The organism is Comamonas denitrificans (assembly GCF_042654745.1).
GTDB lineage: Bacteria > Pseudomonadota > Gammaproteobacteria > Burkholderiales > Burkholderiaceae_C > Comamonas > Comamonas denitrificans.
Genome location: NZ_JBHSEY010000057.1, coordinates 169,596 through 225,966 on the forward strand (window position 1 = coordinate 169,596; position 56,371 = coordinate 225,966).

At 60.1% G+C, this 56,371-nt stretch carries 55 protein-coding genes (2 of these 55 only partly in view); 29 read left to right on the forward strand and 26 right to left on the reverse strand.

The features are described from left to right. Positions 1-494 carry the 3' portion of an FKBP-type peptidyl-prolyl cis-trans isomerase gene (locus tag ACFO24_RS12785; protein ID WP_377738686.1) on the forward strand. It extends 52 nt beyond the left edge of the window, so the window shows 494 of its 546 coding nt (coding positions 53-546); the start codon falls outside the window, past its left edge; the stop codon is at positions 492-494. A 42-nt stretch (positions 495-536) separates the two neighbouring features. On the opposite strand, the gene ACFO24_RS12790 is transcribed toward ACFO24_RS12785, so the two are convergent. Then, positions 537-764 carry a hypothetical protein gene (locus ACFO24_RS12790; protein ID WP_377738687.1) on the reverse strand — a complete coding sequence of 76 codons (228 nt, stop codon included), beginning with the start codon at positions 762-764 and terminating at the stop codon, positions 537-539. Then, positions 710-1,906: a ferredoxin reductase family protein gene (locus ACFO24_RS12795; protein WP_377738688.1), complete on the reverse strand. Its 1,197-nt coding sequence runs from the start codon at positions 1,904-1,906 to the stop codon at positions 710-712. Before ACFO24_RS12795 ends, ACFO24_RS12790 begins: the two co-directional genes overlap by 55 nt. A 190-nt stretch (positions 1,907-2,096) precedes the next feature. Between ACFO24_RS12795 and ACFO24_RS12800 the strand changes: the two genes are divergently transcribed. From ACFO24_RS12800 to ACFO24_RS12810, 3 genes are read left to right on the forward strand one after another with little or no spacing between them, the layout of a single operon-like run. Beyond that, complete coding sequence (locus ACFO24_RS12800) at positions 2,097-2,429, forward strand: PepSY domain-containing protein (protein ID WP_207575481.1); 333 nt, start codon at positions 2,097-2,099, stop codon at positions 2,427-2,429. A gap of 13 nt (positions 2,430-2,442) precedes the next feature. Continuing rightward, positions 2,443-3,126, forward strand: a complete 684-nt coding sequence (locus ACFO24_RS12805; RefSeq protein WP_377738689.1) for a response regulator transcription factor — start codon at positions 2,443-2,445, stop codon at positions 3,124-3,126. Beyond that, positions 3,123-4,571: an ATP-binding protein gene (locus ACFO24_RS12810; RefSeq protein ID WP_377738690.1), complete on the forward strand. Its 1,449-nt coding sequence runs from the start codon at positions 3,123-3,125 to the stop codon at positions 4,569-4,571. Before ACFO24_RS12805 ends, ACFO24_RS12810 begins: the two co-directional genes overlap by 4 nt. 122 nt (positions 4,572-4,693) lie before the next feature. Here the strand turns inward: ACFO24_RS12810 and ACFO24_RS12815 are convergent, their stop codons facing one another. The 3 genes from ACFO24_RS12815 to ACFO24_RS12825 form a co-directional block, all read right to left on the reverse strand. Then, positions 4,694-5,977: a TRAP transporter large permease gene (locus ACFO24_RS12815; RefSeq protein WP_377738691.1), complete on the reverse strand. Its 1,284-nt coding sequence runs from the start codon at positions 5,975-5,977 to the stop codon at positions 4,694-4,696. Between the two features lie 84 nt (positions 5,978-6,061). Next, complete coding sequence (locus ACFO24_RS12820) at positions 6,062-6,670, reverse strand: TRAP transporter small permease (protein ID WP_377738734.1); 609 nt, start codon at positions 6,668-6,670, stop codon at positions 6,062-6,064. 98 nt (positions 6,671-6,768) lie between these two features. Beyond that, a complete protein-coding gene (locus ACFO24_RS12825) occupies positions 6,769-7,773 on the reverse strand; it encodes a TRAP transporter substrate-binding protein (protein WP_377738692.1) in 1,005 nt (334 codons plus the stop codon). Positions 7,774-7,977: 204 nt separating this feature from the next. Between ACFO24_RS12825 and ACFO24_RS12830 the strand changes: the two genes are divergently transcribed. Beyond that, the gene (locus ACFO24_RS12830) at positions 7,978-9,573 is read left to right on the forward strand and encodes a DUF342 domain-containing protein (protein ID WP_377738693.1); all 1,596 of its coding nucleotides are present in this window, start codon (positions 7,978-7,980) and stop codon (positions 9,571-9,573) included. On the opposite strand, the gene ACFO24_RS12835 is transcribed toward ACFO24_RS12830, so the two are convergent. Further along, positions 9,570-10,463 (reverse strand): DctP family TRAP transporter solute-binding subunit, encoded by an 894-nt coding sequence (locus ACFO24_RS12835; RefSeq protein WP_377738694.1) that lies wholly within the window; start codon positions 10,461-10,463, stop codon positions 9,570-9,572. The genes ACFO24_RS12830 and ACFO24_RS12835 overlap by 4 nt on opposite strands. On the opposite strand from ACFO24_RS12835, the gene ACFO24_RS12840 reads away from it, so the two are divergent. Beyond that, a complete protein-coding gene (locus ACFO24_RS12840; RefSeq protein WP_377738695.1) occupies positions 10,405-12,444 on the forward strand; it encodes a two-component system sensor histidine kinase NtrB in 2,040 nt (679 codons plus the stop codon). The genes ACFO24_RS12835 and ACFO24_RS12840 overlap by 59 nt on opposite strands. Next, positions 12,441-13,061, forward strand: coding sequence for a response regulator transcription factor (locus ACFO24_RS12845; protein WP_207575489.1), 621 nt, complete (start codon positions 12,441-12,443; stop codon positions 13,059-13,061). The genes ACFO24_RS12840 and ACFO24_RS12845 overlap by 4 nt, the downstream gene beginning before the upstream one ends. A gap of 42 nt (positions 13,062-13,103) precedes the next feature. Here the strand turns inward: ACFO24_RS12845 and ACFO24_RS12850 are convergent, their stop codons facing one another. Further along, positions 13,104-13,796 (reverse strand): Bax inhibitor-1/YccA family protein, encoded by a 693-nt coding sequence (locus tag ACFO24_RS12850; protein WP_207575490.1) that lies wholly within the window; start codon positions 13,794-13,796, stop codon positions 13,104-13,106. Between the two features lie 252 nt (positions 13,797-14,048). Here ACFO24_RS12850 and ACFO24_RS12855 point away from each other — a divergent pair, with 252 nt between their 5' ends. Further along, positions 14,049-14,462: a GlcG/HbpS family heme-binding protein gene (locus tag ACFO24_RS12855; RefSeq protein ID WP_207575491.1), complete on the forward strand. Its 414-nt coding sequence runs from the start codon at positions 14,049-14,051 to the stop codon at positions 14,460-14,462. Positions 14,463-14,661: 199 nt separating this feature from the next. Next, positions 14,662-15,192 carry a hypothetical protein gene (locus ACFO24_RS12860; RefSeq protein WP_207575492.1) on the forward strand — a complete coding sequence of 177 codons (531 nt, stop codon included), beginning with the start codon at positions 14,662-14,664 and terminating at the stop codon, positions 15,190-15,192. 96 nt (positions 15,193-15,288) lie between these two features. Here ACFO24_RS12860 and ACFO24_RS12865 read toward each other — a convergent pair whose 3' ends face one another. The 3 genes from ACFO24_RS12865 to rarD all read right to left on the reverse strand — a co-directional run bounded on the left by ACFO24_RS12865 (position 15,289) and on the right by rarD (position 19,566). Further along, positions 15,289-17,547 carry a hypothetical protein gene (locus ACFO24_RS12865; protein ID WP_377738696.1) on the reverse strand — a complete coding sequence of 753 codons (2,259 nt, stop codon included), beginning with the start codon at positions 17,545-17,547 and terminating at the stop codon, positions 15,289-15,291. Positions 17,548-17,625: 78 nt separating this feature from the next. Then, positions 17,626-18,630: a diaminopimelate dehydrogenase gene (locus tag ACFO24_RS12870; RefSeq protein ID WP_377738736.1), complete on the reverse strand. Its 1,005-nt coding sequence runs from the start codon at positions 18,628-18,630 to the stop codon at positions 17,626-17,628. 30 nt (positions 18,631-18,660) lie between these two features. Then, positions 18,661-19,566: an EamA family transporter RarD gene (gene rarD, locus ACFO24_RS12875; RefSeq protein ID WP_377738737.1), complete on the reverse strand. Its 906-nt coding sequence runs from the start codon at positions 19,564-19,566 to the stop codon at positions 18,661-18,663. A 108-nt stretch (positions 19,567-19,674) separates the two neighbouring features. Here rarD and ACFO24_RS12880 point away from each other — a divergent pair, with 108 nt between their 5' ends. Continuing rightward, positions 19,675-20,481, forward strand: coding sequence for a pseudouridine synthase (locus ACFO24_RS12880; protein WP_377738697.1), 807 nt, complete (start codon positions 19,675-19,677; stop codon positions 20,479-20,481). A gap of 77 nt (positions 20,482-20,558) precedes the next feature. On the opposite strand, the gene ACFO24_RS12885 is transcribed toward ACFO24_RS12880, so the two are convergent. Further along, the gene (locus tag ACFO24_RS12885) at positions 20,559-21,560 is read right to left on the reverse strand and encodes a DHH family phosphoesterase (protein ID WP_377738698.1); all 1,002 of its coding nucleotides are present in this window, start codon (positions 21,558-21,560) and stop codon (positions 20,559-20,561) included. A 93-nt stretch (positions 21,561-21,653) separates the two neighbouring features. Between ACFO24_RS12885 and ACFO24_RS12890 the strand changes: the two genes are divergently transcribed. Then, on the forward strand, positions 21,654-22,847 hold the full coding sequence (locus ACFO24_RS12890) for a M20 aminoacylase family protein (RefSeq protein WP_377738699.1): 1,194 nt from the start codon (positions 21,654-21,656) through the stop codon (positions 22,845-22,847). A 680-nt stretch (positions 22,848-23,527) separates the two neighbouring features. Here the strand turns inward: ACFO24_RS12890 and ACFO24_RS12895 are convergent. From ACFO24_RS12895 to ACFO24_RS12910, 4 genes are all read right to left on the reverse strand, one after another. Beyond that, positions 23,528-24,151 (reverse strand): ABC transporter ATP-binding protein, encoded by a 624-nt coding sequence (locus ACFO24_RS12895; RefSeq protein ID WP_377738700.1) that lies wholly within the window; start codon positions 24,149-24,151, stop codon positions 23,528-23,530. Between the two features lie 5 nt (positions 24,152-24,156). Beyond that, a complete protein-coding gene (parC, locus tag ACFO24_RS12900) occupies positions 24,157-26,496 on the reverse strand; it encodes a DNA topoisomerase IV subunit A (protein ID WP_377738701.1) in 2,340 nt (779 codons plus the stop codon). Positions 26,497-26,555: 59 nt separating this feature from the next. After that, positions 26,556-27,689, reverse strand: a complete 1,134-nt coding sequence (locus ACFO24_RS12905; protein WP_377738702.1) for a PDDEXK nuclease domain-containing protein — start codon at positions 27,687-27,689, stop codon at positions 26,556-26,558. Between the two features lie 64 nt (positions 27,690-27,753). Further along, positions 27,754-29,748, reverse strand: a complete 1,995-nt coding sequence (locus ACFO24_RS12910; protein WP_377738704.1) for a DNA topoisomerase IV subunit B — start codon at positions 29,746-29,748, stop codon at positions 27,754-27,756. Between the two features lie 224 nt (positions 29,749-29,972). On the opposite strand from ACFO24_RS12910, the gene ACFO24_RS12915 reads away from it, so the two are divergent. Both ACFO24_RS12915 and ACFO24_RS12920 read left to right on the forward strand, forming a co-directional pair. Continuing rightward, complete coding sequence (locus tag ACFO24_RS12915) at positions 29,973-31,175, forward strand: MFS transporter (RefSeq protein ID WP_207575503.1); 1,203 nt, start codon at positions 29,973-29,975, stop codon at positions 31,173-31,175. Beyond that, positions 31,172-31,339, forward strand: a complete 168-nt coding sequence (locus tag ACFO24_RS12920) for a hypothetical protein (RefSeq protein WP_207575504.1) — start codon at positions 31,172-31,174, stop codon at positions 31,337-31,339. Before ACFO24_RS12915 ends, ACFO24_RS12920 begins: the two co-directional genes overlap by 4 nt. A 92-nt stretch (positions 31,340-31,431) precedes the next feature. On the opposite strand, the gene lolA is transcribed toward ACFO24_RS12920, so the two are convergent. Next, the gene (gene lolA, locus ACFO24_RS12925) at positions 31,432-32,097 is read right to left on the reverse strand and encodes an outer membrane lipoprotein periplasmic chaperone LolA (protein WP_377738705.1); all 666 of its coding nucleotides are present in this window, start codon (positions 32,095-32,097) and stop codon (positions 31,432-31,434) included. 9 nt (positions 32,098-32,106) lie between these two features. After that, positions 32,107-34,428 (reverse strand): DNA translocase FtsK, encoded by a 2,322-nt coding sequence (locus ACFO24_RS12930; RefSeq protein WP_377738707.1) that lies wholly within the window; start codon positions 34,426-34,428, stop codon positions 32,107-32,109. Between the two features lie 121 nt (positions 34,429-34,549). Here ACFO24_RS12930 and trxB point away from each other — a divergent pair, with 121 nt between their 5' ends. The 5 genes from trxB (at position 34,550) to rpmG (ending at position 36,741) form a co-directional block, all read left to right on the forward strand. Next, the gene (trxB, locus tag ACFO24_RS12935) at positions 34,550-35,503 is read left to right on the forward strand and encodes a thioredoxin-disulfide reductase (RefSeq protein ID WP_377738708.1); all 954 of its coding nucleotides are present in this window, start codon (positions 34,550-34,552) and stop codon (positions 35,501-35,503) included. A gap of 48 nt (positions 35,504-35,551) precedes the next feature. After that, positions 35,552-35,845, forward strand: coding sequence for a BrnT family toxin (locus ACFO24_RS12940; protein ID WP_377738709.1), 294 nt, complete (start codon positions 35,552-35,554; stop codon positions 35,843-35,845). Continuing rightward, a complete protein-coding gene (locus ACFO24_RS12945) occupies positions 35,811-36,128 on the forward strand; it encodes a BrnA antitoxin family protein (RefSeq protein ID WP_207575509.1) in 318 nt (105 codons plus the stop codon). The genes ACFO24_RS12940 and ACFO24_RS12945 overlap by 35 nt, the downstream gene beginning before the upstream one ends. Before the next feature lie 179 nt (positions 36,129-36,307). Further along, positions 36,308-36,541 (forward strand): 50S ribosomal protein L28, encoded by a 234-nt coding sequence (gene rpmB / locus ACFO24_RS12950; RefSeq protein WP_207575510.1) that lies wholly within the window; start codon positions 36,308-36,310, stop codon positions 36,539-36,541. A 29-nt stretch (positions 36,542-36,570) separates the two neighbouring features. After that, positions 36,571-36,741, forward strand: a complete 171-nt coding sequence (gene rpmG / locus ACFO24_RS12955) for a 50S ribosomal protein L33 (protein WP_207575511.1) — start codon at positions 36,571-36,573, stop codon at positions 36,739-36,741. A gap of 66 nt (positions 36,742-36,807) precedes the next feature. Here rpmG and ACFO24_RS12960 read toward each other — a convergent pair whose 3' ends face one another. Continuing rightward, positions 36,808-38,025, reverse strand: a complete 1,218-nt coding sequence (locus ACFO24_RS12960) for an ATP-binding protein (RefSeq protein ID WP_377738711.1) — start codon at positions 38,023-38,025, stop codon at positions 36,808-36,810. Positions 38,026-38,193: 168 nt separating this feature from the next. Between ACFO24_RS12960 and ACFO24_RS12965 the strand changes: the two genes are divergently transcribed. The 8 genes from ACFO24_RS12965 to ribD all read left to right on the forward strand — a co-directional run bounded on the left by ACFO24_RS12965 (position 38,194) and on the right by ribD (position 47,334). Then, complete coding sequence (locus ACFO24_RS12965) at positions 38,194-38,727, forward strand: GspH/FimT family pseudopilin (RefSeq protein ID WP_377738712.1); 534 nt, start codon at positions 38,194-38,196, stop codon at positions 38,725-38,727. 10 nt (positions 38,728-38,737) lie between these two features. After that, on the forward strand, positions 38,738-39,304 hold the full coding sequence (locus tag ACFO24_RS12970) for a GspH/FimT family pseudopilin (RefSeq protein WP_377738713.1): 567 nt from the start codon (positions 38,738-38,740) through the stop codon (positions 39,302-39,304). Beyond that, positions 39,292-39,981, forward strand: a complete 690-nt coding sequence (gene pilV, locus ACFO24_RS12975; RefSeq protein ID WP_377738714.1) for a type IV pilus modification protein PilV — start codon at positions 39,292-39,294, stop codon at positions 39,979-39,981. Before ACFO24_RS12970 ends, pilV begins: the two co-directional genes overlap by 13 nt. Before the next feature lie 77 nt (positions 39,982-40,058). Further along, entirely contained in the window at positions 40,059-40,859 is an 801-nt protein-coding gene (locus ACFO24_RS12980; RefSeq protein WP_377738715.1) for a prepilin-type N-terminal cleavage/methylation domain-containing protein, read from the forward strand. A gap of 17 nt (positions 40,860-40,876) precedes the next feature. Then, entirely contained in the window at positions 40,877-41,671 is a 795-nt protein-coding gene (locus ACFO24_RS12985; protein ID WP_377738716.1) for a pilus assembly PilX family protein, read from the forward strand. A gap of 104 nt (positions 41,672-41,775) precedes the next feature. Continuing rightward, positions 41,776-45,741 carry a pilus assembly protein gene (locus ACFO24_RS12990; protein WP_377738718.1) on the forward strand — a complete coding sequence of 1,322 codons (3,966 nt, stop codon included), beginning with the start codon at positions 41,776-41,778 and terminating at the stop codon, positions 45,739-45,741. A 36-nt stretch (positions 45,742-45,777) separates the two neighbouring features. After that, positions 45,778-46,182, forward strand: coding sequence for a type IV pilin protein (locus ACFO24_RS12995; protein ID WP_377738719.1), 405 nt, complete (start codon positions 45,778-45,780; stop codon positions 46,180-46,182). A gap of 18 nt (positions 46,183-46,200) precedes the next feature. Continuing rightward, positions 46,201-47,334: a bifunctional diaminohydroxyphosphoribosylaminopyrimidine deaminase/5-amino-6-(5-phosphoribosylamino)uracil reductase RibD gene (gene ribD, locus ACFO24_RS13000; protein ID WP_377738720.1), complete on the forward strand. Its 1,134-nt coding sequence runs from the start codon at positions 46,201-46,203 to the stop codon at positions 47,332-47,334. On the opposite strand, the gene ACFO24_RS13005 is transcribed toward ribD, so the two are convergent. Continuing rightward, entirely contained in the window at positions 47,255-48,289 is a 1,035-nt protein-coding gene (locus ACFO24_RS13005) for a tRNA dihydrouridine synthase (RefSeq protein ID WP_377738721.1), read from the reverse strand. The genes ribD and ACFO24_RS13005 overlap by 80 nt on opposite strands. Before the next feature lie 117 nt (positions 48,290-48,406). Here ACFO24_RS13005 and ACFO24_RS13010 point away from each other — a divergent pair, with 117 nt between their 5' ends. Then, the gene (locus ACFO24_RS13010) at positions 48,407-48,931 is read left to right on the forward strand and encodes a hypothetical protein (RefSeq protein WP_377738722.1); all 525 of its coding nucleotides are present in this window, start codon (positions 48,407-48,409) and stop codon (positions 48,929-48,931) included. A 206-nt stretch (positions 48,932-49,137) separates the two neighbouring features. Here the strand turns inward: ACFO24_RS13010 and ACFO24_RS13015 are convergent, their stop codons facing one another. The 6 genes from ACFO24_RS13015 to ACFO24_RS13040 all read right to left on the reverse strand — a co-directional run bounded on the left by ACFO24_RS13015 (position 49,138) and on the right by ACFO24_RS13040 (position 55,598). Beyond that, complete coding sequence (locus tag ACFO24_RS13015; protein WP_377738723.1) at positions 49,138-50,331, reverse strand: methyltransferase; 1,194 nt, start codon at positions 50,329-50,331, stop codon at positions 49,138-49,140. Positions 50,332-50,343: 12 nt separating this feature from the next. Next, entirely contained in the window at positions 50,344-50,871 is a 528-nt protein-coding gene (locus tag ACFO24_RS13020; RefSeq protein WP_377738724.1) for a GNAT family N-acetyltransferase, read from the reverse strand. A 282-nt stretch (positions 50,872-51,153) separates the two neighbouring features. Beyond that, entirely contained in the window at positions 51,154-51,480 is a 327-nt protein-coding gene (locus tag ACFO24_RS13025) for a hypothetical protein (RefSeq protein ID WP_207575526.1), read from the reverse strand. A 38-nt stretch (positions 51,481-51,518) separates the two neighbouring features. Continuing rightward, positions 51,519-54,116: an ATP-dependent chaperone ClpB gene (gene clpB / locus ACFO24_RS13030; RefSeq protein ID WP_377738725.1), complete on the reverse strand. Its 2,598-nt coding sequence runs from the start codon at positions 54,114-54,116 to the stop codon at positions 51,519-51,521. A gap of 109 nt (positions 54,117-54,225) precedes the next feature. After that, positions 54,226-55,143, reverse strand: a complete 918-nt coding sequence (locus tag ACFO24_RS13035) for a cation diffusion facilitator family transporter (protein ID WP_377738726.1) — start codon at positions 55,141-55,143, stop codon at positions 54,226-54,228. Next, on the reverse strand, positions 55,140-55,598 hold the full coding sequence (locus tag ACFO24_RS13040; RefSeq protein WP_207575535.1) for a molybdenum cofactor biosynthesis protein MoaE: 459 nt from the start codon (positions 55,596-55,598) through the stop codon (positions 55,140-55,142). Before ACFO24_RS13040 ends, ACFO24_RS13035 begins: the two co-directional genes overlap by 4 nt. A gap of 101 nt (positions 55,599-55,699) precedes the next feature. Between ACFO24_RS13040 and ACFO24_RS13045 the strand changes: the two genes are divergently transcribed. Both ACFO24_RS13045 and ACFO24_RS13050 read left to right on the forward strand, forming a co-directional pair. Next, positions 55,700-55,954, forward strand: a complete 255-nt coding sequence (locus tag ACFO24_RS13045) for a hypothetical protein (RefSeq protein WP_207575529.1) — start codon at positions 55,700-55,702, stop codon at positions 55,952-55,954. Positions 55,955-55,963: 9 nt separating this feature from the next. Next, positions 55,964-56,275 carry a hypothetical protein gene (locus tag ACFO24_RS13050; protein ID WP_377738728.1) on the forward strand — a complete coding sequence of 104 codons (312 nt, stop codon included), beginning with the start codon at positions 55,964-55,966 and terminating at the stop codon, positions 56,273-56,275. Between the two features lie 19 nt (positions 56,276-56,294). Here the strand turns inward: ACFO24_RS13050 and ACFO24_RS13055 are convergent, their stop codons facing one another. Further along, positions 56,295-56,371, reverse strand: the final stretch of a protein-coding gene (locus tag ACFO24_RS13055; protein WP_377738729.1) for a hypothetical protein. It continues 2,134 nt past the right edge of the window; only the last 77 of its 2,211 coding nucleotides appear in the window; its start codon lies beyond the right edge, outside the window — the gene reads right to left on this strand; the stop codon is at positions 56,295-56,297.

Sequence of the window (56,371 nt, forward strand, 5' to 3'; positions counted from 1 at the left end):
CCTGGACGTTAAAAGACACTTTGGGCGAGGTGCTGGATGTGCTGGAGGCGCCGGTGGAATTTTTGGTGGGCGGCGATGATTTGCTCACCCGCATCGACCAGGCGCTGCAAGGCCACGCTGTGGGCGATACCCTGCAACTGCACCTGGAGCCGGAAGATGCCTTTGGCGACTATGACGAGCAGCGGGTGTTCCTCTCGGCCCGCAGCGCCTTTCCGGAGACTTTGGAAGAAGGCATGACTTTTGATGGCCTGGGCCTGCCCGCCAACGCCTGCCCGGATGCACCGCCAGAGCTGCTCTACACCGTTACCGAGATTTATCCCGAGCATGTGGTGCTTGACGGCAACCACCCCTTGGCGGGGATTGCGCTGCGCATCGAGCTCAAAATTGAAGCCATTCGCGAAGCGACCGAAGAAGAAATTGGCCAGGGCAGCGCCGGAACGGGTTTTTTCCGCATCCAGCCGCCCATGGCCCCAGGGTCCAGCACGCTGCACTAAGCACCTGTGTACCCTCTCGGTGCGGGTGGGCAGCAAGGCCGCTCACCGCAACTGAAATGCCTCTTGGTGCAGGTGCCACCCCGCTTCGCGCTGGGCTTGTTCGCGCACGGCCTGGCCCAGCCCGGCGGGGCCGCACAGCCAAATGTCCAGGGCTTTGCCGTGGCGCAGCAGATCTTGCGGACGGAAATACTGGTTTTTTTCAGCGTCGTGCACGATCAATTCCACCGGCGGCTGGGCACTGGCCGCCAGCGCTTGAATGCGTGGCAGCACACCATCCTTCGCGGCGGCGCGGGTGCAGTAATGCAGCACGGCCGGGCCGCCCCGGCCTGCGCTGCAGGGGCACCGGGCTGGCGGGCTTCCAGCAAGGCGATGAACGGGGTCACGCCCACCCCACCGGCGATCCACACTTGTTGGCGCTCTTGCACGCCCTGGCCGTCAAAGCGGCCATAAGGCCCTTCAATGCGCACGCTGTGGCCCACTTGCAATTGCTGGTGCAGCTGCTGGGTGTAGTCGCCCAGGGGTTTGATCACCAGGCGCAAGCGCTCTGCGCCATCGGCCGCCTGGCCACAGGCCCCAGGAGCGCTGGCGATGGTGAAGGGGTGGTGGCCTTCGGCCCCATCAAACTGCACAAACACAAACTGCCCGGCGTGGTGTCCTGGCCAATCGGACGGCAGGGCGCACAGCACCTCCAGCGGGTCTTGGCCTGCGTGTTGGCCCAGCAGCTGCACACTGTCAATGCGTGCGCTGTATTGGCGGGCCTGGCCAATTTTGCCCAGCAGCGACCACAGGGCCGCGCCACTGCCGACGGCCAGCAACGCCCCCATCAGCACGCCCATGGGGGCCGCCCACAGGCTCAAAGGCATCAGCGCCACCGTATGGAACACGGCCGCCAGGTAGAGCACGGGCATGACGCGGTGCAGTTTGCGCCACGGTTTGTAAGGCAGCAGTTTTTGCCAGAGGGTGAGCACAATCAGCGCCAGCAGGGCGTACATGGCCCACTCGCCCACATCTTTGCCCAGGCCGCGCCAATCGGTGGCAAAGCTGAGTACGGCATCGCGGGCCGGCTTGCCTGCACGGCCAAAGGTGGCTTTGAGCCCATCGCCCAAAAATTCCTTGAAGCCCCAGTAGTGCAGCGCCATGGCGACGGCGGCGGCAATCCCGGCCCATTTGTGCAGGCGATAGACCTGGTCCAGACCGCCTACCAGCCGCTCTTGCCAGGGCTGGCGCAGGGCCAGCAGCATGATCAAACTCATCATGCCCACGCTCCACACCCCGGTTAAATACAAGCCGTGGTGGCGCAACTGCCACCACCAAGTGCCGGGCACATCCTTGGGGGGCTGCCAGCCCAGCCAGGTCGTGAGCGCCCAGGCCAGGGTGAGTAGAGCGAGAAAGGCCCAAAAAACTTTTTTCATTCGCATGATCGTGTTCCTTTGCATGCAGCAACAAATCAAGGGTAAACCCTTTTATCTATGGCGGTGCTGCCAGCATGCCAAAAAACGACTGAACCGCTGCTGAAAGCACTGTTCAGGCTGTATTCAGCTGCCCCAGCGTACAACCGGGAGGCTGCTGGTGGATGCAGCCACCTGAAGAAAGGAAACCGCTATGAATACCCGCACCCTGACTTTAGCCCTGGGCAGCGCCTGCCTGGGTTTGGCCCTGTGGGCCAGTGCCTTGCCCGTCGGTCACGCCGACAGCAGCGACCATGAGCTGGCCCGCCAGGCTCTGCAGCAAGGCAAGGTGCTGCCCCTGCGCACCGTACTGGACAAGGTGGAAAAAGAGTATTCTGGCCAAGTGGTTGAGCTGGAGTTTGAAGCCGAGCACGGCGAGTTTGTCTATGAGATCCGCCTGCTGCAGGCCAATGGCACGCTGCTGAAAATCAAAATGAACGCCGTCGATGGCTCCGTCATTTCTGTCAAACAACGCAATCAACACTAAGGCTTGCATCCCCATGCGCATTTTGGTCGTAGAAGACGAGCCCACCTTGCTCGCCCAACTGGTCGCCGCCATTACCGCTGCTGGTCATACCGTGGAAATGGCCCGCGATGGTCAAGAAGCGGCTTACCTGGGCGAGGTGGAAGATTTTGATGCGGTCGTGCTGGACCTGGGCCTGCCCATCGTCGATGGCCTGAGCGTATTGCGCGGCTGGCGCCGCCAAGGGCGCAGCATGCCGGTGCTGATTTTGACGGCGCGCAGCAGCTGGCACGAAAAAGTCACCGGCATGGATGCCGGGGCCGATGATTACCTGGCCAAACCCTTTCACATGGAAGAGCTGCTGGCCCGCCTGCGCGCCTTGCTGCGGCGGCTTTCGCCGCACAGCAGCGCCCTGTGGCACTGCGGGCCCATCAGCCTGGATACGCGCCAGGCCAGCGCCTGGGTACACCAGGTGCCCATCAACCTCACCAGCCACGAGTTCAAATTGCTGCAGCTGCTCATGCAGCAACCCGGCCACGTGCTCACCCGCACCCAGCTGGCCGAGCACATCTACCCCCAGGACAGCGAGCGCGACTCCAACACCATCGAGGTGTTTGTGGGCCGCCTGCGCAAAAAGCTCCCCCCCGGCAGCATCGAAACCGTGCGCGGCCTGGGCTACCGCCTGGTGGAAGTGGCTGATCACCACGCCGATCCTTTATGAGCATCCCTGCCCCCGCCCGCCCCGCTGCCCAGGCGCAGCCCACTTACTCTTTGCGCCGCCGCCTGCTGCTGGGCACCCTGGGCTGGGTCTTGCTGGCGGTATTGACTGCGGGCTGGGGGCTGCGTGATTTATTTCAAAGCCATATCCAGGCGCAATTGCAAGACCAATTGCTCATGCAACTCAACCAATTGAGCGGTGCGGTGCGCAGCGATGCCCAAGGGCAGCTGCACGTGCCGCCGCTGGCCACCGACCCGCGCTGGAGCACGCCCCTGTCAGGCCTGTACTGGCAAATCGACAGCCAAGCCCAAGCCCAAGGCCAAGGCCAAGCGCCCCGCATGGCCGCCGCCCGCTCGCGCTCACTGTGGGACCAGGTGCTGCCCCTGCCATCCCAGGCCGAGTGGGATGCGCACGCCCCCGAGGGCCATAGCGTGTGGACGCTGCACCAAGAGGGGCAACGCCTGCTGGCCGTCAGCCGCCACATCCACCTGCCCGAAGAGGGTGCCCCCACCCTGCGCATCACCGTCGCTGCCGATGAGCGCCTGCTGGCCGAGCCCCTGGGGCGCTTTACCACCATGCTGCTTATCGCCCTGGGCACCTTGGCCGCCGGGCTGCTGATGGCCGCTGCCGTGCAAATGCAGTGGCTGCTGCGCCCTTTGCAGCAATTGCGCCAGCACCTGGGGGCGGTGCAAGCGGGCGATGCGGCGCAATTGCAAGGCGACTACCCGCAGGAGCTGACCCCGCTGGTCACCACCTTGAACCATGTGCTGGCCAGCAATGCCGAAATGGTGCAACGCGCCCGCACCCAGGCGGGCAACCTGGCGCATGCGCTCAATACCCCGCTGTCCATCCTCACCAACGCCGCCGCCCAAGACCCCAGCGCCCTGGGCCAGCTGGTGCAAGAGCAAGTGGCCCACGCCCGCCGCCATGTCGATTACCACCTGGCCCGCGCCCGCGCTGGCGCAGCTGTGCGGGCCACCGGCCTGGCCTGCCCGGTGCAGCCCACCACTCAGGCGCTGCTGCGCACCATGGCCCGCTTGTATCCGGCGGTGGACTTTGGCCTGAACGCCCCGGCCGCGCCGCTGCACTTCAAGGGCGAAGCGCAAGACCTGTTTGAAATGCTGGGCAACCTGCTGGACAACGCGGGCAAATGGGCGCACCGGCAGGTCAGCGTTACCCTGGCCCCAGCCACCGCGCCGGGCATGCTGCTGATTACCGTGGATGACGACGGCCCCGGCATTGCCGATGCAGCGCAGCGCCAGCAGATTTTTCAGCGCGGTGAGCGCCTGGATGAAAACCGCCCCGGCGCTGGCCTGGGTCTGAACATTGTGCAAGTGCTGGCCCAGACCTATGGCGGCGATGTGCGGGCCGAGCCCTCGGCGCTGGGCGGCTTGCAGCTGCAATTGCAGCTGCCATTGAGCACACCCACTGCCGCCGCCGCTGCATGACGACGGCCCCTGGCCCAGGCCCGCTATAGCAATAAGATGAGCTGGTAGCGCTGAATAAAAAAGGACTTCATGCTGTTTTAGCCATGAAGTCCTTTAAATTGAAGCGCAAACAGCTATGCTATTTAAAGCATGCCCAGCGTACGCGGCAGCCACAGCGACAGGTTGGGCCAGTAGGTCACCAGCACCAAAAAGCCCAGCATCGACAGCAGCCACGGCCAGACGGCCACCGTCAGCTCGGTAATACCCATTTTGGTAATGCCCGAGGCCACGTACAGGTTCAGACCCACCGGCGGGTGGCACATGCCCACTTCCATATTCACCACCATCAAAATGCCCAGGTGAATCGGGTCAATGCCCAGCTGCATGGCAATCGGAAACAGAATGGGCGCAAAGATCAGCATGATCGACGAGGGCTCCATAAAGTTGCCCGCCAGCAGCAAGATGACGTTTACCGCCAGCAAGAAGCTGATCACGCCCAGGCCGTTGCCCAGCATCCAGTCGGCCATGGCCTGGGGGATGTTCTCGTTGGTCATGATGAAGCTGAACAATGCCGCGTTGGTAATGATGTACAGCAGCATGGCGCTCATGTTGGCTGAGCTGAGCAGCACCCTGGAGACATCTTTCAGGCCCATGTCCTTATAGACGAACACCGCCACGATGAAGGCGTACACCGCGCTCATGGCCGCCGCCTCGGTCGGGGTGAAGATACCGGAGTAAATCCCGCCCATCACCACCACGATCAGGAACAGCCCCCAAAAGGATTTACGAAACGCCACCCAGCGCTCACCCCAGGTGGCCTTGGGCAGGCGCGGGTAATTGTTCTTGCGGGCGCGCCACCAGGTCACACCGCCCAGCACCATGGCCAGCAGCAGGCCCGGCACCACCCCGGCCATGAACAAAGCGCCCACCGAGGTATTGGTCGCCACGGCGTACATCACCATCACGATGGACGGGGGGATCAAAATCCCCAGCGCCCCCGAAGTGGCAATCACCCCAGCACCAAAGCGCTTGGGAAACCCGGCTTTGGCCATGGCCGGCAGCAAGATCGAGCCAATGGCCACCACCGTGGCCGGGCTGGAGCCCGAGACCGCCGCAAACAGGGCGCACGCCACCACCCCGCCCAGGCCCAGGCCACCATGCCAGTGGCCGACCATGGCGGTGGCAAAGTTGATCATGCGCCGCGCCACCCCGCCGTGGGTCAGAAAGTTGCCCGCCAAAATGAAGAACGGGATGGCCATGATCTCGAACTTCTCGATGCCGGTGAACAATTTCAGCGCCACCGACTCCAGCGGCACATCGGTAAAGCCGAACAAAAACGACAACACCGTCAGGCCCAGGGCAATCGACACCGGCATGCCGGTGACCATCAGGGCCGTGAGGATCAGAAAAATAATGGCTGCGTTCATTTACTGGCCCGCCTTCTTGTTGGTCTGCTGATCGGCCTGCGCATTGGGGTGCAGGTTGTCATGCATGTTCAAGGGATTGATGTTTTATGCGGCGTTCTCCGCTTCGTCTTCCTCCAGACCATCGACGTGGCCATGGTCGTGGTGGGGCAGCTCGCCGGTGCGGATAAAGGCCACCAGCACCTGCAAAAAGCGAAAACACATCAAGCCACTGCCCAGGGGAATGGCGCTATACACCATCCAGGTGGGCCACTCCAGGTCGGGGGTGGTGGGGCCTTCAATCAGCTCATCCACATTCCGGCCCAGCAACTCAAAAATGCCATAGTGCGCCCCGTTGTCCCAGACAAAGGTGGCACCCATGATGCCGATGATGCCGGTAAACAAGGCACCGGCCGCCAGGCCAAAAATAATGAATTTGCGCCGCGTGGCACCGCCCATGCGGTTGATCAGCACATCCACGCCCACGTGGATGCCCGTGCGCACCCCGTAGGCCGCACCAAACTTGGCCATCCACACAAACATGATAATGGTCAGCTCTTGCGCCCAGGTCATGTTGATGGAAAGCAGCCAATCTTGCAGGCCCGGAATGGCGTAGCCCGCCATGTAACGGTGCAACACTGCTATAAAAACAATGAGCGTGGCAGCGCCCATCAGCAAGGCGATGATCCACTCTTCCAGTCGGTCCAAAATTTTCATCATGGGGTTCTCTCTCCCGCTGAACCTGCCCGCCCAAGGCAACGGGCACCACAGCCTGGCCGGGTGCCCGTATGCACAAAGCGCAGCAGCGCCAAGAATTACAGCTTGCTGGGGTCAAAGCCAGTGGCTTGGTACACGTCCTGAATGGTTTCCTTGCCAATGCGGCTTTCCATCTGTTTGTGCACGGGCACCAGGGCTTTTTTCAGGGCGGCGCGCTCCTCGGCCGTGGGGGTGTAAATGGTGGTTTTGCCACTTTTCTTCACCGCTTCCAGGGCCTGGTCGTTTTCGTCCTGGGCGATTTGGTTGGCGTAGGCGGTGGCCTGCTTCATGGCATCTTCCAACTGGCCGCGCACGGTGGCATCCAGGCCATCCCAGAATTTCTTGTTCACGATGACGGCATAGCCCAGGTAACCGTGGTTGGTCATGGAGGCGTACTTTTGCACCTCGTGCATCTTCTGGGTGTAGAAGTTGGAGGGCGGGTTCTCGGTGGCATCGACCACACCGGTTTGCAGCGCCTGGTAGGTTTCACCAAAAGCAATCACCTGCGGAATGCCGCCCAGAGCGCGGATTTCCGCTTCCAGCACTTTGGAAGATTGGATGCGGTATTTTTGCCCCTTGTAGTCAGCCACTTGGTGGATCGGCTTGTTCGACGAGAAAATTTTGAAACCGTTGTCCCAATACGCCAGGCCGGTAATGCCGCGTTTTTGCAGCTTGTCCAGCAGCTTTTGCCCCACAGGGCCGGTGGTCACTTTGTGCAGGTCATCGCGGTTGTCAAAGATGAAAGGCAGGTCAAACACCTCAAACTCTTTCACGCCCAGGGGGCCAAACTTGGCCAGCGAAGGGGCCAGCATCTGCACCGAACCGAGCTGCAGCGCCTCCATCTCTTCCTTGTCTTTGTACAAGGCGCTGTTGGCGTACACCTCCACCTTGACCTTGCCGCCGGTCAGCTCTTCGGCCTTTTTGGCGAAAAATTCTGCGGCCTTGCCTTTGGGGGTGTCTTGCGCCACCACGTGGCTGAACTTGATCACGGTTTGCGCATGGGCCACCGTGGCACCAACGGCCAGCAAAGCGCAAGCCAGAACGTGTTTCACAGGAAATTGCATATTCGGGGTCTCCTTGGCGAATCTGAAGGTTGTCACACGCCCCGAAATGTAGAAAAGCTGTCCTGCCTTGGTAACTGTGGCGTTCCACAGCTAGGGTTTACCCCTGATGTTTTGCATTCTTTCCAAACTACGCGAAACCCCTTATTCGGACTTGTAGCTTTTTGCAACAGTGGCGGTTATAAGTTTGCCCACAGGAGGACAACCATGACCATTCCAGGAATGGAACTAAGCGAAACCGATGGCCACATTTTCTTGACCATTGCCCCCACGGCAGCGCCCAGCCCGACCGACGAAGCCAGCGTCATCCAATGGCTGCAAGCACAGGGGTATGGCACCTGCCAGCTCGACCAGGACGCCATCGCACAGGCTGTGCAAAGCCACCGCACGGCCGATGCCCAGATGGTGTTTGAAATCGGGCAGCGCCTGGATGCGCTGATCAGCGTCGAGGTGGCCAGCGATGCCATGAGCGCCACCCTGCACATCACCCCCGCGCAAGGCGGCACGGCTGCCCGCCCCGAGCAGGTGCTGCAGGCCCTGGCGCAGGCACGTGTACGCAAAGGGATTGATCTGTCGGCCATCGCCTTGGCCTTGGCACAGCCCCACACGGTGGTCATTGCCCGGGGCCAGCCACCAGAACATGGGCAAGATGCCCAATTTGAAGCGCTGGTGACTCTGACCGCCCAGCGCACCCCCCAGGTCAATGAGGAAGGGCGCATTGATTACCGCGAAGTGGACAACATCACCATGGTGTCCGCCGGTGCCCCGCTGCTGCGGCGCATCCCACCGACGCCGGGCATTCCTGGCTACACCGTTCGTGGTGACCAGGTGCCCGCACAACCGGGCTCCGACATTCCCTTTGCCAGCGAATGCGAAGGCGTCCAGATCAGCGCGGCCGACCCCAACTTCCTGGAATCGGCCATTGCCGGTCAGCCGGTGGCCATTCCCTATGGCATGCAGGTCGATCCCGTGCTGGTGCTGCCCGGTGTGGATATCAGCACAGGCAACATCCGCTTTACCGGCTCCGTCCGGATCGACGGCGATATCGGCCAGCAAATGACGGTGCAAGCCGATGGCGACATCATCGTGCGCGGCACGATTGATGGGGGGCTGGTGCAAGCTGGCGGCCAGATTCAAGTCACCGGTGGGGTGATTGGCCACGCCCAAGTCCAGGCCCAGGGCGATATCCAGGCCAAATTTGCCGAAGCCTCGGTGTTGAAGTCTGGTGCGGCCCTGGACATCCGCACCTATGCCATGGACTGCACCCTGCAAGCGCTGCAGACCATCACCATTGGCCAGGCGGCACCGCGCAATGGTCGGCTGATCGGTGGCAGCGCCACCGCCCTGCTGATGCTCACCACCCCCATTTTGGGTTCCGATGCCGCCAGCTTGACCCACCTGTGCGTTGGCACACACCCTGAGTTTGAAGAGCGCTGCAGCGCCTTGCAGCAAACGCTGCAAAAGCATGAGACCACCTTGAGCAGCCTGCGCAAAATTTTGGCCAACCTGACCGAAGAAGGTGACCCCAAAGGCCTGCTGCCCAAGGTACAGACCTCCTTGGCCCAGGCCCAGGAGGCGCACGCCAGCTTGGTGGCGCAGCGCGAAGCCCTGCAAGCACAACGCGCCCTGGCGCGCCAGGCCTACGTCCAAGTCGGCGTGGGGGTACACGGTGCGGTCGATTTATGGCTGTGCCGCCGACGTCTGTCCTTGCACCAAGACTTTGCCAACGGGCGTTTTGAAATCAACAGCGAAGGCATTCCCGTCTTTATTGACCGCCGTGGCTACGCCGACGTGTTGGCCTAGGCGGCGGCGCGCTCTTTTTCCAACTGCACCAGCCACTGGGGGCCAATGCGCTGCGCCAATCCCTGGTACACCGGCTCCAGGGCCTGGCGCAGCCGCTGGCGTTGGGCGGCATGAATGGTATGCAGGCGGCAATGGCCACTGGCACGCAGGGCCTGCAAATCCTCGGTATTGCGCTGCTGCGCCTGGACGTTGCCCCAGGCCAGCGCTCCCTGCAACGCTTGCTCCACCCACGCGCGCTGCAGGGGCGATAGATACTGCCAAAAACGCTGGTGTACGACGATGCAATAACCCAGGTAACCATGGCTGGTCAGGCTGACATCGGTTTGCGCTTCGTGCATGCGCTGCGTCCAGAAATTAGAGATCGGGTTTTCCGTGCCATCCACCACCCCCATGGCCAAGGCACGCCGCGTTTGTCCAAAATCGAGCACCACCGGCTGCGCCCCCAGCGCCCGCATTTGATGGGCAATCACCCGCGAGCTTTGTACCCGCAGCCGCTGGCCCACAAAGTCCTGTGGCTCCAGCAAAGGGCGGTTGGCACTCATATGCTTAAAGCCGTTGTCCAAATACCCCAACCCCACCAACCGCTGACGCTGCAACCCGGCCAGCAACGCCTGCCCCACCCGGCCTTGCATCACGCGGTGCACCTGGGCCGCATCCTGGAACAAAAACGGCAGGTCAAACAGTTCAAACTCCGGAAAACCCAAACGGCCAAACTTCGACAGCGACGGGGCCAGCATATCGACGGCCCCCAATTGCAGGGCCTGCATCTCATCGTCATCGCTCAATAGCTGCGAATTGGCGTAAATCTGCACCTGCATCTGCCCAGCGCTGATGGCGGCCAATTCCTGGGCAAACCGCTGCAGCGCCCCCGAGTACTTCCTGCACGCCACGCAGCGCCTGAACGAACGCAGCCGCTGGGCCATGGTCTGGATGGTCGGTTTTGCCATGCTGGTCATTGCCACCGTGGTGGCACTGGCCTGGTACCTGGACCATTTCGAGCAAGAAGAAGAACTGCGCCGCCGGGGTGCCGATGCCCAGTGGCTGGAGCAAAGCGTGCTGTTTCACTTTCGCCGCTTGGAAGACGACGTGGCCCGCCTGAGCCAACAAGCTGCATTGGGCCACGCCCCCACCCTCGCCCAACCCGGCAAGGGCCTGCACGACCCCCAGCCCAATGGCCTGCTGTGGCGCACCCCCGGCACCATCCTGACGCACACTTGGCTGAGCGCGCATGCGGGCCACAACGCCGATCTGCCGTTGTGGCGCGAACACCTGCAGGCCCACCCCAGCAACCGCCAGGCCTTGGATACCTTGCTGGACATCACCACCGGCCTGCGCCGCTCCAGCTACGCCGGGCCGATGCGCGATTCCAGCGGCATCCCGGGCGACACCCTGTGGCTGGCCGTGCCCTACTTTGACGGTAGCCGCCTGCTGGGCAACTACCTGGTGGCGATTTCGATCCAACAAACCCTGAACACCTTGCTGCCACCATGGTTCAGTGCCCAGCAAAGCGTGCGCTTGGTGGTCGATGGCCTGCCCGATACCCCCCAGCCTGCGCCTGCCCAGGTGCCCGATAGCTACAACACCGCCATCAGCCTGCCGGGTGCCGACATGCTGCTGGAAGTCAGCCCCCTGGGGCCGCGCAGCTCCACCGTACCCCGGGTGTTTTTTATGGTGGCGTTGCTGTTTTTACTGGGCATGCTGGCCAGCTTGCTGGCGCTGCGCCAAGACTTGCGCAAACGCCGCCAGGTGCAGTTGCGTTTGCAGGCCGAAGTATCTTTGCGCACCGCCATGGAGCAATCGGCCAGCGTGGGCATGCGGGCGTGGGATTTGCAGGGGCGGGTGCTGTATGTAAACCCCGCTTTTTGTAGCATGGTCGGCTATACAGCAAAGGATTTGATAGGACAAAAAGCCCCATTTCCATACTGGCCAGCGGAACATGCTACTCATATCTTTGCCGAGCACCAACGCATCATGCGCGAAGGCACCCAGCCGCAAGGCATCGAAGTGCAGTTCCAGCACCGCAACGGCCAACGCGTGGACGTGCTGATCCACGAAGCGCCCCTGCGCAACAGCGACGGCACGCACCTGGGCTGGATGAGCTCGATCATCGACATCAGCGAACGCAAACGCGCCCAGCACCTGGCCCAAGTGCAGCAGGAAAAACTCGAAGCCTCTGAGCGCCTGGTCGCCGTGGGCGAAGTTGCCTCCACCCTGGCGCACGAGCTCAACCAGCCCCTGGGGGCACTGTCCAGCTTTGCCAACGGCCTGGTCAACCGCTTGAACAGCGCCAGCATCAACCTGGCCGAAATGCAGCCCGTGGTGCAACGCATGGCCCAACTGGCCGAACGCGCCGGCAGCGTGCTGCAGCGCGTCAATGCCTTTGCCCGCCGCCGCGAACTCAAGGTGGAGCGTGTGGACTTCACCACCTTGGTGCAGCGCACCTGCGCCAGCGCCCAAGAAGGCCAGCCCCTGAAAATCCAAACCATACTGCCCGCCACCGCCTTGTGGCTGCAGGGCGATGCCTTGCTCGCCGAGCACCTGCTGGCCAATTTGTGCAGCAACGCCCTGGCCTGGGCCGCCCAAGGCAGCGCCCGCCAACCGGCCGTGCACGTGCGCCTGTCCCTGCACAGCGCCAACTTAATTCTGGAAGTGGCCGACACCGGCCCCGGCGTGCCCCCGGAAGCACGCGGGCGTATTTTTGATGCTTTTTTCAGCACCCAAACCAACGGCATGGGCATGGGGCTGGCCATCTGCCGCTCCATCGTCGAGGCCCACCATGGCAGCATCACCGTCGGGCACGATGCTATTTTGGGCGGCGCTTTGTTTACCGTCACCCTTCCGGCCAGCCCCACCCCGCCACTATCACCATGACCCCTTCCCCGCACATTCACATCGTGGACGATGACCCAGACATTCGCGACGGCCTGGCCTGGCTGTTTGACTCGCGCGGCTGGCGCAGCTGCGCCTGGGACAGTGGCCCGGCTTTTATCACTGGCATTGCCGGGCAGGCCCCAGACTGGGGCGAAGCCGTGGTGCTGCTCGATGTGCGCATGCAGCCGTGGTCTGGCCTGGTCACTTTTGAGCATTTCCAGCGCCTGGACTGCCCTTGGCCCGTATTGTTTTTAACTGGCCACGGCGATGTCAGCACCGCCGTGCAAGCCGTAAAAAACGGCGCTTGGGATTTTTTAGAAAAGCCGTTTCAGGACAACCAGCTGGTGGACCGCGTCGCCCAAGCCTTGCATGCTGCCGCTGCGCAGCGCCAAAACCAGCGCCACAGCCAGCGCCTGCGCCAGGCGCTGGCCAGCCTCAGCCCCCGCGAGCGGGAAGTGCTCGATGAGCTGCTGCGCGGTCACTACAACAAAAATATTGCCGAGCACCTGGGCATCACCCAGCGCACCGTGGAATTTCACCGGGCCAATATTTTTGAAAAAATGGGGGTGGAATCCGCGATTGAGCTGGCGCACCAGCTGGGCAAGCTGCAGCACTGAAACCGTGCTGCCCGCCCCCGCTTGCCCTGCGCGGATGAAGCCTTAGTCGCGCTCGCCGCCGAAGATGCCCAGCAGGGCCAGCAGACTTTGGAACACGTTGTACACGTCCAAGTACAGTGCCAACGTCGCGCTGATGTAGTTGGTCTCGCCGCCATCAATGATTTGCTTGATGTCGTAGAGCATGTAGGCGCTGAAGATGCCAATGGCGGCGGTCGAGATCGCCAGCATGCCGGCGGTCGAACCCACAAAAATATTGATCACCGAGCCCAAGAGCAGCACCAGCACGCCCATGAACAGCCATTTACCCATGCCCGACAAATCGCGTTTGATCACCGTCGCCAGGCTGGCCATCACGACAAACACACCGGCTGTACCGGCAAAGGCCGTCATGATCAGCTCCGAGCCATTTTTAAAGCCCAGCACCATCCCAATCAAGCGCGAGAGCATCAGCCCCATAAAGAAGGTGAATGCCAGCAGCACCACCACCCCCATGGCAGAGTGCTTGGTCTTTTCAATGGCGAACATAAAGCCAAAGGCCCCCGCCATAAACACAATAAAACCCACGCCACCGTTCAGCCCGGCCGTGATGCCCGTGCTCACACCAATCCAAGCCCCCAAAACGGTGGGCAACAAGCTCAGGGCCAAGAGCCAATAGGTATTGCGCAGCACCTTTTGGCGTTGCTGGGCGACCAAATCAAGACCTGCGTGGTCCAGCGTCGGAAATGAATGTTGCATTGAACGAAAGCTCCATAAATAAAAATTTGCTGCCCCTAAGAACGTGTCGGCAGCACCGAAGGTGCATTCTAGGAGCAAATGCACTGGCAACAAGTTCCTAAAAAACCTGAAAAAACGGCCCGCAAGCCAGCAGAAAATGGTGGCGTTTGCGCCTGTTTTGCGCACAAATGGTTTACAAAAAACACCCTGTCCGGCTACCAGCGCTTGCACTACAGTCAAGCCTTGGCACAAAACTCCACAGGATTGCACCTTATGAAAAACAAACCCCAACTTGAACTGGCAGATGTCAAAAAAATTGCCGCTGCGGCCGAAGCCGAAGCGCTCAAGCACCAGTGGCCCGTGAGCATTGCCATCGTGGACGATGGCGGCCACCTGCTGTGGCTGCAGCGCTTGGATGGGGCCGCGGCCATTTCGGCCCACATTGCCCCGGCCAAGGCCCATGCCGCAGCGCTGGGCCGGCGCGACACCAAAGGCTATGAAGACATGATCAACACGGGGCGCAGTGCGTTCCTGAGCGTCACCGCCATTGCACCGGGCGGTTTGCTCGAAGGCGGGGTGGCCATCATGCACAACGGGCAATGCCTGGGCGCGGTTGGCGTTTCTGGCGTCAAGGCCCCGGAAGATGCCCAGGTGGCCAAGGCAGGGATAGCTGCACTCGCTTTATAAACAAGCATTTCAATTAAAAAACTGCTTCTAACGCTTTATTGACAAGCGTTAGAAGCTATTTTTTATTTTTTTACCGGCTGCAGCGCACGGTTTCATATACCCCAATTCAAGCTGGTTTTTGACAAAATTTGCTTTTATTTTTAAGGTTTTAGCAAGGCTAGAATGCCCCATTCCTTTTTTTCTATCCAGCGATTGACGTATGCCACTCCTAGAAAATAACGACTGGAAATTGCTCAAACACCTGCACCAGCAAATCGCCGATCGCCAGGCGCAAGGCATCGAGCAAGGGAAAAAAGTCACTCCCAATGCCTACCTCATCAGCCCGCCCGCAGCGCCCCAGGCACCCGCCCAATTGGCCGAAGTGGCGCAGGACTTTATCGCCCACTTGCTGCAGCAGGCCGATGGCGAGCACCTGCTGGCGAAGTACCTTGCCGATGCGGTGCAACCGGGCAGCGAAGTCCACCAGCGCATTGCCCAAGAACACGGCTTTGATGCCCAATTTACCCTGAGCTGCCAAGAGGCGATGCTGCCCCAAGCCAATGGCTCGCTGCAGCCCGTGCTGATGGTGCTTTTGCACGGCCAAGGTTTTGCCATGCCCATTTTTCATAGCATTGACCGCACAGCCACCGGACGTTTGTGCCAGTTGCGGCCTTTTCCAGATTTGGAAGAATTTCAAGCCGTGCAAGCCCTGCTGGAACAACGCATTCAGCAAAACATGACGCGCCATTGAGTCCGCACCCAGCGCTGCGCACACGGCATAAAAAAACCTCCTCAACACGGGTTGAAGGAGGTTTTTTTATGGGGCTTACTTTTTCCAGTCTCTGGCTTATTTGATCAGGGCCTCCCAAGGCCAATCGCGGTGTTTGCGGATGGCTTCGGCAAACAGCATGTCTTCCTTGCGCAGCCACAGGCCGTAAGGCCCTTGCTTCAAGTCTTGTGCTTCGGCACGTTGCCACAGGGTCGGATCAATGGTTTGCGTCAGCGGGCGCTGGGCCGGGGCTTCGGGCTGCCCTTCCTCGGCAGAGGCTGCGTGGGGAACATCTTCGCGCCAGTAAATGCCTTGGTTGTCCCAGCCTTCAATCAGTGGCATGGCCGCCTGAATGATCAAATTGCGCACCAAACGCCGCTGGGGCTGCAGCCAGTACAAGGTCCAGGTGGTCACGCCGCCGTAGGCGGGGCGCTCAGGCGGCTCCAGCAGCAGCCATCCGTCGCCGTTCGGATTGGGGTAGGCCGCTGGCCCGGTGCCACACAGCACGGCACCACTGCGCGTGACGCTGATGCCATGGCAGCGCGGCACCAAGGCATCGTCTTGCGGCTGCTCAGGGGTGTATTGGCGCATGCCGCCAAACCACCACAGCTCATCTTTGACATCGCCGGCCCAAAAATAATCCCCGTCGGCGCACGGGTGCTGGGTGGTCGCAATCGTGCGCCAACTGGGCAGCAGGCGCCACACGCCTTGGTTGTCCGGCACGATGTCGCGCACCTCGTACAGCGGGGTGTATTCGGTTTTTTCCAACCGCTCCCAGGTAAAGGGCTCTTGGTACCAGCGCCAAGTGGGCTTGCGCAAATCGGCATCGCTCTCCTTCACCACCCCAACCATGGCCAACACACGCACCCGCAGCGATTTGGGCGCGCGCGCACTGGGGGTGGGGGTGATGCGGGCCACAGGCCAGGGCAAATCCAGGGGCAGCAGTTCCTTGCCATCCCAAATACAGACTTGGGCCTCCCCCTCTTTGCCGTCCTGGCCATCGTTTTGCAGGCAGCGCAGCAGCACCGCCCAGGTGCGCTGCACGATGACGTGCTCCAGCTCCCACAGCCCCGGAATGACCACTTCCCCCCAGCGCAACCGGTAGGCGGCCCGCTCGCCCGAGGTGGCGCTGGCGGGCAGCTCCAGCGTCCAGGACAGTGACTTGCCGGCCACCGGCTCGCTGCGGGCCAGCCACCGATCGGGGTGCTGCAGTTGCCGCTCCCACAGCAAACTGGTGATGGGGGCGGGGCGCAGCTCCAACCGCCCATCCTCTTGGTGGCCGGCCGGCACCAGCACCTCATCGGTGTGGTATTCAATGTGCGAGCCATGGCGAAAGCGTTGCAGCACCGGAATGTCGATGCGCACCCGCTGCAACAAGCGGTCTTTCATCCAGCGAAACGCTGGCTGCCCCGGCTCTTCCGGGGCGGGCGACAGTTCCCAGGGTTTGCGGTCGGGGGGTTGCTGCTCGGCCCATTTTTGCCAGCCGCGCTCCGACTCCCACACCGCCAGCGCCACGCGCTGCTGGCGGTTGCCTTGCGCGACGGAATACGCGTACATGGCCAGGGCGTTGCCGTCCTCGCGCCAGCTAAAGGGCAGGTCGGTGGCCACCACCCACGGCTGGGGCTGGCCATCAAGCAGCAGCTGCCACTGGGGCTTGGTGAACAACTCCAGCGGCTGGCGCTCCGTGCGCAAAGACTCGGGCCAATAGCGCTGCACCCCCACCAGCCGCCCACCACTGGGCGGCAGGGGGATATCCGGCGGAACTTCTTCTTTTTGCGCGGGCATGGCATCCCACGGCACCCACAAATCACGCAGGGCCACCATGGGCATGGCACTGTTGGCCACATTCGAGGCCAGCCAGGCGGCAAATTGCCCCTCCGTCATGGGGGCTTGGGCCTCGTTGTGCATGGCACCGACAGACACCGTTTCACCACTCCAGCGGGGCAAGCGCCAGTGAATTTCCTCCAGGGCGCTGGCCTCTTCGGCGCTGAGCGTCCAAGTGCAGCGCTTTTTTCGATCCACCAAATACGGGCTGGCCTGGCCATAGCCGGAAATGCGCAGCCAGCGGCCATCCATGGACGTGGCAAAGCCCGACTCCCACAAACGCGGCAAGTACACGCCATCAGCGCACATGATGTCGCCGTATGAGGTGTTGCTCACACCCGCTTCGCCGTGTTTGCGAAAGACGATTTCTTTGAGCTTTTGGTTTTGCTCTTGCTTTAAGGCCAGCTCCCGCTCGCGGGCCAGCTTGAGCGCACGGTCGGCAGCGTCAGCGCGGTACCACAGCACCAAAGGAAGTGCAATTACCACCACCACTGCCAAGATCCACCACATCATGCTTTGCTGCCTTTGTGCTTTAAAAAAAATAGCGCCTGCTTCAGAACAAAGCAGGCGCTGGGGATTATGGCGGGAAATTTACAGGGCTTCTTGGCGCAATTGCGCTGGGGATTTGGCACTAATCCACCCAGGTGCCACATCGAATACCGTTTTGGCCCCATGCAAACCCATCTGGGCCATGCGGTGCACAGCGCGGGCATACGCCACCAAGACGCTGGCGGTAAATTCCGGGTTGCTATCGAGCTGCAGGCGGTATTCCACCACTTGGTTGGTGCCTGCACTGGTGCGCCCACTGCGAATCACAAAACCACCGTGCGGCATGGTGCTGTGCTCGCGGGCAAATTCTTCGGCGCTGATGAAGTTCACCGTGGTGTCGTACTCATCAAAATAGTGCGGCATGGTGACGATGGTGTGGCGCACCACTTCAGCCTCAGCCCCTTCGGCCAGCACCACGTAGCAATGGCGCTCGTGCTTTTCGCGGGTGGACAGCTGCGGGCAGCTGCCACTGCGCACGGCATCCACCGCCGCCTGCACCGGGATGGTGTACTGCACCCCTTGGGCCACCCCCGGCACGCGGCGAATGGCATCCGAGTGGCCCTGGCTCAAGCCCTTGCCCCAAAAGGTGTAAGTGGCCCCTTGCGGCAGCAGGGCCTCGCCCATGATGCGGTTGATCGAGAACATGCCCGGGTCCCAACCGGCGGAAATCAACGCCGTGGTTTTACCGCCCTGCGCCGCAGCATCCACGGCCGCAAAGTGCTCAGGAATGCGGGCGTGGGTATCAAAACTGTCAATCACATTGAACTTGGCCGCCAGCGCCGGGGTTTGCACGGGCAGATCGTCTTTGGAGCCGCCACACAAAATCAACACATCGACCTGGCCATGGTGGGCATCCAAATCGTCCAAACGGTACACCGGAGTTTGCGCATTGGCCGGCTTTAACTTGGCGGGATCGCGGCGGGTGTAAATGCCGGTGATCTGCAGATCGGGGTTCAGCGCCACGGCGGCTTCGACCCCGCGCCCTAAGTTGCCATAGCCCACCACACCAATGCGGATGGGATTTGCTTGTGTGTTTTCCACGGTGATTTCCTTTGTGTGTTGAAAAAAATGAAGCGGCTAGCTCGCTCCTGGCTTATTTCGCAGCTGCATTAAACCCTCAAATGCCATAACAACAACGGCAGCAGCTATCAAGAAATACATTACTTCCTGCCCTGGCTGGATACGCTCGCCCAAGAGCATGGCCGCCAGCAACAGCAAAATCGGCTCGACATACGACAATAGGCCAAACAGCCCCAGCGGTAGCAGCCGGTGCGCGGTCATGTACAGCGCCAGCGCTATGCCACTGACCACGCCCAGCAAGGGAATAAAAATATGCAGTTTGGGCGTTTGCACCACCGCCAGCCAGCCGCTCAAGGCATTGACGGGCTCCACCGGCGTGACCACCACAAACCACAGGCACACGGGCAGCAAAATCAGCACATCCAGCCAATGCCCGGCCAAAGAATCTGTGCGCATCAAACGGCGCAGCACAAAGTAAGCGGTGTAACCAATGGCCACCAGCCACGTCGGCCAATCCAGGCCCGCGCCGCGCAACAGCTCCCAGGCCACCCCAGCGGTGGCCAGCGCGGTTGCCACTTGCTGCAGGCGGCTTAAGCGCTCGTTAAACACCAGCCGCCCGGCCAGCACCATCACCAGCGGCAGCAAAAAATACCCCAGGGAAGTGGGCAGGGCCAAGCCATTGAGCGGGGCCCATAAAAACAGCCACAGCTGCACGCCAAACAAAGCGGCACTGAGCAGCAGCAAAGCCCCCAGCCGCCAATACCGCTGCACCCGGCGCACGATGGCCAGCACCTGGCGCGATTGGCCGCTATAGATAAGCAGCAAAGTGGTGAAAGGCAGGGTGGCAACCATGCGCCAGCCGAAGATTTGCTCGCCAGCCAGCGGCGCGAGGAAAGGTGCAAAGTAGTACATCCCCCCGAATAAAAAAGAACCAACCACTGAAGCGAGAACTCCGCGCACCATCTCGTCACCAACCCCTTGCCAATAAATAACCCACAACAGGGGCAACCGGGCATTGTGCTGGATTTTGTCCGCCCGACTACACTGCCGGACTTTAGCCCGAATGACCTTATGGACACTGCCGCTGCGCCCGCTGCATCGTCCGGCGTGGACTTCTCCACGCCGCTGACCATCCTCTACCACGATGCCGACTTGGTTGCCGTCTATAAACCGGCCGGCTGGCTGGTACACCGCAGTGCCATCGCACGCCACGAAAAGCGCTTTGTCCTGCAGCGCCTGCGCGACCAGATTGGCCAGCATGTGTGGCCCGTGCACCGCCTCGACCAAGGCACTTGCGGCCTGCTGGTGTTTGCGCTGAACAAAGAAAGCTGCCAGCAACTGGCCCGGGCCTTTGCCGAGCAGCGGGTGCAAAAAACCTACTTGGCCCTAGTGCGCGGCTGGCTGCCGCAGCAGGTTGAGGTGGACTACGCCCTGCGCCCCGAAGACAGCGCCCCCGATGCCCCACCCCAATCGGCCCAAACCACGCTGCGCTGCCTGGCCACGCTGGACTGGCCCGAAAGCTACGACCCGCGCCACCCCAGCACCCGCGCCAGCCTGGTGCTGGCCCAGCCGCACACGGGCCGCCGCCACCAAATTCGCCGCCATTTAAAGCATGTGGCCCACCCCATCCTGGGCGATGCCACCCATGGCAAAGGGGCGCTCAACCGCTGGTGGGCGCAGCGCCTGGGCGGCCAGCGCCTGTGGCTGCACGCCCATGCGCTGCAGCTGCAGCACCCGCGCACAGGCGAAGCCCTGGCCCTGACGGCCGACTGGCGCGCCCTGCCCCAGGTGCCCGAGGTGCAGCAATGGCAGCACATGCTGCAGCTGCCAGGCTGGCAAACCGTGGCACCTTGGCCGGGCAGTTGTTCCGTTATTTAATAGCGCCTTGCGCTTGTATATGGGCATTTCAAGGCTTTATTGCCCTGAAATGCTTTGTCAATCAGCGGTACACGCTTTTATTTTTGGTGAATGCCGCGGACCAGTTGGCCCTGTGCATTGCGCACCAAGGCCGGCGAAGTCATTTCGGCGTACTGCGCCAACGGGTCGGCCCGAAAGTCACCACTGAGCAACTCTGCCAGTCGCGCGTGGGGTAGTTTGCAGCCGCAGGCCTGGGCATGGCCACCGCCGCCCAGGCTCTCGGCCAGAGGGATGCAATCAAACCCAGTGCGTGAACGCATCCCAATTTTTACGCCCTGCTCATTGGCGTTCCACATCAGGGCAAACGTGCCCGATTCGCGCGCCAAAATATCACCCACTTGGCTGTGGAACATGCCTGGGCAATTCACCATCAGCCCCTGCACGCCGTTGAAAACAATGGCGTGGGCACCATCGGCAATATCCGCACAGAGTTTTTGGTATCTCTCATCCATCGCGCCACCCCGGGCCATAAAGGCGGCCTCTTGCTCAGGGCTGAACGCGGCAATCTCGGCCCAGCGCAGCAAGTCACGCGGCTCCATCTCCAGGGCCGCCAAAAAGGCCGCGCTTTCGGCAAATTCCCACTTCCAGATATCGCGGTCTTCGATGTAGCGAATCAGCGCGGGAACGGGTTTTTCGGGGTGGAAAAACTCCCACGCCAGCCGTGCGCCCGAATGGTTCATATCAAAATGCACCACGCCACAGCGGCACTGAAAACCGGTCAGTTTTTCTGCCGCGCTTTTATGGTGATCCAGCACCACCAACTTGGCCGCACGCTCATCGAGTGCGGCCGTCAGCTCGGGGCCAAACGCAAAATCAAGCATGTACACCGTGCGCCCGCGCACCTCGCCCAGGTCATCAATGCTTTGAATTTCGCCATGGTCCAGGCCGCGCATTTCGACCTCGGGGCCATAAAACAACCAGGCCGCCAAGGCGGCACCAAAGCCATCGGAGCAGTTGCGCCCGTGGTAAAGAATCAGGGGGCGGGGGTCATCCACAGAAGGACGCACCAAGAACGACGGGGGAAAAATACTGGATTTCATAGGGGGTGCATTTTGACCGCATTTGCCCTTACCGCGCTGTTGCCTGATTCGCACCCATAATGGTTTCTTTGCTGACTGCCCGGATTTTTTGTGATGTCTGCCGCCCTCGCCCCCCACCTGTCCGCCCTGGTGCAACTGCGCCGCGATTTGCACAGCCACCCGGAATTGAGCTACCAAGAAAAGCGCACCGCCAGCCAAGTGGCCGCCTACCTGCACGCGTTGGGGCTGCCCGTACACCAAGGGCTGGGCACCACCGGCCTGGTTGCCAGCATCCACGGCCAGGGTTTTAGCGCCGCGCACCCCGGCCCCAGCGTGGGCCTGCGGGCCGACATGGATGCCCTGCCCCTTGCCGAAGCCACCGGCCTGCCCTACGCCAGCCGCCACCCCGGCAAGATGCACGCCTGCGGCCACGACGGCCACACCGCCATGCTGCTGGGCGCGGCGCACCTGCTGAGCCAACAGCGCAACTTTGCCGGCACCGTGCATTTGATTTTTCAGCCTGCCGAAGAAGGCGGCGCTGGGGCCAAGGCGATGATGGAGGATGGCCTGTTCCAGCGCTTTGCCTGCCAGGCCGTCTTTGCCCTGCACAACTGGCCCGACCTGCCCCAAGGGCAAATGGCCGTGCGCGTTGGCCCCATCATGGCCGCCAACATCCGCTTTGAAATCCGCGTGCGCGGCAAGGGCGGGCACGCCGCACTGCCACACACCACGCGCGACCCAGTCCCCGTCGCCTGTGCCATCGTCACGCAGTTGCAAACCCTGGTGTCGCGCACCCTCGACCCGGTCGATAGCGCGGTGCTGACCATCGGCAAAATCGAAGCGGGCACAGTAGAAAACATCATCCCCAACGAGGCCGTGCTCTACGGCACCCTGCGCACCCTGCGCGACGACACCCAGGCCACCTTGGTCGCAGGCATCGAGCGCATCGCCCAGCACACCGCTGCTGCGCATGAATGCCAGGCGCTTTACATCCACAAACCCGGCTACCCGAACACCACCAACAGCGCCGCCGAGGCCGCCTTGATGGCGCAGGTGATGGCAGAGGTGGTCGGCCCAGAGAACACCCACCCCAACATCGACCCGGCCATGACCAGCGAGGACTTTGGCTTCATGCTGCAGCAGGTGCCCGGCGCTTATGGCTGGATTGGCAATGGCAAAAATGGCCAGCGCGGCACCAGCCTGCACCATCCGGGCTACGACTTCAACGACGACAACATCGCCCTGGGCGCACGCTTTTGGGACACCCTGGCACGCCGCTGGCTGGAGCAGTCCAGCGCCAGCGCCTGAAGCGGCGCAGCCAGCGAAGAAGCCATCAAAGCAACAGCGTATCGGTCAGAGCGCAGCCGCAGGAACAGGCAAGCCGCCTCCCGTCTGACTCACCGCAGTTGTTTGAGCGCAGCGCCCACAGGGCGCGTAGCGAGTTCTGCGGTGCAAAAGCTGCGCAGCACGCCTTCTTTGCGTCCTTTCTTGCGCGGGCAAGAAAGGATGTCGCCTGCCGGGGCGAGACCCGGCCAGCGGAAATAAAAAAAGCATATGAAGGCCAATGCCAGTAGGGGCAGACCTGCGTGTCTGCCCAGGTGCCGCAGGCATGAATCCTGGAATCAGGGCGAACACATAGGTTCGCCCCTACGGGGGTGGGTACGAAACCCGACGAATTTTCGGTATTTCTTTGTGATTTTTCCTTGGTATTCAAGCTTAGCGTGCGATAGCTGCTTTCTTGTTTGATCTTTTGTTCGCTGACCGGGTCTCGCCCCGGCAGGCGACTAACTTTCTTGTTCGCACAAGAAAGTCAGCAAAGAAAGCGTGCTGCGCAGCTTGGCACCGCAGAACTCGCTACGCGCCCTGTGGGCGCTGCGCTCAAACAACTGCGGTGAGTCAGACGGGAGGGGGCTTGCCTGTTCGTGGGGCTGCGCTCTGACGGATGCGCTGTTGAGGGTGGGAATGGCTTCTTCGCTGGCTGCGCCGCTTCAGCAGTGGGTGTCGGTTGGCAGCTGCACCACCTCATCCCACTGCACGCCGGGCAAAGTGTCGTGGTGCGCCACCAGCACCCAGCGGGGATGTTCAGCCTGGGCCAACTGGTCGGCCACAGCATTCAAAGCCTGCCCCAAATATTCAATAGAAGCGCGGTCCAGCCCCGCATCCGGTGCATCAATCAAAGTGATCGCCGCCCCGCTGGCCAAGGCCGCCGCCTGCCAGAACTTGCGCTGCGTGCCAGTGGAAAGCTGCCACCAGGCTTTTTCCAAATGCGGCTCCAGCGCAAACCCTGCCACGTGCTGCTGCCACGCCGTGCCATCCCAACCGGGCCAGCGCTGCTGCTGGGCAATGAGCCAATCGGCAACGGGTTGCTGAGGATGGCAATCGGTCAGTGGCACGGCCATGGCCTGCGCCCGGTAGGCCTGGGTGCCGCCTTGCCAAGCCCCACACTGCACCTGCCCCGGTGCGGGAGGATTTTGCACCCCGGCCAGCCACGGCAGCAGGCGGTGCTTGGCGCTATCGCCCTCGTCCAACAGCAAATGCAGGCCGGGCAGCAAGCGGGTATCGGGGGCCACGTCAGGGGGCAAGTGGTGCCAGATCAAGCTCTTGTTATGCATAGTACTTATTCAATCCGTTCGATTTTGACGGGCTTAAACGTCCAGCCCGCCGCCTTGCCTTTGCTGGCGCGTTTGCCGGCGGCGTTGTTCAGGCTGCGAATTTCCAGCACCTCCTCGCGCTCTTTGCCGCCTCGGCCTGTGCCGCTGATGCGCACGCTGCGCGTGTAGGCGGCAGCGCCCACCAGGCTGGCCCCATCGGCCAGTTTCATCAGTTGCAGGCCGCGCCCGCCGGTCATCACTTTTAATTCGGCCAAGGGGTAGGTCAGCACCTGGGCATCGCTGCTTAGACAGGCGATATGGGTGGCGGCCGTGCCATCGGGCGCATCCACCACACTGGGCAGGCACAGGGTTTCGCCCTCTTGAATGGTGACAAAGGCTTTGCCTGCCTTGTTGCGGGCCACCAGGCTGCTGGCCTCGGCAATAAAACCGTAGCCGCCGCTGCCACTCATCAGCAAGCGCGTGCTCGCCGCCCCGGCAAAGTAGCTGACGATGTGCGTGCCCGGCTCCAAATCGATCAAGCCCTGAATCGGCACCCCATCGCCGCGCCCACCCGGCAAGGTGGCCACGGCCACGCTGTACACCCGGCCCAGGTTGCCAAAGGCAATCAGCGTATCCACGCTGCGGCAGGCAAAGTGGCCCCACAGGGCATCGCCCGCTTTGAAGCTGAAATTGCTCGGCGCATGGTCGTGGCCCTTCAAGGCGCGCACCCAGCCTTTTTCTGAGATGACCACGGTCACCGGCTCATCGACCACCTTGATCTCGGTGCTCACCCTTTGCGCCTCTTCAATCAGCGTGCGGCGCGGGTCGGCAAAGGTTTTGGCATCGCGCTCCACCTCTTTGATCAACAGGCGCTGCAGGCTTTTGGGGTTGGCCAAGATATCGAGCAAACGACCCTCATCTTCGCGCAATTGCTGCAATTCCTTGTCGATCTTGATCGCTTCCAGCCGGGCCAACTGGCGCAGGCGAATTTCCAAAATATCTTCCGCCTGGCGCTCACTCAAGTCAAAGCGGGCCATCAGCGCCGCTTTGGGCTCATCGCTCTCGCGGATGATGGCAATCACCTCGTCAATGTGCAGCAGCACCACCTGCCGCCCCTCCAAAATGTGAATCCGCGCCTGCACCCGGTCCAGCTGGTGCTGGCTGCGCCGCGTGAGCGTGGTCTGGCGAAAGGCCAGCCATTCTTCCAGCATCTGGCGCAGCGATTTTTGCGTGGGCCGACCATCTATGCCCACCATCGTCAGGTTGATGGGGGCCGAGGTTTCCAGGCTGGTGTGCGCCAAAAGCGTGTTAATAAACTCCTGTTGCGGTGTTTTACTGCTTTTTGGCTCCAAAACCAGGCGCACCAAGGCATCCTTGCTGGATTCATCGCGCACGCCATCCAGCACATTCAGCACCGTGGCCTTGAGCTGTTGCTGCTCTTGCGTGAGTGCCTTTTTGCCAGCCTTCAGCTTGGGGTTGGACAGCTCTTCAATCTCTTCCAACACCTTTTGGCTGGACACCCCCGGCGGCAGCTGCGTCACCACCAACTGCCACTGGCCGCGCGCCAGTTCCTCCACCACCCACCGCGCCCGCACCTTCAGGCTACCGCGCCCAGTGCGGTAGGCGTGCGCAATGTCCTGGGCGCTGCTGATGATCTGGCCGCCGCCGGGGTAATCCGGGCCGGGAATCAGGGCCAACAGCGCCTCGTCGCTCAGTTGCGGGTCTTTGGCCAGCGCCACACAGGCCGCGGCTACCTCGCCCAGGTTGTGGCTGGGAATTTCCGTGGCCAGCCCCACGGCAATGCCACTGGCCCCATTCAGCAGCGCAAACGGCAGCCGCGCGGGCAACTGGCGCGGCTCTTGGGTGGAGCCGTCGTAGTTGGGCACAAAGTCCACCGTGCCTTCGTCAATTTCATCGAGCAGCAGCGTGGCAATCTTGGCCAGCCGCGCCTCGGTGTAGCGCATGGCCGCCGCGCCATCGCCATCGCGGCTGCCAAAGTTGCCCTGGCCATCAATCAGCGGGTAGCGCTGGTTAAAGTCCTGCGCCAGCCGCACCAGCGCGTCGTAGGCCGACTGGTCGCCGTGCGGGTGAAAGCGGCCCAGCACATCGCCCACCACGCGGGCCGACTTCACCGGCTTGGCCGCCGTGGTGCCATTAGCGCCGCCATAGCCCAGGCCCATGGCCTGCATGGCGTACAAAATGCGCCGCTGCACCGGCTTCATGCCATCGCACACATCGGGCAGCGCCCGGCCCTTAACGACCGAAAGCGCGTATTCCAGGTACGCCTGCTGGGCGTAGCCGCCCAGGGTCAGGGTGTCGCCCTGCGGGTCCGTGGCAGCAGGCTGGAGGGAAAAAATGTCTGTCATAGTTCAATAAAAAAATAGCTGCTAGCGCTTGATGCATAAGGGCTAGATGCCAAAAACGTTCAAATATTCGATGAAGAAGAAGGGTGCGCTGCCTCGTCCAGCCCTTGCAACTCGGCTTCAATTTGCTCGATGCTGGGCAGGCTGGTTTGCAAATCCTGCGGCAAGGCGCGGGTCAGCTCGTAGCTGGAAACACCAATCGGTTGTTCAACCCCGCGCAAGGCGTACTCGGCCAGCACACGGTTGGGCTGCTGGCACAGAATCAGGCCCACGGTCGGCTGGTCACTGGGATGGCGCAACTGGTCATCGACCACGCTGCAATAAAAACTCATCTTGCCTGCGTACTCGGGCTTGAAGTCGCCACGCTTGAGTTCAATCACTACGTAGCAGCGCAGCTTCAGGTGGTAGAACAGCAGGTCGATGTAGAAATCTTGGTCGCCAATATCTAGGTGGTATTGCCGCCCGACAAAAGCAAAGCCCTGACCCAGCTCCAGCAGGAATTTTTCCAGATGCGCAATCAGCCCAGTTTCCAGTTCGCGTTCGTGAAACGGGTCAGAGAGCGTCAAAAAATCGAACAAGTACGGGTCTTTGAGTGTCTGCTGCACCAGATCGGACTCGGGCTTAGGTAGGCGAAGGGCAAAGTTGCTGGCTGCCTGCCCGTGGCGCTGGTGCGCGGCAGTCTCAATCTGCATCAGCAAAATATTGCGGCTCCAGCCATGCTCCAGCGCCGCCTGCATATACCAGCTGCGCGTGGCGTGGTCTTTGACCTTGGCCATCAGGACGGCGTGATGCGTCCAGGGCAAGGCCAGAATCAGCTCAGCCGTAAAAAGTGCCGCAGCCTGTGGCATTTTTTGCTTGACCTCTATTTGTGCAGCAGGCTGCTGCACAAATGACAGTTGCGCGTACTCCCGATAAAACGCCAGCATTTGCTTGATGTTGCGCTCGGAAAAGCCCTTTTCCTCGGGCAACTCGTTGTGCAAATCCCGCGCCAGCCGGGGAATCACGCCCGCGCCCCAGCCCTCTTGCTGCTGGCGCTCATGAATCATTTGGCCGATCCCCCAATACAGGCGGATCAGCTCGGCATTGACCGACAGCATGGCCCGCACCTGGGCTTGGCGCACGCGCTGCTTGATGTCGGTAAGCAGCGAGGCGTAGCCCTGGGATAGGGGTGTGAGGGAAGCGGGTGGATGAGTCATATTTCAAAAACAATAGCTACTCACGCTTTACTGAAAAGCGTTAGATACCAAAAACACTAAAAATTTACACATCCACCGCCACCGCATCGCCATGCAGCTCCATCAGCTCGCGGCGGGCGGCGGCTTCGCCTTTGCCCATGAGCTGGGTCATGACGTTGGCGGTGGCGGCAAAGTCCAGTGCGCCCAGTTGCACTTGTTGCAGGCGGCGGGTGTCGGGGTTGAGGGTGGTGTCCCACAGCTGTTCGGCGTTCATCTCGCCCAGGCCTTTGAAGCGGCTGATTTGGCATTTCTCGCGCGCCACGCCTTCTTTGGCGGCTTTGTCCAGGATGGCTTGCAGCTCGCCCTCGTCCAGGGCGTAGAGTTTGGCGGCGGGCTTTTTGCCACGGGCGGGAATATCGACGCGAAACAGCGGTGGGCGGGCGACGTAGATGTGCCCGGCATCGACCAGCTTGGGGAAGTGGCGGAAGAACAAGGTGAGCAGCAGCACCTGGATGTGGGCCCCGTCCACGTCGGCATCGCTCAGGATGCAGACTTTGCCGTAGCGCAGGCCGGACAAATCGGGGCTGTCGTTCGGGCCGTGGGGATCAACGCCAATGGCCACCGAGATGTCATGCACTTCATTGTTTTTAAATAAGAAGTCGCGCTCTACCTCCCAGGTGTTGAGCACTTTGCCGCGCAGGGGCAGGATGGCTTGGGTTTCTTTGTCGCGGCCCATTTTGGCGCTGCCGCCGGCGCTGTCGCCCTCAACCAGAAAGACTTCGTTGTGGGCGATATCGCGGCTTTCGCAGTCGGTTAGCTTGCCGGGCAGCACGGCCACGCCGCTGCCTTTGCGTTTTTCCACCTTTTGGCCCGCTTTTTGGCGCTGCTGGGCGGCTTTGATGGCCAGTTCGGCCAGCTTTTTGCCGTGTTCGATGTTGGCGTTGAGCCACAGCTCCAGCGTCGGTTTGACAAAGCTGGAGACTAGGCGCACGGCATCGCGGCTGTTGAGTTTTTCTTTGACCTGGCCCTGAAATTGCGGATCAAGCACCTTGGCCGAGAGCACAAAGCTGGCGCGGGCAAACACATCGTCGGGCATGAGCTTGACCCCCTTGGGCAGCAGGCTGTGCAGTTCGATGAAGTTTTTCACGGCCTGGAACAAGCCATCGCGCAGGCCGCTTTCGTGCGTGCCACCGGCCACGGTGGGGATCAGATTGACATAGCTTTCGCGCAGCACGGCCCCCTGTTCGGTAAAGGCCAGGCACCACGCCGCGCCTTCGCCCTGGGCGAAGCTGTCGTCCTGGGCATCGGCAAAACCGGCACCTTCTAGCAGCGGTAGCAGGGGGTCGGTGGCCAGCGACTGTTCTAAATAGTCTTTCAGGCCGCCCTTGTATTGCCAGGTTTGGGTGTCTTTGGTATCGCGGGTTTTTTCATTGGCCAGGGTGACGCTCACGCCCGGCATGAGCACGGCCTTGGAGCGCAGCAGGTGGACCAGCTCGCCCAGCGGCAGGTGGGGGCTGTCGAAGTAGCGCGCATCGGGCCAGGCGCGCACTGTTGTTCCCTGTTTGCGCTCGCCACTTTGCAGGGGGCGGCGCTGCAGGGGCTGCACCACATCGCCACCGGCAAAGACCAAATGGGCGGCTTCGCCCTCGCGGTACACGGTCACTTCCAGGCGGGTGGAGAGCGCATTGGTCACGCTCACGCCCACGCCGTGCAGGCCGCCGGAGAAGCTGTATGCGCCGCCGCTGCCTTTGTCGAACTTGCCGCCCGCGTGCAGGCGGGTGAAGACCAGCTCGACGACGGGGGCGTTTTCTTCGGGGTGCAGACCAAAGGGGATGCCGCGCCCGTCATCCTCGACGCTGACCGAGCCATCGTCGTGCAAGGTGACGCGGATTTTTTTGCCAAATCCGGCCAGGGCTTCGTCGGCGGCGTTGTCGATCACCTCCTGCACGATGTGCAGCGGGTTGTCGGTGCGGGTGTACATGCCCGGGCGCTGCTTGACGGGCTCAAGCCCTTTGAGCACGCGGATGGAGCGTTCGGAATAAGCGGAAGAAGACGACAAAGTGGGGGTGGTATCAGCCATAGCGGCGCAAATTGTAGTGGCCGCACGGCAGTCGCCCGAAAAGACTGTATGAAAAAACAGTTTCAAACAAGATGCGAGGCTTGCCACTTTACGTTTAGGTAAATTAAGGGAAAGCAACCTCGGTGACTGCTGTGCCGCGTGGTTTTCGCTACATTCCCAGCCTTATGCAAAAAAGCAATATAGATACTTCTTCCGCCCCCGCGTCCGCCGTTCAGCGACTGCCCATGCTGCAGGTGCTGTTGTGTGCGGGCATGGTGGTGACGCTGTCCATGGGCATTCGCCACGGTTTTGGCCTGTGGCTGCAGCCCATTACCCAAGACATGGGCTGGAGCCGCGAGTCCTTCTCCCTGGCGATTGCGGTGCAAAACATGGCCTGGGGCATTTTGGGGATTTTTGTTGGCATTTTGGCCGACCGCTGGGGCGCATTCAAAATTTTGATAGCTGGCGCCGCGCTCTACGCCTTGGGTTTGGCCGGAATGGCCTTGGCCCCCACTACTTGGTTGTTTATTTTGAGCACGGGCCTGGTCATTGGCGCGGCGCAATCGGGCACGACCTATGCCGTGGTGTATGGCGTGCTGGGCCGACAAATCCCCGCAGCGCGGCGCAGCTGGGCCATGGGCCTGACGGCGGCGGCAGGCTCTTTCGGGCAGTTTTTTATGGTGCCGGTCGAAGGGGCGCTGATTGCCCAGCTGGGCTGGAGCAATGCCTTGCTGGCCCTGGCCCTGGTGGTCTTGCTGATCGGCGTGTTGGCCTTTGGCCTGCGCGAGCCGGGCTTTGGCAAAGGGCAAGCACTGGCACCGCGCACCCAATCGGTGCGCGAGGCGCTGAAAGAGGCCCTGGGCCATTCCAGCTTTGTGTTTTTGACGCTGGGTTACTTTGTCTGCGGCTTTCAGGTCATGTTCATTGGCGTGCACATGCCCAGCTATTTGAAAGACTTTGGCATGGCCCCGCAGGTGGCCAGCTACAGCCTGGCGTTGATTGGGCTGTTCAATATCTTTGGCACCTATATCGCCGGCAACCTGGGCCAGCAACTGCCCAAGCAGTATTTGCTGTCGGGCATTTACGGGCTGCGGGCGCTGGCCACGGTGCTGTTTTTGCTGGCCCCGCTGTCACCGTGGTCGGTGTACGCCTATGCGGCGGTTATGGGGTTTTTATGGCTTTCGACTGTGCCGCTGACCAATGGCATCTTGGCGCAGATTTTTGGCGTGCAGCATTTGTCCATGCTGGGCGGCATCACCTTCTTTAGCCACCAGTTGGGCAGCTTTATGGGCATTTGGTTGGGCGGCTACCTGTACGACAGCCAAGGCAATTACGACATGCTTTGGTACCTGATGATTGTGCTGGGCGTGGCCGGTGCCTTGATTAATTTACCGGTGCGCGAAACGGCCATTGCCCGCCCCGCACTGGCAACCACCCCCAAGGCATGACGACCGAACCCACCACCCCCACATCTGCGCCCCAGCGCCGCCCGATTTGGCAGCGGGCCTTGGCATGGCTGGTGGTTGCGCTGGTCTTGCTGGCCGTGTTTGGCCTGTACCTGGACCCCGATTTCATGCTCACCATCGCCGAGCAAACTTGGGCCTGTTTTTAAACCATTGCAAATAGCTGCACCCGCTGAAAAACAAAAGGATTTCGATTAGATTCAACCGAAATCCTTTGTAAATAAAGCGCAAGGCGCTATTTTTATTGATCCAGCACACTGACCCCCGCCGGGGTTTGAAAGTGAAAACTGCCCGCTGGCAAACCAGGGGACAGCGCCATCTGGGTAAAGCGCAGCAGCGATTGCTGGCCAAAGCTGTCGTTAATTTGCAGCGCAGCCAATGCCCCTGCCGGGGTGAAACCCACGCGCAGCTGCTGGATCTGGCCATCCTGGTTTTTCGGCGTGGCTTGCACCCATTGCAGGCCCTCGGGGTCGGGCTGGGCACTGGCCTGCGCAGCCAAATCAAAATCTTTGCGCAAAGCGGCCATGTCTTGCACGCTGGTCAGCAATGCCGCTGGGGTGCCGGCCAGCGCATCGCCTTGTGGGCGGCGGGTGACTTGCTCTAAATCTTCGTCGTACAACCACAGTGTTTGCCCATCGGCAACGATGGTTTGGGCAAAGGGCTGGGTATAGACAAACTTGAACTGCCCCGGCCGCTGAAAGCTAAAGCTGCCGCTGCTGGACTGCACACGCGGTGCTTGGCCGGCTTTGGCGGGGCTGGTCACCGTTTGGGTAAATTGCGCGGTGCCGGCTTTGGCCTGGCGCACAAACGCCTCCAGGCTGGCCAAGCCATCGGCCCATGCAGGCGCTGCCAGGCCAGGGGTGGCCAACAGGGCCAGCACGGCCCATTTTCGGATGTGTTGTTGCATCAATCACCTTTATTCGCCCCGGGCGGGCACCAGTACGTCGCGTTTGCCGCTGGAGGTCAGCGCACTGACCAAACCGGCTTTTTCCATTTGCTCCAGCAGGTTGGCCGAGCGGTTGTAGCCAATGCCCAGCTTGCGCTGCACATACGAGATGCTGGCCTTGCGGTCTTGCAGCACCACTTGCACGGCCTGGTCGTACATGGGGTCTTGCTCGGCACCACTGCCGCTGCCACCTTCGCCCAGTTCACTGCCCAGGCCATCCTCGCCGGTGCTGCTATCGAGCACGCCATCAACGTAGTCCGGCTCGCCCTGCTGCTTTAAGTAGGCTACAACGCGGTGTACCTCATCGTCGCTGACAAAGGCCCCATGCACCCGCACCGGCAGGCCCGTGCCGCTGGCCATGTAGAGCATGTCGCCCATGCCCAGCAAGGCCTCGGCCCCCATTTGGTCAAGAATGGTGCGGCTATCCACCCTGGTGCTGACCTGAAACGCAATGCGCGTAGGAATGTTGGCCTTGATCAGCCCGGTAATCACATCCACGCTGGGGCGCTGGGTGGCCAAAATCAAATGGATGCCCGCAGCCCGCGCCTTTTGCGCCAAGCGGGCAATCAGCTCTTCAATCTTTTTGCCAACGACCATCATCAAATCGGCCAACTCGTCAATGACGATGACAATGTGCGGCAGGCGCTGCAAGGGCTCGGGCTGCTCGGGGGTCAGGCTAAACGGGTTGCCAATGCTTTCCTCGCGGGCGCGGGCTTCGTCAATTTTGGCGTTGTACCCGGCCAAATTGCGCACGCCCAGCTTGCTCATCAGTTTGTAGCGCTTTTCCATTTCAGCCACGCACCAGTTCAGGCCGTTGGCTGCTTGCTTCATGTCGGTGACCACCGGGGCCAGCAGGTGCGGAATGCCTTCATAAACGGACATTTCCAGCATCTTGGGGTCAATCATCAGCAGGCGCACATCCTTGGCTTCTGCCTTGTAGAGCAGCGACAAAATCATGGCGTTGATCCCCACCGACTTGCCCGAGCCGGTCGTGCCCGCCACCAACACGTGCGGCATCTTGGCCAGGTCGGCCACCACGGGCTTGCCCTCAATGTCCTTGCCCAGGCCCATGGTCAGCAGGCTTTTGCTCTGGTGGTAAATCTGCGAGCCCAGCACTTCCGACAACTTAATCGTCTGCCGCCGCACATTGGGCAGCTCCAGCGCCATGGTGTTTTTGCCCGGAATGGTTTCAATCACACGAATCGACACCAAACTCAAGCTGCGGGCCAAATCCTTGGCCAGATTGACCACTTGGGAGCCTTTGACCCCGGTCGCCGGCTCTACCTCGTAGCGGGTCACCACCGGCCCCGGCGTGGCCTGCACCACCACGACATCCACGCCAAAGTCTTTGAGCTTTTTCTCAATCAGGCGGCTGGTCATCTCCAGCGTTTCGGGGGCGACGGTTTCTTGCTGGGCGGGCGGCGCATCAAGCAAATTCACTTGGGGCAAGCCTTCGGACAGCGCGGCATGGCTGTCGGTAAACAAAGGCTTCTGGCGCTCTTTTAGCACCCGCTCACTGGGGACAACCGCCACAGGGGCCGGCGCAATCACCACCGGCTCATGCTGCGCCGGGGCATCGTGCTGCACATCTTGGGCACGCTGGCGGGCGGCTTGTTTGCCCTTGGCAATATCGCGCCCCTGCTCGCGCCACGCTTGAATTTTGGGCCAGAGTTTGTCCAACTGCGTACCCAAACCTTGGGCCACACTGCCCCAAGAAAAATTAAAAACCCACCCCACCGCCACGACGATGCACAAGATGCCCACCACCCCTGAGCCCGTAAAGCCCAGCCAGCGCATCCCACCCACGCCCAACATATACCCCAGCACCCCACCAGCGTGACCGGGCAAGGCCTCTTCAAAACGGTAAAGACGGCTCCATTCCAACGCGCAGCTGGCCCCCAGCAAGAGCAAGGTGCCCAGCCAAAAGCTCAAACGCTGGCCCAGTGAAGGGATAAAAATGCCCGCGCCCGCAATCCAGCGCCGAAATGAGCGCAACCACACAAAAATCGCAATCGCCCACAGCCACCAGACCGAAAAGCCAAAACCAAAATACGCGGCATCCGACAAAATCGCGCCCAGCCGCCCCATCCAGTTGTGCGGCAAAACGGTGTCCGAAGCACCAGACGTGGACCACGCCGGATCCAGCAACGAATGGCTGGCCATGGCTGCCAGGCCAAACATCAGCACCAACAGGCCTGTGAGCAAGCACATCTCATGGCCAAACCGCGCCAAACCCAATCGAGACGGCGTACCAGCCAGTGCAGCGGCTGAAGAAGAAGAGGAAGCTTTCATACGAGGGCGAAAGCTTACCCCAGGGGCAGCCAGGCTTGCCCAAGCTTTCTACAATCAACCGTTTCAAAGCGTATGCAAAACATATAACGCCCCTCCTCCCACCTCACTACGGATCACAGTTATGAGCACACCCCAACACGCCAAGGTTTTAATTTTGGGCTCCGGCCCGGCCGGCTACACCGCCGCCATCTACGCTGCGCGTGCCAACCTGCAGCCCGTACTCATCACCGGCATGGCCCAGGGTGGGCAGCTGACCACCACCACCGAGGTCGATAACTGGCCCGCCGATGTCCATGGCGTGCAGGGCCCCGAACTGATGCAGCGCTTTTTAGAGCACGCCCAGCGCTTTGAGGCTGAAATCGTGTTCGACCACATCAATCAAGTTGATTTCTCGCAGCGCCCCTTCACCCTGACCGGCGACAGCGGCACCTACACCTGCGACAGCCTGATCATTGCCACCGGCGCATCGGCCAAATACCTGGGCCTGCCCTCAGAAACAGAATTCATGGGCCGGGGCGTTTCCGGCTGTGCCACCTGCGATGGCTTTTTCTACCGCGACCAGCCCGTCTGCGTGGTCGGCGGCGGCAACACGGCGGTGGAAGAAGCCTTGTACCTGTCCAACATCGCCAGCACGGTCACCCTCATTCACCGCCGTGACAAATTTACCGCCGAGCCCATCCTGGTCGATAAGCTGATGGCCAAAGTGCAAGAAGGAAAAATCATCCTCAAAACCCACTTCACCCTGCAGCAAGTACTGGGCGAAGCCAGCGGTGTCACCGGCGTGCGCATCCAAAGCACGCAAGACGGCCACACCGAAGACATCGCCCTGCAAGGCTGCTTCATTGCCATCGGCCACGCGCCCAACACCGACATCTTCAAGGGCCAACTAGAGATGGACGGCGGCTACATCGTCACCCACGGTGGCCGCAAAGGCTTTGCCACGCAAACCAGCGTGCCCGGCATCTTTGCCGCCGGCGATGTGCAAGACAACATCTACCGCCAAGCCATCACCAGCGCCGGCACCGGCTGCATGGCGGCACTGGATGCCCAGCGGTTTTTGGAACAGCAGGAATAAAACTAACTACGCCGGAAGCAATATACGTATATACAATATCCACCAACCATGATCTATGAATGGGACGAGACCAAGCGCCTTGCCAATCTAAAAAAGCACGGAATCGATTTTCTAGATGCCGACTTGGTCATGGAAAGTGAATTTGTCTGGATCGTGGACAGTTCACGCAATAGCGAGCCACGTTCTCAGGCGCTGGCCTATGTTTTTGACGTACTGATGGTGCTCTCAGTGGCCTTCGTCGAGCGCGATACCCACTGCCGCATCATCAGCTTCCGGCCTGCACACGCAGAAGAAAGGAGTGCTTACTATGACTGGCTTGAAAACGACTACCCTGACCAGTGAGCAAATCCACCAGGCCCGGGCACAGGGCCAATCGGCAAGCAATTGGCAGCAAGTGCGTCAAGCGCTGCATAGCCAAGACCCACAAGCCGAAGCACAAACCCAAGCCATCGCGCAGCTGATCGAACGCAAACGTGGCCGCCCCGTCCAGGGCGAGCCCAAAACAGCGATCTCCCTGCGCGTTCCCAACTCTGTCCTGGCTGCATTCAAACAAACCGGCCCTGGTTGGCAAACACGCATGACAGATGCATTGCAAGAGTGGCTACGCACCCACCAGCTCACATAAGCACCTGAATCAAACTCCCCGCCAATAAAAACCCAAAGCCGCGCTATAATGCGCGGCTTTGCTGCTTTTGCCCCAAGCTTGGGCAGCATGGGTTTACCGCCACCCAGAACCACAATGGCGAGGTGAGGCAGTCAGCACCCTATGCTGGCCGCTGTAAAACTTGAATCGGAGTGTCCTCAATGGCACGCGTATGCGAAGTAACAGGCAAAAAGCCTGCGGTGGGTCACAAAGTTTCCCACTCCAACATCAAAACCAAACGCCGCTTTCTGCCCAACCTGCAGTACAAGCGCTTCTGGGTCGAAAGCGAAAACCGCTGGGTGCGTCTGCGCGTCTCCAGCGCCGCCCTGCGTCTGATCGACAAGAACGGCATCGACACCGTTCTGGCCGACATGCGTGCCCGTGGCCAAGCTTAATTTCTAGCTAATATCAAGGAGAAATACTCATGGCTACCAAAGGCGGACGCGAAAAAATCAAACTGGTCTCCACTGCTGACACCGGTCACTTCTACACCACCACCAAGAACAAAAAGACAATGCCTGAAAAGATGTTGATCATGAAGTTCGACCCCAAAGCTCGCAAACACGTCGAGTACAAAGAAGCCAAGATCAAGTAAGCAATTACCGATCAACACCTTCAAAAAAACCGCCACGGTGCAAACCATGGCGGTTTTTCTTTTTCTTCACGCCCAGAACATCGCCAGCGGCAGTGCAACCAACTGCGCATCGAACTGCACTACCTCCTCGCCGCTATAGAACAGCACGCCACGCTGAAACTGCTCTGGCACCGTATCGCGCAAATGGCGCAAGCCGCTAAAGCTCTTACTACTTAACGTCCTAGCCGCTTTCACCTCGATGCCCAGTACCTGCCCACGGCGGTTTTCCAGCACAAAATCCACCTCCACGCCCGTACTTGTGCGGTAGTGCATCAGCCGGGTAGCTTCAGCAGCCCAAGTCTGGTGCTTGGCCAATTCCGCATGAACAAAGGCTTCCACCAAATCGCCGGGCAGTCCATGCTCTTGGGCCATCCGATTCGCATCCAGCGTTTGCAGATGCGCCATCAACCCGTAGTCAGACAAAAACAACTTGGGCGACTTTTGCAAGCGTTTACCCAAATTCGATGACCACGCCGGCACTTGCCGAATCAGAAACAGCACCTCCAACAATCCCATGTAACGGCGTAAAGTGGTTTGCGCCAACCCCGTGCTGCGTGACAACTCAGCCATATTCAACAAGCCGCCACTGCGTGCCGCCAGCAGTTGAAGCAAACGCGGCAGCTCCGTCAGCCCTTCAATCTGCGCCAGATCACGCACGTCACGTTGCAGGATGGTGGCCAAATAACTATCGAACCACACCTGACGACGGCGGCCACTGCGCCGCTCCAACGCCTCCGGGTAGCCGCCAGCGGTCAGGCGCTCAATAAAATCATCCCTGTCGAACGGGTAGCGATCGGCAAAATCCCCTGCAAACAGCTCATCCACAATACTTCGGGGCCGCGCAGCGATCTCGCACTGCGCCAAAGGCCACAGCTCCAAAACCTCCATCCGGCCCGCCAGCGAATCGGCCATCTGCGGCAGCAACAACACATTGGCCGAACCCGTGAGCAAAAACCGCCCTGGCTGGCGCACCTTGTCCACCGCCGCCTTGATGGCCAGAAAAATCCCCGGTGCCCGCTGCACCTCGTCCAGGCAAACCGGGCCATCCAGCCCGTCAATGAAACCAAACGGGTCGGACTGTGCAGCCGCCAAGACCACCGGATCGTCCAGCGTCAGATAACGCCGCCCAGCATCCAGGCTTTGTGCCAGCGTACTCTTGCCCGTCTGTCGTGCTCCGTTGAGCAACAACACAGGGGTATCGCCCAACGCTTCACGCGCGAAATTCTGGATATTGCGTGGATACATGGGTGCATATTCCTCCATAAATTAGTGGAATTTACACCACTTAATGGAGGAATTTACATATTTTTCTTCCACACCACCTCCCTCCAGTGCAGCCACTTATCCCGCACCACGCACCGCTTATCCTGCCCCAGCAACCACAGCGGCAACAGCCCCCTACATTCAGCCCAAATGTTGAAATACCCTGTGCTCCCTCTCAAACAACACGGCTTCACCCTCATTGAACTGATGGTGACTGTCTCCATTCTGGCCGTCATTGCCATGATTGCCGCCCCCAGCTTCACCCCTTTAATAGAACGCTGGCGCGTGCGCAGCGCAGCCGAAGCGCTGCAATCAACCATCTACTACGCTCGCTCCGAAGCCATCAAACGTGGTGGCGGCATCACCATTAGTGCCATCGACGATGACTGGGCCAACGGCTGGGAAGTCCATGGCATTGATGCCGATGGCGACGATGAACTGCTGCAAACCAGCGGCGCATCCACCAGCCTGGCCATCAGCGAAGAAAGCGATGCCACCGAACTGGCACTGGACCGCTGGGGCACCATCACCCCGGTCGCCGATTTTTTGCTGACTCCCGCCAACAAGGATGAAAACGCTGCCAGCGCTACCCGTGTCTGCATTAACGGCAGTGGACTTATCCGGCACTTACCGGGCAGCGAGAAGTGCAACCCATCTACCCCCGATCCCGATCCTGACCCCTAAAGGACACGCCATGCACCGCATCCAGCACCTCCATCCACGCCATAGTTTGGGTTTTACCTTGATTGAACTCATGGTCGCCGTGAGTGTGCTGGGGGTGCTGCTGGCGATTGCGCTGCCCAGCTTTCAGCCACTGATAGAGCGCTGGCGGGTGCGGCAGGTGGAAAGCCACCTGGAATCCAGCCTGCAATTTGCCCGCTCCGAAGCCATCAAACGCGGTGGCAACGTCGTCATGCAAAAAATCACCACCAACACCAACGGCTGCACCGCTCCCAGCGCCCAGCGCGAATGGGACTGCGGCTGGTTCATCTGCGCCGACACCAACCGCAACAACAGCTGCAACGCCAGCGAACCGGTGCTGCTGCGTTACGACAGCCCCAACCGCACCCAGATTTCCCGCACCGGGGGCAACAACCGCATCATTTTCAACCGCTATGGCCTGGTAGACGGCCCTTACCTCGGCTTCAATCTCGTCCCGCACAACCAAAGCATCAGCCACCCCGCCACACGCGGACTGTGCATGGGCTCTGGGGGACGCATACGCACTGTTCAATCAGAGGAAGTTCCATGCAAAGGATAAACCGCCCACACCCCACCACCGCGCACCGCCGGCAACGCGGCATTACCTTGATTGAATCGCTGGTGGCCTTGGTCATTTCGGTGCTCGGCATCATCGGCATTCTGGGCATGCAAATGCGCACCCTGGTCGATTCCCAAACCGCCACGCGCCGCGCCCAGGCCGTCCGACTGATTGAAGATTTCAGCGAACGGCTGCGCGTACAGCCAAATGCTTTGGTCAGCCTAGCCAACTACATCGACCTCACCAGCGTTGAAATCATTTCTGACTTCGACGATAAGCCAGACACCGATGGCTGTACTGAGAGCGACAACCCTTGCACCCCTGCTGCCTTGTTCGTCCGCGACCTTGGAGTATGGAAAGCAAACGTTGCCGACACCCTGCCCTTGGGCGAAGCCAGCATTTTTGTCGCGCCCTGGGATGCTAAGAACAGCACGGCCAGCCAAATCGGCATCATGGTCAGTTGGCGGGCCAATGAGTCTGCCGATATGACAAAGGATGACCTCAACAACCTCGACACCACCAAAGTGCGTGAGGGGGACAAATGGATATCGGCCACCGGTGAAGACGGCGTGGAATGCCCCGATGGACGCATCTGCCACCTCCAATACATCAGCGTCGCCGCACGGTGCGGATTCGACTCCAAGAAAAACAAAGCCTACTGCCCAGGGAGACAATAATGGCACTGCACACACACCACCAAATAAAAAAAATAGCTTTAAGCGCTTATCCATCAAGGGATAAAGAGCAAAAACACTTGAAATTCCAGGCCGGCCTGACACTGATTGAGCTCATGATCGGCCTTGCCGTTGGTCTGCTTGTCGTCGCCGTGGCCACGGTCTCGCTGCTGGGCTCGCGCAGCGTGACCGGGGCCGTCAGCGATATCAGTGGCATCCAGCAGCAAGCCGCCTATGTTATGCGCACCTTTGGCACCCAATTGCGCCAGGCCGGCTCGCTTTACCTTGATTTGGGCCTGGATGCTGGTGACGAGAGCGACATCATTACCCCCACCGTATTCCAACTGCGTGACGATAGCGAGCAAGCGATCCACGAAGCCGAGGGAACCGGCGCAATCACCATCCAATACACTGGCTACGAAGAACCCACTTTTGCCGACAACGGTCCCATTTCACGCAACTGTCTGGCTGAACCCGGCAAGGGTGTACTTGGCCCAGGGGAAACCATTCCAGTAGAGAGCATTTTCACCATCAGCAGCACGGACTTGCACTGCAACGGCCAACCCATTGCCCAAAACGTCGCTGCTTTCCAGGTGCGCTACCTGCTGCAAGACACCAATCAAGGCACCGATCAGGGCGACCCCCCCATGCTTTACACCGGCAGAGCTGGCGTGGGCGAGAACTGGAACCGGGTTCAAGGCGTAGAAGTCTGCCTGGTGCTGTTTGGCACTGAGCGCATTGACGTACCCGCAGGTGGTGTCAGCTACACCGGCTGCGACGAGAACGACGTAGATATCACCACCCTGACAGGTAATCGCACCAACCGCATGCACTACGTGTTTCGCAATGTCTTCCAACTGCGCAGCCAAGGGCTGATTTAAAGGTGAAAGGCTCCTTCATGCACTCCCCCTCTTCCACCGCCCGCCCTGCTGCCCACCACCGCGAACGCGGCATTGCCTTGTTTGTGGTGATTGTGTTTGTCATGCTCTCCATGCTGCTGGCGCTGTGGGCATCGCGCACCGCCATCTTCAATGAAATGGTGGTAGGCAACGATGCCGATTACCAACGCGCTTTTGAAGCTGCGCAAAGCCTGATTCAAGATGCTGAATTGGATATTCGGCGTTGGAATGACACAAAAAATTTCCCCAACCACCGTCCGGATGACAAAACAGCGCTAGATGCATTGTTCAAAGAGGGCGAATTTTATGATTTTGCCGATAGCCGCAATACTGCACCTTTTTGTAAAAACGGGTTGTGTGCCAAACGCCGTGGAAGACAGGACTTTTGGAACAATAAGCGGCCCAACGGTGCCTCTGACCCCGAGCCGAAAAATCCGGAAGTGTTCTTTGACCAACTAACCGCCGAGGGCATCGGCGCACGCTATGGCCAATTCACTGACGCGAAGAAGCCTAAGGATGATGACTCCCTCGCCCCCCTTCTCCGTGATGGCAGGTACTGGATTGAAGTGTTGAAATACAAAGACTCCGGATCACTCGGCGGCCCTGGTCTCATTGTGGAGGACGATCAAAATGCTGCCCCAGCGGCTGCCCTACTGGATCTACGCCTGCCGAAAGAGGAGCCTAGTGTGGTGTACCGCATCACTGCCTGGGCCAGCGGCCTGAAGCCCGGCAGCACTGCCGTGATCCAGGAAACCTACGCACTTACGCGAGACCAACTCGATTTCCCCCAGTAACGACAGCATCAAGAAGGTCGTAATTCAAAAAAATCTACACCTGCGCACATCTGCAGGATCGACTCTACACACACTACTTCTTCATGACGAGCTAGGAGTTCACCATGCCCCGACGCACCACACCCCAAAAATTTCGCCGCCGCCTGATTGCAATTGCTGCCAGCGCTGCCTTGGCTCCTGCCAGCGCCTGGGCACTGGACTTGGCCAATTCGCCCCCCGGCACGGTAGAGCCGTATGTGGCACCCAACGTGATCTTGTCGCTGGATGATTCAACCAGTATGGATGCCAAGGACATGATCAAAAATACAAAGACACGAACGGAAGTGCTGCAAGATGCTTTAACCGAAGTCTTCAACGACACTTCTCTTTTGCCTGATAAAAAAATTCGTTTAGCCTGGCAATCCTTGGGGGATTGCACATCAGTCGATGGATTAACGTTCACAAAATTAGGCACCTCTGCAGCCTCCTCAAGTGCAGAAAATACAATGAAAATATTGGACGAAACCCATCGTTCAAACTTTATTAAATATATAAAAAATTATGATACATGCACTTCAACGCCTACACACAAGATGGTGAAACGTGCTGATGAATATATGCGCGCGCCTCTTCATGAAAATGGTCCATGGGCTAGCATTCCAGGAGAAGAACTGAATGGACCGAATGGTAAGCCTCTCGGCTGCAGGAGAAATTACCATATTCTACTAACTGATGGCCAATGGAATGGTCAATACTATGGCCCATACGATACATATTACGCAGTTGTTGATAATGACAATGATAATAACAATCTAGAAGAAACAAATTGGGATGAACCAAAAGAAGATATTAATACCGATCCGATAAACTTTGACAATCAAGATTCAAAAACATTCAAAGCTTACGGAAAAAAAGCTGCATCCCCTGCAAAACCCGGAGAAAATCAGCTACCCGATCTTTTAGGAATTGATCCATATGAAGACCCAAAAGATTATCCAGGTTTTTATTTACCCGATGACACAGAATATAGCAGAGAAAATAAAAATACTTGGATCTATAGAGATATTGATTATCTAACCTACAGTGACTGGCATGATGGCTACAGGCCGTGCCGATCATTTAAAAAGGTTGATAATAAAAATTATTGTGCTGATTCATCACGCGGCGGGGGGGTAATCAGTACATTATCTGACTGGTCTTTTAAAAGCTGGGCAACAAGACTGCAACCTAAGGAAGCTTTGGATGGTGAAGTTGCACCACTACCAGAATATGCGAAGGCCCCCCAAAAAGAAACTTTCACTAATCCAATAACAGGAAAAACAGCTACATTGGAAAAATACTGGAACCCACGCTACAACCCTGCAACTTGGGCACACATGACAACCTTTACGATTGGTTTCAGCAGTGAAGCTCTTCCAGAAACTCAATACCGTCCAATGGGAAATAATAGCCAAACAGAAGAAAATATAGGGAAATATTGGCGTGAAGGTACTACTGGCGCAAAAAATTACTGGGGAAGCACAACAGGTTTATTTTATTATCTAAATGGCCCTTATGCTGCAGACGCCTCAGAATCTAGTACTAACAATGGAAATGAAGGAAAGCTTATACAGCCTTCAAGCACTATTCCATACGGCTATGATGGTAGCTTTGCAGATTATGCATCAGGTCTAGCACAATGGTATTCTGTAAAACAGCCTGCAGAAGACATGTGGCACGCCGCCATCAATGGTCGGGGCCAGTTCTACGCCGTAGAAAAGGGCGAAGATTTGAAAAAAGCATTTGAGCAAATTATTCGCACCATTAACACCGAAGTCAGCCCCAGCATTACTTCTACCGCTTTGAGCGGCTCGAATATTTCGCGCAGCGGTGTCAGCAAATTCACCGGCAACTACGAGCCACAAAGCGGCTGGAAAGGGTTTGTGATTGCAGAAACAGTCGATACCGATGGCGGTGTAACCCTTGCGTGGGGCGGAGAGAACACGGCCAACAAGCTTGATGCCCTGGGTTCGCACGAATCGCGCGTTATTCTGAGCTGGAGCGATCAATGGGTGAATGCTGCGCCCAAGGGAGGGGTGCCTTTTGTTTGGGCGGCCGACCAATCCAACCTGAGCACCTCCCAAAAACTGGCCTTGCAAAAAGCCCCCAATGGCACAGACCAAGGTGCCACCGCAGGCCAAAACCGGCTGAATTACATCCGAGGCGATCGCAGCAAAGAGGGTACCAACCCCTCCAACTACACCGAAAGCAAACCCTATCGCCAACGCCAAAGCCGCCAAGGCGATATTGTGAATTCTGAAGTGTGGTACACCGCAGCCCCTGCACGCAGTTATGCCTTTAATGGGTATCGCGACTTTATTAAAACCTACAAAGACCGCCCCCCCATGATTTACGTGGGCGGCAACGATGGCATGCTGCATGGCTTCTCTGCGCAGGATGGCACCGAAAAAATCGCCTACGTACCCCAAGGCGTGATTCCCAGCCTCACCCGGCTGACGGCACCGGCCTACGACCAGCAGCACCGCTACTTTGTCGATGGTTCGCCCATGACGGGCGATGCCAATACCAGCACTGACCCCAATTCCCCTGACTGGCGCACCCTGCTGGTGGGCACGCTGGGGGCCGGCGGCCGGGGTTACTTTGTGCTGGATGTGACCAACCCCAGCAATTTTTCCGCCAATAACGCCAGTAGCCTGGTCGTACTGGATCGCACCCGCAGCACCGAAGTCAGCGCCCCAGACTGCACACTCCTCACCGACCCTGCTAGCCAAACTGCGTGTACCACCGCTGTGACGCAAGACCGCGATATTGGCCACATCACCGCCGCGCCGGTCACCAACAGCACCAGCCTTTTGCATGCCTCGCAAATCACCATGCTGAACAACAACCGCTGGGCCGTGGTGCTGGGCAATGGCTACAACAGCGCCAACCAGCGCCCGGTTTTACTGGTGCAATACCTGGATGGCAATAAAGAGCTGCTGACGATTCCCACCACCGTGGACGTGCCCGGCACTGGCAAGGCCAATGACAACGGCCTGAGCGCCCCCCGCCTGGTCGATTTGAACGGCGATGACCGCCCAGACATTGCCTACGCTGGCGACAACCAGGGCAATATGTGGAAGTTTGACCTGACCAATTACGATGCCAGCAAATGGAAAGTGGCTTTTAACGGTGCTCCCCTGTTCACCGCACAGCGTCCTGCCGTGTATGGCAGCAGTGGCACAGAACTGCCCCAGCCGATCACGGTGGCGCCAACAACACGGGCCAATGACCGCAAAAAATGCGAACTGGATACCGCCACCAAAGAATGCAAACCAGGCACGAGCACCCCCGTGGGCGGCATGATGGTCGCCTTTGGCACCGGGCGCAATGTGGCACGCAACGACCCAGAAAGTACCAATGTACACACCCTGTACTCGGTGCTGGACAACACCCGCTATCGCTACATTAAAGATAGCAATCCAAAACGTTTGGAGATTCACCCTGGCAAAACCTGCCAAACCAGTGATGGCCCGAAGTGCATCAACGTACCCGCACCTGCGCCACTGGGGGCAGGGGTGGATGCGGCCAAGCTGAAAAAACAAACCACGACAGTGGTTTCTGGCAGCCAGCAAGCCACCTTGGGGCAAGACCCGCTCAAACCCACCAACTGGGGCAGCTATAACGGTTGGTATCTAGACCTCCCCAGCACAGGCGAGCGCTTGCTCAAGCCACTGGATTTTTATGTTGGCACCAACATCCTGACCGTTTATTCGCAAGTCCCCGCCAAAGGCAGCAATGTGTTTGATGCCAGCATCGAAAGCTGCGAAACCGGTTCGGTGGACGATGAACGCCAATACCGCACCTTTATCAACATCATGGACGGTGCCACCCCCAGCATCCAACTCATGGCCGTGGCCGATGGCATTGACGACATCATGGTGCGCCGCCAGGTGCGCAAGGGCGCACACGCCATGGTGACTTCAAAAGATAAAAACACCGACATCTCTTCATGCGTGGGTGACAAATGTGACCCGACTCTCCCTGAAAAAGAAGATTTAAACCTTCCACCCCTAACCACCTCGCGCCCGAGCTGGCGTCAAATGCAATAAGAAAGCATTGCTATGAAAAAAAACTACCCCTCCCACATGCCATACCCGTCCCGCCAAACCGGCTTCACCCTGATTGAGGTCATGATCGTGGTGGCGATCATTGGCATCTTGAGCTCCATCGCCTACCCCAGCTACACCGAATACGTGCGCAAGGGCCACCGCGCCAAAGCCATGGCAGGGTTGCTGGAAGCGGCACGGTGGATGGAGCGGGCCGCCACGGCTACGGGGACGTATCCCGTGACGGCCAACTTCCCTGCCAACTTAAAAACTGTGGAAGGTGACCGCTACGATATTGCTGCAGTGTCTGACGGTGCCACCTTTACTCTGACGGCTACCCCAAAAGGAGCGCAATCCGGTGATAAATGCGGCAATTTCACCCTGACCAATACCGGAGCCAAAGGTGTCAGCAAGAGCACTGTGGCCGATTGCTGGGGAAAATAATGCTCTAGCATTCACAGCATGACTGACCATGCTATTTACATGCAAGAAGCGCTTGGGCTGGCCGCTCAGGCGCTTTTTTTATCCAATCCCAATCCACGTGTCGGCTGCGTGCTGGTGGGCCGCAGCGGCGCGGTCATTGGCCGGGGTTTTACCCAACAGGCCGGAGGGCCGCATGCCGAAGTGATGGCGCTGCGCGATGCCGCCGCACAGGGGCACAGCACCCAGGGGGCCACGGCGTATGTGACGCTGGAGCCCTGCGCCCACCATGGGCGCACCGGGCCATGCTGCGAGGCGCTGATTGCCGCCGGGGTGGCCCAGGTGGTGGGGGCGCTGACCGACCCCAATCCCCAGGTGGCAGGCCAGGGTTTTGCCCGGCTGCAGGCGGCGGGGGTGGCCGTTGAAGTGGGGCCAGGGGCGGCGGCTTCACGGGCGCTGAATATTGGTTTTTTTAGCCGCATGGAGCGGGGCCGCCCGTGGGTGCGGCTGAAGGCCGCTACGTCGCTGGATGGGGCCACCGCCCTGGGCAATGGGGCCAGCCAATGGATTACCAGCCCGGCAGCACGGGCCGATGGCCACCACTGGCGGGCGCGGGCCTGTGCGGTGCTGACGGGGATTGGCACGATTTTGGCGGACGACCCGCAGCTGAACGTTCGCGCCGTGGCCACGCCGCGCCAGCCGCAGGTGGTGGTGGTCGATAGCCAGTTGCGCACACCGCTGGATGCTAAGGTTTTAAGAGCTGGTAGCGCTTGTATTATCTATACTTCAGTATTAAATATACAAAAAACCAAACAATTGCAAGCGCTAGGCGCTACTGTTATTCATCTACCCAATGCCCAAGGGCAAGTGGATTTGGCGGCAATGCTGGCCGATTTGGGGCAGCGCTCTATCAATGAGTTGCATGTTGAGGCGGGTGCCATCCTCAACGGTGCTTTGCTGGCGCAGGGGCTGGTCGATGAGTTGTTGCTGTATTTGGCCCCCACGCTGTTGGGCCAGGGCTGCAAAGGCATGGCGGCACTGGGGCCACTGCAAGATTTAGGCCAGGCGCTGCCCTGGCAGTTTCACGAGGTCACCCCTATTGGCCCAGATTTGCGGGTGCTGGCACGCCAGCCGACATCGGCTGTTGGCTGCGCTGCAGGGCCAACCACTGGGTAATGAGTGTTTGGTCGGTCATCACCCGCACTTGTTGGTAGGCGGTTTCCGCCTCGGGGTAGCGGCGGCGCAGCAGGTTAAGCCATTGCTTTAGCCGCCCAGCCCGCTGGTTGGGGTTGAGGCGCTGACAAACCCAATCCCAAAACTGCTGCATGTGCGGCAAGAGTGCCGCCCACGGCACCGCCGCTGGCTGAATGGGCGCAACGCTATCGGCAGCAGGGACACCGTGAACGACAGCAGCGCGAATGGCCAGGGCCAAGCCGGGGTCGGCCACGCTGCCTCGGCCCAGCATCAAATCGGTGCAACCGGATTGCTCGCGGCAGCGCAAAGCGTCTTGCACGGTCCAGATTTCACCATTGGCGATGATGCGAATCTGCGGGCCAACGGCAGTGCGGATCAGCGGGATTTGCTCCCAGTAGGCGGGCGGGCGGTAGCCATCGGCCTTGGTGCGGGCGTGAACGACCAGCTCACACGCGCCGTTTTCTACCATGGCCTGGGCGCATTCGCGCATCAGGCCCCGGTCGTCAAAACCCAGGCGCATTTTGGCCGATACCGGCAAATGCGCTGGCACGGCACGGCGCACGGCAGCCACCAGGCGGGCGATGTTTTCAGGGTCTTGCAGCATGGAGGCACCGCCACCGTGGCGGTTCACAGTGCGGGCCGGGCAGCCAAAATTCAGGTCAATCCCCTCCGGCCCCAAGGTGGCGAGGAAGGCAGCGTTCTCGGCCACGCTGACGGGGTCTGAGCCCAGCAATTGCGCCCGCACTGGCACACCCGCCAGGGTGCGGCTGCCATGGGCCAACTCGGGCATGTAGCGCAAAAAAACACGCTCCGGCAAGAGCGTGCCACTGATGCGGATAAATTCAGAAACGCAGCGATCGGCCCCGCCAATGCGGGTGAGGACATCGCGCAGCACAAAGTCGAGCAGCCCCTCCATCGGGGCAAGAAGCAATTGCATGGCAGGTGGGTGGTAAATCTATTCAACGCGCAGCAGAAAGAGGCATCACGCGATTGTCATAAAAGGGGGGTGCAATAGCGGCTATCTCAACACGCTCTGGGACGGACCGGATACTTCATGATTTTGCAGAAAACCGCCAAAGCCTTGGACGAACTTCAGCCCGGTTCCCGAAAGTTGCCCCAGCGGGCACGAACGGTGCTATTGCTGGCAGACGGCAAGACGTTGGCGCAACTGCACGCTTTGCTGGGCGGCGATCATGCCGCAGTCGCCCAGACGTTGGTAGCACAAGGGTATCTGCAACTGGAAAATGGCTCAGTGGTCTCTCCATCGGCCTTTTCACCAACCCAACAAACCACTGCGCAGACACCTCAGCAGGGGGCAGCAGCAGCTACCCTGTCCATGGCCGGCACCCGCATGTATTTGTTTGACCTGTGCGAGCGCCTGTTTGCCAATCGCCATGAAATGCTGGCCCAGTCACTGCGGGCCCAGCTGCGCGAGGCCCGCGATCTGGCGGCGCTGCGCTGCGCAGGACTGGCCCTGCTGCAGGCCGTGCAATCCCATGCCGGAGAGGAACGGGCCGCGACACTGCGCGAACAACTAAGGGGTTTGCTGGACGAGGCCCCCCAAGCGCAGCCGGCCTAAGAACGTGTTCATGATCTCCTCATGGGTGTGCGGGCGCGGCTTCGGGCGGTCTGCGTCGTTGCAAATCCTCACAATAGCCAAGCTATTGCTGTGGTTTGCGCCTCGCAACCCATCCCGAACCGCATCCCCCACACCTTCATTCGAGATCATGAACACGTTCTAAGAACGTGTTCATGATCTAAGCCACGCGCAGGGACTGCCTCAAGCTACACCGCCAGCCGCCACAGGGACGTGACCTCTGCCGCGCGGGCGCTGTGCAGCGGGTCGCTGGCGTTCTGGGCTTTGCGATGGTGCGGGCGAATGTCCAATCGGCCAACCACGCGCAGGCCAGCGGCTTCGGTCCACGCCAATAGATCGGCGCGGCTGCGCAGGCCAAGGTGCTCGGCCAAATCAGACAAAATCAGCCAGCCCTCGCCCCCTGGGCGCAGGTGGGCCGCCAGCCCGGCCAAAAAACCACGCAGCATGCGGCTATCGGGGTCGTACACGGCTTGCTCCAGGCTGGTTGTGGCCCGCACGGGCAACCATGGCGGGTTGCAAACAATCAAATCGGCGTGGCCTGGGGGAAATAAATCAACGTTGCACAACTGCACTTGCGCAGCTACGCCCAGGCGCTGCACGTTGTCCTGCGCACAGGCCAGCGCCCGCGCGGCATGGTCGGTGGCAATCAACTGGGGCACGCCCCGGCGGGCCAGCACGGCGGCCAGCACGCCGGTGCCGGTGCCAATGTCCCACGCCACGGCCGCTGTTTGCGTGGCGGTTGCAGGCAGCGGGGCCTGGGCAACCAGATCAACGTATTCCCCACGCACGGGAGAGAACACGCCGTAATGCGGGTGGATGCGGTCGTAGCCACCCAAGGTTTGCAAGGCTGGAATTTGCACGCCGTTTTTGCGCCACTCGTAGGCGCTGACAATGCCTTGCAGCTCACGCAGCGCGATCACCCGTGCCGTGCCATCGGCAGGGCCCCAGGCTTGGGTGCAAGCGGCCTGCACATCGGGAGCGCGGCGCAGGGGAATGCGGTAATCCCCATTCAAAGGAATAAGGATGCTGCCCAAGATATGGGCCCGCCGCGCCTGCACTTGGCGTTGCTGGTGAAAGGCCAAGGCTGGGGTGGCGGCAGGTGCAGGAGGGTGCGCCGGCTTGGCGTTCTTTTGCGCTTTGCCACGCAGCTTGGGTTTATCCAGGCGGCGCTTGAGCGCCTCCATTAAATGGCGGGCATTAAAAAAATCACCCTGCCAAAGCAGGGTGCTACCTTCACAAATCAGGTGGTAAGCGGCATCGGCAGCCAAGCGGTCGTCGGCCACCTGCATGCGCGCGGGCGCAGGCCGCCCGGCTTCGCTGTGCCAAGCCGCGTGCTGCGGCTGGCCGTTTACGTCATCCCATTGCAGCGTGGCATTGGTCACAGCAGCAGCCAATCAGCCGTTCAAAGTGCGCTGCAGGCGCACTTCTTCAATTTTGATGGGGCCAACCTGGGCGGTTTTGGCGGTGGTCATTTCGCGCTTGAAGCCGGCCATTTCATGAAAGCGCAGGGCGCGTTCGTTGCGCAGCGGCACCCAGCAGGTCACGTTGGTGCAGCCTTCTTCAAGCAGGCCTTCACGGGCCGCATCCCACAGGGTGATGCCCACGCCTTTGTTCCAGTGGGTGGGGGTGGCGTAGATTGCCCAGATTTCACCGGTGGTTTGGCGCGATTTGGGGTCGCGCGAGCGGTCAAAACCCACAAAGCCGACGATCTTGTCGCCATCAATGGCAACTTGCACCTGAGGCTCACAAAACTCAATGGCCTCGCGCCAATAGGCCTGGCGCTTTTCGACGGACGACATGGCTTTGAGCTGATCGTCCGGCACGATGCCTCGGTAAGCCTCAAGTGCAGCAGCAGTATGGATTTGCGCAATGGCCTTGGCATCACGAAGCGTAGCGGGGCGAACCTGGTAGTGAGTGGACATGGGAGCAGACAAAAAATAATAGTTAGGGAAAACGAAAGAACGCGATTGTCTAAGAATTCATTTTTTTTGCCAGTTTTTGGTGTAGGAATCCATAAACTGAAGTACGGCTGTTGGCCGTTTCTTGCCCTTGTGCAATGGATATGCTAATGCAGAAGGAAAAAAATTTTAGGAGCTGTCAGCGCTTTGCTGGTAAGCGTTAGAGGGCTAAAACAATGAAAAATCCTCCCTCTACCAAGAGGGAGGATTGTCAGCTGCAGGCAGAAAACTGCCAGCGATCCAGGTTTAGTGCACTTCGCGGGCTTGCACGTCGGTGACCTCGGTGGCCACCTGGGGCAGCACGCCGCTGCGTTTGCTGGGGGCTGCCTGGCGGGTTTGGGCCGCAAAGCCACCGGCTTTTTTGCGCATGCTCGACCAGGTGGCGGCCGCCTGAGTAGGCAGCACCCAAGCCATGACGGGGCGGCCCGTCAGCTTGGCCCACAGCGCCCGCAAGCCCCAGACCAAAGCCAACACCATGCCAGCGGCCAGCACGCTCATAAAAAACACAACACCGGCCAAGAGCAGCACGACGCGGACAAGAAAACGGCTCAAGTCTGAGACAAATGCGTTCACAAAAGCTTCCTTTTCCAAATAAACCCTGGTGGGCAAGTTTATGCAGCAGTCTGCGTGAATTTAAATACCCCTGGGGCAGTCACCGGATCGACACCGACGGCAATCACACTCTTGGGCGGGAATTTCCCCTCCAGCAGCAGGCGCGAAAGCGGGTTCTCGATGCGCTGCTGAATGGCCCGCTTTAAGGGGCGCGCACCAAACACCGGGTCAAAACCGACCTTGGCCAACTCGTCCATCGCCTGGTCAGACACTTGCAGCTGCAAATCCATTTTCTCCAGCCGGGCACGCAGGTGCTGCAGCTGAATATCGGCAATGGCGCGAATGTGCTGGGCATCCAGGCCGTGGAAGACCACCGTTTCGTCGATGCGGTTGAGGAATTCGGGGCGGAAATGCGTTTTCAGCTCCCCCCACACCGCGTCCTTGATCTCGTCGGCCTCCTGGCCCACCATGGCCTGGATCATGTGCGAGCCAATGTTGCTGGTCATGACGATCACGGTGTTCTTAAAGTCCACAGTGCGACCCTGGCCATCGGTCAGGCGGCCATCGTCCAGCACCTGCAGCAGCACGTTGAACACGTCGGGATGGGCTTTTTCCACCTCGTCGAGCAGCAGCACGCTGTACGGCTTGCGGCGCACCGCCTCGGTCAGGTAGCCACCTTCTTCATAGCCTACGTAGCCCGGAGGCGCACCAATCAAGCGTGCCACGCTATGCTTTTCCATAAATTCGGACATATCCACGCGCAGCAGGTGCTCTTCGCTGTCAAACAAAAAGCCGGCCAGCGCCTTGCACAGCTCGGTCTTGCCCACGCCGGTGGGGCCTAGGAACAAAAAGCTGCCCAGCGGGCGGTTCGGGTCGGACAGGCCCGAGCGTGAGCGGCGGATGGCGTTGGCCACGGCGGCAATCGCCTCGTCTTGGCCCACCACGCGCTGGTGCAGCTTGTCTTCCATGGCCAGCAGCTTTTCCTTTTCGCCCTGCATCATCTTGGCCACCGGAATACCGGTGGCGCGGCTCACCACCTCGGCAATTTCTTCTGCGCCCACCTGGGTGCGCAGCAGCTTGTGCTGCGTCGCTGGCCCACCGGCTTCGCTGTCCTGGGCCGCTTTCAGGCGCTTTTCCAACTCGGGCAGCTTGCCGTATTGCAGCTCGGCCACTTTGGCCAAATCGCCCTTGCGTTGCAGCTCGGTGATCTGCACGCGGATGTGGTCGATATCCTTGCGCAGCTGCTCACTGCCCTGGGCGCTGGCTTTTTCGCTCTTCCAGATTTCTTCCAGGTCAGCGTATTCGCGCTCCAGCTTGAGCAGCTCGTCCTCGATCAGCTCCAGGCGTTTTTGCGAGGCTTCGTCGGTTTCCTTTTTCATGGCCTCGCGCTCAATTTTGAGCTGGATCATGCGCCGCTCCAGGCGGTCCATGACCTCGGGCTTGGAGTCGATTTCGATTTTGATCTTGGCCGCCGCTTCGTCGATCAGGTCGATGGCCTTGTCGGGCAAAAAGCGGTCGGTGATGTAGCGGTGAGACAGTTCTGCTGCAGCAACGATAGCAGGGTCGGTAATATCCACGCCGTGGTGCGCCTCGTAGCGCACCTGCAGGCCGCGCAGGATGGCGATGGTGTCTTCCACCGTCGGCTCTTGCACCAGCACTTTTTGGAAGCGCCGCTCCAGCGCTGCGTCTTTTTCGATGTATTTGCGATACTCGTCCAACGTGGTGGCGCCAATGCAGTGCAGCTCGCCGCGCGCCAGGGCGGGCTTGAGCATGTTGCCCGCATCCATCGCTCCTTCGGCCTTGCCCGCGCCGACCATGGTGTGGATTTCGTCAATGAACAGAATCACCCGGCCTTCTTCTTTGGCCAGGTCGTTGAGCACGGCTTTGAGGCGCTCTTCAAACTCGCCCCGGTATTTGGCCCCGGCCAGCAGGCCCGCCATGTCCAGCGAGAGCACGCGCTTGTTCTTCAGCGACTCGGGCACCTCGCCTTCGAGAATGCGCTGGGCCAAGCCTTCAACGATGGCGGTCTTGCCCACGCCGGGTTCACCAATCAGCACCGGATTGTTCTTGCTGCGCCGCTGCAGCACCTGGATGGCGCGGCGAATTTCATCGTCGCGGCCAATCACCGGGTCGAGCTTGCCCTGGCGCGCCCGTTCGGTCAGGTCGAGGGTGTATTTTTTCAGGGCATCGCGCTGGCTTTCGCCTTCGGCGCTGTCCATGGTCTGGCCGCCGCGCACGGCATTGATAGCCGCCTCGATGGCCTTGCGGCTCAAGCCATGCTCTTTGGCCAGCTTGGCGGCCTTGGTGTCGCTATCGGCCAGGGCCAGCAAGAACAATTCACTGGCAATGAACTGGTCGCCGCGCTGCAGGGCTTCTTTTTCGGTGGCCTGCAGCAGCTTGCCCAGATCGGGGCCAACCTGCACCTGGTCATGCCCTTGCACCTGGGGCAGCTGCTTCATGGCGTTTTCTACGGCGGGGGTCAGGGCTGCCACATTCACCCCGGCGCGCTGCAGCAAGGCCGTGGGGCCATCGCTTTGGCGCAGCATGGCCGCCAGCAGGTGCAGCGGGTCGATGTAGGCGTGGTCGTTGCCCAGCGCCAGGGTCTGGGCATCGGAGAGGGCTTCTTGAAACTTGGTGGTGAGCTTGTCGATACGCATGAAATTTTTTCCTTTACAACCAACAAAAGAGTTGTTGCAAAGGTAGCGGCATTCTTTGAAATTTCAAGGCCCTACAAGGCATGCCACCCAGGGTTGGGCCCCACGCCATTCACTGCGTTTTTTCCAATGCTTCCAGCGCCGTCTCGCTGCCCTCGGGCAGCATTTCCAGGGTGGCGTGCAGGCCGGGAACGGCGGCCATCAGCTCCTCCTCAACCAGGCGGCGCAGGCGGGCGGCTTTGCCCAATGTCCAGTGGGCGGGCACATGCATGTGGACTTGGGCAAAGCTGCGCTGGCCGGCGCTGCGCGTGGCCAGGGAGTCGAAATAGACGTGCTCGTTCGTGTGGCGCTGCAGCACGTTTTCTACCGCCTGCAGGTGCTCAGGATCAATGGCTTCGTCCATCAGCCCTTGGGAGGAGTGCCAGACCAGGTGCCCGCCTTCTTTCAAAATATTCAGCGCCACGACAATGGCAATGCCGCCATCGAGCCACTGCCAGCCCGTCAGGGGCACGGCAATCAAGGCACCGACCACCCCCACCGAGGTCCAGACATCGGTGAGCAAATGGCGGGCATCGGCCCGCAGCGCCATCGAGTTGTGGACTTTGGCCGAGCGCAGCATGACGGCGGCCAGCACGCCGTTAAACACCGAGCTGATGACCGACAGCGCAATGCCCCAGCCCAGCGCCTGCAGCGGCACGGGGTGCAGCAGCCGGTCGATGGCCGCCCAAATGATGGCCAGGGCGGCACCGATGATCAAAATGCCTTCAAAGCCAGACGAGAAATACTCCGCCTTGCTGTGGCCAAAGGGGTGATCGGCATCGGCCGGGCGCTGGGCGATGGTGACCATGAGCAAGGCAAACATGGCCCCGGCCAGGTTCACAAACGATTCCAGCGCGTCCGACAACAGGCCCACCGAGTCGGTCAGCCACCAGGCCCCCATCTTCAACACAATGGTCAGCAGCGCCACCACCACCGAGGCCCGCAGCAAGACCACCGGAGAAAGGCTTTGCCAGATATCGGTTACTTTCATAGCTGTTCCCACCGTTTTAACGCCATTTCATCGCTTACTCTGGCATCAACCCAGCGTGTGCCTTGCGGGGTTAGCTCCTTTTTCCAGAACGGCGCCTCGGATTTCAAATAATCCATGATGAATTCGCAGGCCGCAAAGCTGGCCCCCCGGTGGGCGCTGGTGACGGCCACCAGCACGATTTGATCGAGCGGCTGCAGCAGCCCGACGCGGTGAATCACCCGCGCGGCGGCAATGCCAAAGCGCTGGCGGGCGCGTTCGATGATGGCGGCGATGCTTTTTTCCGTCATGCCGGGGTAATGCTCCAGCTCCATGCTGGCCACGGCCGCGCCTTCGTTGCGGTCGCGCACCAGTCCGACAAAAAAGCACGCGGCCCCCACCTGGGCATTGCTGGCGTGCAGGCGGGCCAGCTCGGTGGAGACATCAAAATCTTGGGGTTGTATGCAGACGCTGAACATGCGGCCAATTGTCGCAGCCCACACCAAGCCCAAGGCAAAGTCTGGACAATGCGCCCCCTGCCCTACCCTTCCATCAAAAAAAAGCTGCCGCCCTTTTGACCATGGCCACCCCCACCATTGACACCCCGGATTACCTGCTCTACCCCAGCCCGCGCAATGAGCACCGCGTGGTGTTTGCCTTTACCCACTTTGTGCCCCACCCCTATGCGGTGATTTATTTGCCTGATTTTGATTTCATCGGCAAAGCCACGCTGTTCAGCGCCCAGCGCAAAAGCGATGGCCGCATGGGCCAGGTAGTGAGTTGCGAATTGGCGGTGGATTTGGAGCGCTTCATCACCCGCTTTACCCCGGACTGAAGGCCCGCCATGAGCAATCAAATGGAGATTCCGCCCAGTTTTAGCCAGCTGTTTCGCAGCCCTGCCGGGCGCTTGACCGCGCCCGCCACCACGGTACTGGAGCGCTATGAGCTGTGTGAGGACTTGGCCTGCGCCCTGGTCGAGCAAGCACAAAGCATCTACCACCGTGGCCACAGTGATGAAGAGGCCGTATTGCTGGGCTTGCACAGCGCCATTGGCAGCCCTGCGGCGGGATTGTCCCCCGCCGAGGGGCAATGGGTGATTTTGCGCTTGGCCGAATTGCTGCAATGGCGGGCCCCACAGCTGCCCGCCGAAGCCTAAAAACCAGCCCTCAACGCATTTACTGTGCGGCTGCAGCTGGGGCGGCACCTGCGGGCGCTGCGCTGGTAACGGCTGTTTCTGCGTGGGCTGCTGGCT

Coding starts and splice junctions, on each gene's coding strand:
- ACFO24_RS12795 (WP_377738688.1), bottom strand. CDS start 1,906: ATGAAAAAAGTTTTTTGGGCCTTTCTCGCTCTACTCACCCTGGCCTGG.
- ACFO24_RS12800 (WP_207575481.1), top strand. CDS start 2,097: ATGAATACCCGCACCCTGACTTTAGCCCTGGGCAGCGCCTGCCTGGGT.
- ACFO24_RS12805 (WP_377738689.1), top strand. CDS start 2,443: ATGCGCATTTTGGTCGTAGAAGACGAGCCCACCTTGCTCGCCCAACTG.
- ACFO24_RS12810 (WP_377738690.1), top strand. CDS start 3,123: ATGAGCATCCCTGCCCCCGCCCGCCCCGCTGCCCAGGCGCAGCCCACT.
- ACFO24_RS12815 (WP_377738691.1), bottom strand. CDS start 5,977: ATGAACGCAGCCATTATTTTTCTGATCCTCACGGCCCTGATGGTCACC.
- ACFO24_RS12820 (WP_377738734.1), bottom strand. CDS start 6,670: ATGAAAATTTTGGACCGACTGGAAGAGTGGATCATCGCCTTGCTGATG.
- ACFO24_RS12825 (WP_377738692.1), bottom strand. CDS start 7,773: ATGCAATTTCCTGTGAAACACGTTCTGGCTTGCGCTTTGCTGGCCGTT.
- ACFO24_RS12830 (WP_377738693.1), top strand. CDS start 7,978: ATGACCATTCCAGGAATGGAACTAAGCGAAACCGATGGCCACATTTTC.
- ACFO24_RS12840 (WP_377738695.1), top strand. CDS start 10,405: ATGGCGGCCAATTCCTGGGCAAACCGCTGCAGCGCCCCCGAGTACTTC.
- ACFO24_RS12845 (WP_207575489.1), top strand. CDS start 12,441: ATGACCCCTTCCCCGCACATTCACATCGTGGACGATGACCCAGACATT.
- ACFO24_RS12850 (WP_207575490.1), bottom strand. CDS start 13,796: ATGCAACATTCATTTCCGACGCTGGACCACGCAGGTCTTGATTTGGTC.
- ACFO24_RS12855 (WP_207575491.1), top strand. CDS start 14,049: ATGAAAAACAAACCCCAACTTGAACTGGCAGATGTCAAAAAAATTGCC.
- ACFO24_RS12860 (WP_207575492.1), top strand. CDS start 14,662: ATGCCACTCCTAGAAAATAACGACTGGAAATTGCTCAAACACCTGCAC.
- ACFO24_RS12865 (WP_377738696.1), bottom strand. CDS start 17,547: ATGATGTGGTGGATCTTGGCAGTGGTGGTGGTAATTGCACTTCCTTTG.
- rarD (WP_377738737.1), bottom strand. CDS start 19,566: ATGGTGCGCGGAGTTCTCGCTTCAGTGGTTGGTTCTTTTTTATTCGGG.
- ACFO24_RS12880 (WP_377738697.1), top strand. CDS start 19,675: ATGGACACTGCCGCTGCGCCCGCTGCATCGTCCGGCGTGGACTTCTCC.
- ACFO24_RS12885 (WP_377738698.1), bottom strand. CDS start 21,560: ATGAAATCCAGTATTTTTCCCCCGTCGTTCTTGGTGCGTCCTTCTGTG.
- ACFO24_RS12890 (WP_377738699.1), top strand. CDS start 21,654: ATGTCTGCCGCCCTCGCCCCCCACCTGTCCGCCCTGGTGCAACTGCGC.
- ACFO24_RS12895 (WP_377738700.1), bottom strand. CDS start 24,151: ATGCATAACAAGAGCTTGATCTGGCACCACTTGCCCCCTGACGTGGCC.
- parC (WP_377738701.1), bottom strand. CDS start 26,496: ATGACAGACATTTTTTCCCTCCAGCCTGCTGCCACGGACCCGCAGGGC.
- ACFO24_RS12905 (WP_377738702.1), bottom strand. CDS start 27,689: ATGACTCATCCACCCGCTTCCCTCACACCCCTATCCCAGGGCTACGCC.
- ACFO24_RS12910 (WP_377738704.1), bottom strand. CDS start 29,748: ATGGCTGATACCACCCCCACTTTGTCGTCTTCTTCCGCTTATTCCGAA.
- ACFO24_RS12915 (WP_207575503.1), top strand. CDS start 29,973: ATGCTGCAGGTGCTGTTGTGTGCGGGCATGGTGGTGACGCTGTCCATG.
- ACFO24_RS12920 (WP_207575504.1), top strand. CDS start 31,172: ATGACGACCGAACCCACCACCCCCACATCTGCGCCCCAGCGCCGCCCG.
- lolA (WP_377738705.1), bottom strand. CDS start 32,097: ATGCAACAACACATCCGAAAATGGGCCGTGCTGGCCCTGTTGGCCACC.
- ACFO24_RS12930 (WP_377738707.1), bottom strand. CDS start 34,428: ATGAAAGCTTCCTCTTCTTCTTCAGCCGCTGCACTGGCTGGTACGCCG.
- trxB (WP_377738708.1), top strand. CDS start 34,550: ATGAGCACACCCCAACACGCCAAGGTTTTAATTTTGGGCTCCGGCCCG.
- ACFO24_RS12940 (WP_377738709.1), top strand. CDS start 35,552: ATGATCTATGAATGGGACGAGACCAAGCGCCTTGCCAATCTAAAAAAG.
- ACFO24_RS12945 (WP_207575509.1), top strand. CDS start 35,811: ATGACTGGCTTGAAAACGACTACCCTGACCAGTGAGCAAATCCACCAG.
- rpmB (WP_207575510.1), top strand. CDS start 36,308: ATGGCACGCGTATGCGAAGTAACAGGCAAAAAGCCTGCGGTGGGTCAC.
- rpmG (WP_207575511.1), top strand. CDS start 36,571: ATGGCTACCAAAGGCGGACGCGAAAAAATCAAACTGGTCTCCACTGCT.
- ACFO24_RS12960 (WP_377738711.1), bottom strand. CDS start 38,025: ATGTATCCACGCAATATCCAGAATTTCGCGCGTGAAGCGTTGGGCGAT.
- ACFO24_RS12965 (WP_377738712.1), top strand. CDS start 38,194: ATGTTGAAATACCCTGTGCTCCCTCTCAAACAACACGGCTTCACCCTC.
- ACFO24_RS12970 (WP_377738713.1), top strand. CDS start 38,738: ATGCACCGCATCCAGCACCTCCATCCACGCCATAGTTTGGGTTTTACC.
- pilV (WP_377738714.1), top strand. CDS start 39,292: ATGCAAAGGATAAACCGCCCACACCCCACCACCGCGCACCGCCGGCAA.
- ACFO24_RS12985 (WP_377738716.1), top strand. CDS start 40,877: ATGCACTCCCCCTCTTCCACCGCCCGCCCTGCTGCCCACCACCGCGAA.
- ACFO24_RS12990 (WP_377738718.1), top strand. CDS start 41,776: ATGCCCCGACGCACCACACCCCAAAAATTTCGCCGCCGCCTGATTGCA.
- ACFO24_RS12995 (WP_377738719.1), top strand. CDS start 45,778: ATGCCATACCCGTCCCGCCAAACCGGCTTCACCCTGATTGAGGTCATG.
- ribD (WP_377738720.1), top strand. CDS start 46,201: ATGACTGACCATGCTATTTACATGCAAGAAGCGCTTGGGCTGGCCGCT.
- ACFO24_RS13005 (WP_377738721.1), bottom strand. CDS start 48,289: ATGCAATTGCTTCTTGCCCCGATGGAGGGGCTGCTCGACTTTGTGCTG.
- ACFO24_RS13010 (WP_377738722.1), top strand. CDS start 48,407: ATGATTTTGCAGAAAACCGCCAAAGCCTTGGACGAACTTCAGCCCGGT.
- ACFO24_RS13020 (WP_377738724.1), bottom strand. CDS start 50,871: ATGTCCACTCACTACCAGGTTCGCCCCGCTACGCTTCGTGATGCCAAG.
- clpB (WP_377738725.1), bottom strand. CDS start 54,116: ATGCGTATCGACAAGCTCACCACCAAGTTTCAAGAAGCCCTCTCCGAT.
- ACFO24_RS13035 (WP_377738726.1), bottom strand. CDS start 55,143: ATGAAAGTAACCGATATCTGGCAAAGCCTTTCTCCGGTGGTCTTGCTG.
- ACFO24_RS13040 (WP_207575535.1), bottom strand. CDS start 55,598: ATGTTCAGCGTCTGCATACAACCCCAAGATTTTGATGTCTCCACCGAG.
- ACFO24_RS13045 (WP_207575529.1), top strand. CDS start 55,700: ATGGCCACCCCCACCATTGACACCCCGGATTACCTGCTCTACCCCAGC.
- ACFO24_RS13050 (WP_377738728.1), top strand. CDS start 55,964: ATGAGCAATCAAATGGAGATTCCGCCCAGTTTTAGCCAGCTGTTTCGC.